The sequence below is a fragment of the Paracoccus aurantiacus genome (assembly GCF_007993065.1).
GTDB lineage: Bacteria > Pseudomonadota > Alphaproteobacteria > Rhodobacterales > Rhodobacteraceae > Paracoccus > Paracoccus aurantiacus.
In genome coordinates this window covers 1-54,225 of record NZ_VOPL01000010.1, presented here as the reverse complement: position 1 = coordinate 54,225, position 54,225 = coordinate 1, and the positions used below count along the sequence as shown (strand labels likewise).

57 protein-coding genes and 9 pseudogenes (1 of these 66 only partly in view) are annotated in these 54,225 nt (G+C 62.6%); 23 read left to right on the top strand and 43 right to left on the bottom strand.

Translation table 11 applies throughout. The features are described from left to right. From FQV27_RS17235 to FQV27_RS19355, 4 genes are all read right to left on the bottom strand, one after another. Positions 1-25 carry the 5' end (the start) of an FAD binding domain-containing protein gene (locus FQV27_RS17235; RefSeq protein ID WP_147100965.1) on the bottom strand. 989 nt of this gene lie to the left of the window's left edge, so 25 of the gene's 1,014 nt are visible here — the first part of the coding sequence; its start codon is at positions 23-25; its stop codon lies off the left edge, out of view. Beyond that, complete coding sequence (locus tag FQV27_RS17230; RefSeq protein WP_147100963.1) at positions 22-534, bottom strand: (2Fe-2S)-binding protein; 513 nt, start codon at positions 532-534, stop codon at positions 22-24. Before FQV27_RS17230 ends, FQV27_RS17235 begins: the two co-directional genes overlap by 4 nt. A gap of 183 nt (positions 535-717) precedes the next feature. Next, positions 718-993: a catalase family protein gene (locus FQV27_RS19070; protein WP_222611731.1), complete on the bottom strand. Its 276-nt coding sequence runs from the start codon at positions 991-993 to the stop codon at positions 718-720. Between the two features lie 19 nt (positions 994-1,012). Further along, positions 1,013-1,282, bottom strand: coding sequence for an SDR family oxidoreductase (locus tag FQV27_RS19355; protein WP_377768735.1), 270 nt, complete (start codon positions 1,280-1,282; stop codon positions 1,013-1,015). Between FQV27_RS19355 and repC (FQV27_RS19225) the strand changes: the two are divergent. Both repC (FQV27_RS19225) and FQV27_RS17210 read left to right on the top strand, forming a co-directional pair. Beyond that, a pseudogene (repC, locus tag FQV27_RS19225) lies at positions 1,266-2,364 on the top strand (plasmid replication protein RepC); the annotation flags it as partial. The gene FQV27_RS19355 and the pseudogene repC (FQV27_RS19225) sit on opposite strands and share 17 nt — an antisense overlap. A gap of 180 nt (positions 2,365-2,544) precedes the next feature. After that, positions 2,545-2,766, top strand: a pseudogene (locus tag FQV27_RS17210) (DNA-binding protein); the annotation flags it as partial. Positions 2,767-2,981: 215 nt separating this feature from the next. Here the strand turns inward: FQV27_RS17210 and FQV27_RS17205 are convergent. From FQV27_RS17205 to FQV27_RS17195, 3 genes are all read right to left on the bottom strand, one after another. Further along, positions 2,982-3,473: a YciE/YciF ferroxidase family protein gene (locus FQV27_RS17205; protein ID WP_147100956.1), complete on the bottom strand. Its 492-nt coding sequence runs from the start codon at positions 3,471-3,473 to the stop codon at positions 2,982-2,984. Positions 3,474-3,563: 90 nt separating this feature from the next. Beyond that, complete coding sequence (locus tag FQV27_RS17200) at positions 3,564-5,624, bottom strand: catalase (RefSeq protein WP_147100954.1); 2,061 nt, start codon at positions 5,622-5,624, stop codon at positions 3,564-3,566. A 100-nt stretch (positions 5,625-5,724) separates the two neighbouring features. Next, complete coding sequence (locus FQV27_RS17195) at positions 5,725-6,954, bottom strand: NAD(P)/FAD-dependent oxidoreductase (protein WP_147100952.1); 1,230 nt, start codon at positions 6,952-6,954, stop codon at positions 5,725-5,727. Between the two features lie 185 nt (positions 6,955-7,139). On the opposite strand from FQV27_RS17195, the gene FQV27_RS17190 reads away from it, so the two are divergent. The 3 genes and pseudogenes from FQV27_RS17190 to FQV27_RS17180 all read left to right on the top strand — a co-directional run. After that, positions 7,140-7,556, top strand: coding sequence for a CopG family transcriptional regulator (locus FQV27_RS17190; protein WP_186827356.1), 417 nt, complete (start codon positions 7,140-7,142; stop codon positions 7,554-7,556). A 31-nt stretch (positions 7,557-7,587) separates the two neighbouring features. Further along, on the top strand, positions 7,588-8,703 hold the full coding sequence (locus FQV27_RS17185; protein ID WP_147100950.1) for an extracellular catalytic domain type 1 short-chain-length polyhydroxyalkanoate depolymerase: 1,116 nt from the start codon (positions 7,588-7,590) through the stop codon (positions 8,701-8,703). A 42-nt stretch (positions 8,704-8,745) separates the two neighbouring features. After that, positions 8,746-8,931 (top strand): annotated as a pseudogene (locus FQV27_RS17180) (hypothetical protein); the annotation flags it as partial. Between the two features lie 72 nt (positions 8,932-9,003). Here FQV27_RS17180 and FQV27_RS17175 read toward each other — a convergent pair. The 4 genes from FQV27_RS17175 to FQV27_RS17160 are packed head-to-tail and all read right to left on the bottom strand — an operon-like array spanning position 9,004 to position 14,284. Continuing rightward, a complete protein-coding gene (locus FQV27_RS17175) occupies positions 9,004-10,134 on the bottom strand; it encodes a glycosyltransferase (protein WP_147100948.1) in 1,131 nt (376 codons plus the stop codon). Beyond that, positions 10,134-11,117, bottom strand: a complete 984-nt coding sequence (locus tag FQV27_RS17170; RefSeq protein WP_147100945.1) for a glycosyltransferase family 2 protein — start codon at positions 11,115-11,117, stop codon at positions 10,134-10,136. Before FQV27_RS17170 ends, FQV27_RS17175 begins: the two co-directional genes overlap by 1 nt. Then, positions 11,020-12,252, bottom strand: coding sequence for a glycosyltransferase (locus tag FQV27_RS17165; RefSeq protein WP_246133158.1), 1,233 nt, complete (start codon positions 12,250-12,252; stop codon positions 11,020-11,022). The genes FQV27_RS17170 and FQV27_RS17165 overlap by 98 nt, the downstream gene beginning before the upstream one ends. Before the next feature lie 4 nt (positions 12,253-12,256). Continuing rightward, a complete protein-coding gene (locus FQV27_RS17160) occupies positions 12,257-14,284 on the bottom strand; it encodes an HAD-IIB family hydrolase (protein WP_186827355.1) in 2,028 nt (675 codons plus the stop codon). A gap of 115 nt (positions 14,285-14,399) precedes the next feature. On the opposite strand from FQV27_RS17160, the gene FQV27_RS17155 reads away from it, so the two are divergent. Together FQV27_RS17155 and FQV27_RS19220 are read left to right on the top strand one after the other, a co-directional pair. Then, the gene (locus FQV27_RS17155; protein ID WP_246133157.1) at positions 14,400-15,200 is read left to right on the top strand and encodes a sulfotransferase family protein; all 801 of its coding nucleotides are present in this window, start codon (positions 14,400-14,402) and stop codon (positions 15,198-15,200) included. Positions 15,201-15,295: 95 nt separating this feature from the next. Next, positions 15,296-15,472: a recombinase family protein gene (locus FQV27_RS19220; RefSeq protein ID WP_245727390.1), complete on the top strand. Its 177-nt coding sequence runs from the start codon at positions 15,296-15,298 to the stop codon at positions 15,470-15,472. Here FQV27_RS19220 and FQV27_RS17145 read toward each other — a convergent pair. Beyond that, positions 15,469-15,729: a hypothetical protein gene (locus FQV27_RS17145; RefSeq protein ID WP_147100940.1), complete on the bottom strand. Its 261-nt coding sequence runs from the start codon at positions 15,727-15,729 to the stop codon at positions 15,469-15,471. The genes FQV27_RS19220 and FQV27_RS17145 overlap by 4 nt on opposite strands. Before the next feature lie 776 nt (positions 15,730-16,505). On the opposite strand from FQV27_RS17145, the pseudogene FQV27_RS17140 reads away from it, so the two are divergent. Next, a pseudogene (locus FQV27_RS17140) lies at positions 16,506-16,840 on the top strand (transposase); the annotation flags it as partial. A gap of 387 nt (positions 16,841-17,227) precedes the next feature. On the opposite strand, the gene FQV27_RS17135 reads toward FQV27_RS17140, so the two are convergent. The 3 genes from FQV27_RS17135 to FQV27_RS17130 all read right to left on the bottom strand — a co-directional run bounded on the left by FQV27_RS17135 (position 17,228) and on the right by FQV27_RS17130 (position 18,246). Next, complete coding sequence (locus FQV27_RS17135; protein WP_147100938.1) at positions 17,228-17,788, bottom strand: type 1 glutamine amidotransferase domain-containing protein; 561 nt, start codon at positions 17,786-17,788, stop codon at positions 17,228-17,230. A gap of 138 nt (positions 17,789-17,926) precedes the next feature. Continuing rightward, on the bottom strand, positions 17,927-18,094 hold the full coding sequence (locus FQV27_RS18935) for a hypothetical protein (RefSeq protein WP_186827354.1): 168 nt from the start codon (positions 18,092-18,094) through the stop codon (positions 17,927-17,929). Further along, complete coding sequence (locus FQV27_RS17130; RefSeq protein ID WP_147100936.1) at positions 18,088-18,246, bottom strand: helix-turn-helix domain-containing protein; 159 nt, start codon at positions 18,244-18,246, stop codon at positions 18,088-18,090. Before FQV27_RS17130 ends, FQV27_RS18935 begins: the two co-directional genes overlap by 7 nt. A gap of 161 nt (positions 18,247-18,407) precedes the next feature. On the opposite strand from FQV27_RS17130, the pseudogene FQV27_RS19215 reads away from it, so the two are divergent. The 3 genes and pseudogenes from FQV27_RS19215 to FQV27_RS19060 form a co-directional block, all read left to right on the top strand. Next, positions 18,408-18,768, top strand: a pseudogene (locus FQV27_RS19215) (recombinase family protein); the annotation flags it as partial. Positions 18,769-18,783: 15 nt separating this feature from the next. Continuing rightward, positions 18,784-18,987, top strand: coding sequence for a helix-turn-helix domain-containing protein (locus tag FQV27_RS19320; protein ID WP_342779895.1), 204 nt, complete (start codon positions 18,784-18,786; stop codon positions 18,985-18,987). A 119-nt stretch (positions 18,988-19,106) separates the two neighbouring features. Continuing rightward, on the top strand, positions 19,107-19,295 hold the full coding sequence (locus FQV27_RS19060) for a hypothetical protein (RefSeq protein ID WP_222611728.1): 189 nt from the start codon (positions 19,107-19,109) through the stop codon (positions 19,293-19,295). Positions 19,296-19,637: 342 nt separating this feature from the next. Here the strand turns inward: FQV27_RS19060 and FQV27_RS19315 are convergent, their stop codons facing one another. The 4 genes from FQV27_RS19315 to FQV27_RS17100 are packed head-to-tail and all read right to left on the bottom strand — an operon-like array spanning position 19,638 to position 22,933. Further along, positions 19,638-19,766, bottom strand: coding sequence for a DUF2474 family protein (locus tag FQV27_RS19315; RefSeq protein WP_147100934.1), 129 nt, complete (start codon positions 19,764-19,766; stop codon positions 19,638-19,640). Next, positions 19,766-20,797, bottom strand: a complete 1,032-nt coding sequence (gene cydB, locus FQV27_RS17110) for a cytochrome d ubiquinol oxidase subunit II (RefSeq protein WP_186827353.1) — start codon at positions 20,795-20,797, stop codon at positions 19,766-19,768. The genes FQV27_RS19315 and cydB overlap by 1 nt, the downstream gene beginning before the upstream one ends. A 3-nt stretch (positions 20,798-20,800) precedes the next feature. Beyond that, complete coding sequence (locus tag FQV27_RS17105) at positions 20,801-22,249, bottom strand: cytochrome ubiquinol oxidase subunit I (RefSeq protein WP_147100932.1); 1,449 nt, start codon at positions 22,247-22,249, stop codon at positions 20,801-20,803. Positions 22,250-22,291: 42 nt separating this feature from the next. Continuing rightward, complete coding sequence (locus tag FQV27_RS17100) at positions 22,292-22,933, bottom strand: peroxiredoxin (RefSeq protein ID WP_147100930.1); 642 nt, start codon at positions 22,931-22,933, stop codon at positions 22,292-22,294. An 85-nt stretch (positions 22,934-23,018) separates the two neighbouring features. Between FQV27_RS17100 and FQV27_RS17095 the strand changes: the two genes are divergently transcribed. Then, complete coding sequence (locus FQV27_RS17095; protein WP_147100928.1) at positions 23,019-23,480, top strand: RrF2 family transcriptional regulator; 462 nt, start codon at positions 23,019-23,021, stop codon at positions 23,478-23,480. Continuing rightward, positions 23,477-23,680: pseudogene (locus tag FQV27_RS19310) on the top strand (Crp/Fnr family transcriptional regulator); the annotation flags it as partial. The gene FQV27_RS17095 and the pseudogene FQV27_RS19310, both read left to right, overlap by 4 nt. A 44-nt stretch (positions 23,681-23,724) precedes the next feature. On the opposite strand, the pseudogene FQV27_RS19205 reads toward FQV27_RS19310, so the two are convergent. Beyond that, positions 23,725-24,483: pseudogene (locus tag FQV27_RS19205) on the bottom strand (Mu transposase domain-containing protein); the annotation flags it as partial. Between the two features lie 244 nt (positions 24,484-24,727). Here FQV27_RS19205 and FQV27_RS17080 point away from each other — a divergent pair. Next, the gene (locus tag FQV27_RS17080; protein ID WP_147100922.1) at positions 24,728-25,096 is read left to right on the top strand and encodes a hypothetical protein; all 369 of its coding nucleotides are present in this window, start codon (positions 24,728-24,730) and stop codon (positions 25,094-25,096) included. A 427-nt stretch (positions 25,097-25,523) separates the two neighbouring features. On the opposite strand, the gene FQV27_RS17075 is transcribed toward FQV27_RS17080, so the two are convergent. The 4 genes from FQV27_RS17075 to FQV27_RS17060 form a co-directional block, all read right to left on the bottom strand. Next, on the bottom strand, positions 25,524-25,937 hold the full coding sequence (locus tag FQV27_RS17075) for a Hint domain-containing protein (protein ID WP_246133155.1): 414 nt from the start codon (positions 25,935-25,937) through the stop codon (positions 25,524-25,526). Beyond that, entirely contained in the window at positions 25,934-26,950 is a 1,017-nt protein-coding gene (locus FQV27_RS17070) for a DUF1403 family protein (protein ID WP_147100916.1), read from the bottom strand. Before FQV27_RS17070 ends, FQV27_RS17075 begins: the two co-directional genes overlap by 4 nt. A 143-nt stretch (positions 26,951-27,093) precedes the next feature. Then, complete coding sequence (locus FQV27_RS17065; RefSeq protein ID WP_147100913.1) at positions 27,094-27,552, bottom strand: type II toxin-antitoxin system VapC family toxin; 459 nt, start codon at positions 27,550-27,552, stop codon at positions 27,094-27,096. Beyond that, the gene (locus FQV27_RS17060; RefSeq protein ID WP_036743548.1) at positions 27,549-27,785 is read right to left on the bottom strand and encodes a FitA-like ribbon-helix-helix domain-containing protein; all 237 of its coding nucleotides are present in this window, start codon (positions 27,783-27,785) and stop codon (positions 27,549-27,551) included. The genes FQV27_RS17065 and FQV27_RS17060 overlap by 4 nt, the downstream gene beginning before the upstream one ends. Here FQV27_RS17060 and FQV27_RS17055 point away from each other — a divergent pair. Continuing rightward, complete coding sequence (locus FQV27_RS17055) at positions 27,779-28,876, top strand: tyrosine-type recombinase/integrase (RefSeq protein WP_246133154.1); 1,098 nt, start codon at positions 27,779-27,781, stop codon at positions 28,874-28,876. The two genes, FQV27_RS17060 and FQV27_RS17055, sit on opposite strands and share 7 nt — an antisense overlap. Here the strand turns inward: FQV27_RS17055 and FQV27_RS17050 are convergent. Then, positions 28,873-29,145 carry a type II toxin-antitoxin system VapC family toxin gene (locus tag FQV27_RS17050; RefSeq protein WP_147100911.1) on the bottom strand — a complete coding sequence of 91 codons (273 nt, stop codon included), beginning with the start codon at positions 29,143-29,145 and terminating at the stop codon, positions 28,873-28,875. The two genes, FQV27_RS17055 and FQV27_RS17050, sit on opposite strands and share 4 nt — an antisense overlap. A gap of 318 nt (positions 29,146-29,463) precedes the next feature. Here FQV27_RS17050 and FQV27_RS17045 point away from each other — a divergent pair, with 318 nt between their 5' ends. The 5 genes from FQV27_RS17045 to FQV27_RS17020 all read left to right on the top strand — a co-directional run bounded on the left by FQV27_RS17045 (position 29,464) and on the right by FQV27_RS17020 (position 34,509). Further along, complete coding sequence (locus FQV27_RS17045; protein ID WP_186827352.1) at positions 29,464-30,822, top strand: nucleotide-binding protein; 1,359 nt, start codon at positions 29,464-29,466, stop codon at positions 30,820-30,822. Beyond that, positions 30,819-31,835 carry a ParB N-terminal domain-containing protein gene (locus FQV27_RS17040; protein ID WP_147100906.1) on the top strand — a complete coding sequence of 339 codons (1,017 nt, stop codon included), beginning with the start codon at positions 30,819-30,821 and terminating at the stop codon, positions 31,833-31,835. The genes FQV27_RS17045 and FQV27_RS17040 overlap by 4 nt, the downstream gene beginning before the upstream one ends. Before the next feature lie 219 nt (positions 31,836-32,054). Next, a complete protein-coding gene (repC, locus tag FQV27_RS17035) occupies positions 32,055-33,335 on the top strand; it encodes a plasmid replication protein RepC (RefSeq protein ID WP_147100904.1) in 1,281 nt (426 codons plus the stop codon). Positions 33,336-33,390: 55 nt separating this feature from the next. Continuing rightward, on the top strand, positions 33,391-33,648 hold the full coding sequence (locus FQV27_RS17030; RefSeq protein ID WP_147100901.1) for a type II toxin-antitoxin system ParD family antitoxin: 258 nt from the start codon (positions 33,391-33,393) through the stop codon (positions 33,646-33,648). 150 nt (positions 33,649-33,798) lie between these two features. Continuing rightward, positions 33,799-34,509 carry an IS6 family transposase gene (locus FQV27_RS17020; protein ID WP_147100997.1) on the top strand — a complete coding sequence of 237 codons (711 nt, stop codon included), beginning with the start codon at positions 33,799-33,801 and terminating at the stop codon, positions 34,507-34,509. A 49-nt stretch (positions 34,510-34,558) separates the two neighbouring features. On the opposite strand, the pseudogene FQV27_RS17015 reads toward FQV27_RS17020, so the two are convergent. The 5 genes and pseudogenes from FQV27_RS17015 to FQV27_RS16995 all read right to left on the bottom strand — a co-directional run. After that, positions 34,559-35,020 (bottom strand): annotated as a pseudogene (locus FQV27_RS17015) (transposase family protein); the annotation flags it as partial. Positions 35,021-35,077: 57 nt separating this feature from the next. Then, complete coding sequence (locus tag FQV27_RS17010) at positions 35,078-35,656, bottom strand: recombinase family protein (protein WP_147100899.1); 579 nt, start codon at positions 35,654-35,656, stop codon at positions 35,078-35,080. Positions 35,657-35,798: 142 nt separating this feature from the next. Continuing rightward, complete coding sequence (locus FQV27_RS17005) at positions 35,799-36,014, bottom strand: hypothetical protein (protein WP_222611727.1); 216 nt, start codon at positions 36,012-36,014, stop codon at positions 35,799-35,801. Between the two features lie 211 nt (positions 36,015-36,225). Further along, positions 36,226-36,645 carry a type II toxin-antitoxin system VapC family toxin gene (locus tag FQV27_RS17000; protein ID WP_147100895.1) on the bottom strand — a complete coding sequence of 140 codons (420 nt, stop codon included), beginning with the start codon at positions 36,643-36,645 and terminating at the stop codon, positions 36,226-36,228. Continuing rightward, positions 36,645-36,893 carry a type II toxin-antitoxin system VapB family antitoxin gene (locus FQV27_RS16995; protein ID WP_147100893.1) on the bottom strand — a complete coding sequence of 83 codons (249 nt, stop codon included), beginning with the start codon at positions 36,891-36,893 and terminating at the stop codon, positions 36,645-36,647. The genes FQV27_RS17000 and FQV27_RS16995 overlap by 1 nt, the downstream gene beginning before the upstream one ends. Before the next feature lie 126 nt (positions 36,894-37,019). Between FQV27_RS16995 and FQV27_RS16990 the strand changes: the two genes are divergently transcribed. Further along, positions 37,020-38,147, top strand: coding sequence for a DUF1173 family protein (locus FQV27_RS16990; RefSeq protein ID WP_147100891.1), 1,128 nt, complete (start codon positions 37,020-37,022; stop codon positions 38,145-38,147). Here the strand turns inward: FQV27_RS16990 and FQV27_RS16985 are convergent. From FQV27_RS16985 to FQV27_RS16930, 12 genes are all read right to left on the bottom strand, one after another. After that, the gene (locus FQV27_RS16985; RefSeq protein WP_147100889.1) at positions 38,141-38,821 is read right to left on the bottom strand and encodes an SOS response-associated peptidase; all 681 of its coding nucleotides are present in this window, start codon (positions 38,819-38,821) and stop codon (positions 38,141-38,143) included. The two genes, FQV27_RS16990 and FQV27_RS16985, sit on opposite strands and share 7 nt — an antisense overlap. A gap of 864 nt (positions 38,822-39,685) precedes the next feature. Continuing rightward, positions 39,686-40,807: a DNA adenine methylase gene (locus FQV27_RS16980; RefSeq protein WP_281290035.1), complete on the bottom strand. Its 1,122-nt coding sequence runs from the start codon at positions 40,805-40,807 to the stop codon at positions 39,686-39,688. 5 nt (positions 40,808-40,812) lie between these two features. Continuing rightward, a complete protein-coding gene (locus FQV27_RS16975) occupies positions 40,813-41,823 on the bottom strand; it encodes a hypothetical protein (protein ID WP_147100885.1) in 1,011 nt (336 codons plus the stop codon). Between the two features lie 344 nt (positions 41,824-42,167). Next, on the bottom strand, positions 42,168-43,538 hold the full coding sequence (locus FQV27_RS16970) for a DGQHR domain-containing protein (protein WP_186827349.1): 1,371 nt from the start codon (positions 43,536-43,538) through the stop codon (positions 42,168-42,170). A gap of 902 nt (positions 43,539-44,440) precedes the next feature. Beyond that, on the bottom strand, positions 44,441-45,352 hold the full coding sequence (locus tag FQV27_RS16965) for a phytoene/squalene synthase family protein (RefSeq protein WP_147100880.1): 912 nt from the start codon (positions 45,350-45,352) through the stop codon (positions 44,441-44,443). Continuing rightward, on the bottom strand, positions 45,349-46,842 hold the full coding sequence (locus FQV27_RS16960; protein WP_147100878.1) for a phytoene desaturase: 1,494 nt from the start codon (positions 46,840-46,842) through the stop codon (positions 45,349-45,351). The genes FQV27_RS16965 and FQV27_RS16960 overlap by 4 nt, the downstream gene beginning before the upstream one ends. Beyond that, positions 46,839-47,987: a lycopene beta-cyclase CrtY gene (crtY, locus tag FQV27_RS16955; RefSeq protein ID WP_147100876.1), complete on the bottom strand. Its 1,149-nt coding sequence runs from the start codon at positions 47,985-47,987 to the stop codon at positions 46,839-46,841. The genes FQV27_RS16960 and crtY overlap by 4 nt, the downstream gene beginning before the upstream one ends. Next, positions 47,984-49,090, bottom strand: coding sequence for a glycosyltransferase (locus tag FQV27_RS16950; RefSeq protein ID WP_186827348.1), 1,107 nt, complete (start codon positions 49,088-49,090; stop codon positions 47,984-47,986). Before FQV27_RS16950 ends, crtY begins: the two co-directional genes overlap by 4 nt. A 92-nt stretch (positions 49,091-49,182) precedes the next feature. After that, positions 49,183-49,704 (bottom strand): sterol desaturase family protein, encoded by a 522-nt coding sequence (locus tag FQV27_RS16945; RefSeq protein ID WP_147100871.1) that lies wholly within the window; start codon positions 49,702-49,704, stop codon positions 49,183-49,185. Beyond that, positions 49,701-50,414, bottom strand: a complete 714-nt coding sequence (locus FQV27_RS16940; RefSeq protein WP_147100869.1) for a fatty acid desaturase — start codon at positions 50,412-50,414, stop codon at positions 49,701-49,703. Before FQV27_RS16940 ends, FQV27_RS16945 begins: the two co-directional genes overlap by 4 nt. 37 nt (positions 50,415-50,451) lie before the next feature. Beyond that, a complete protein-coding gene (gene fni, locus FQV27_RS16935) occupies positions 50,452-51,528 on the bottom strand; it encodes a type 2 isopentenyl-diphosphate Delta-isomerase (RefSeq protein ID WP_147100867.1) in 1,077 nt (358 codons plus the stop codon). Further along, positions 51,521-52,216, bottom strand: coding sequence for a tryptophan-rich sensory protein (locus FQV27_RS16930; RefSeq protein ID WP_147100865.1), 696 nt, complete (start codon positions 52,214-52,216; stop codon positions 51,521-51,523). The genes fni and FQV27_RS16930 overlap by 8 nt, the downstream gene beginning before the upstream one ends. Positions 52,217-52,302: 86 nt before the next feature. Here FQV27_RS16930 and FQV27_RS16925 point away from each other — a divergent pair, with 86 nt between their 5' ends. Together FQV27_RS16925 and FQV27_RS16920 are read left to right on the top strand one after the other, a co-directional pair. Further along, a complete protein-coding gene (locus FQV27_RS16925) occupies positions 52,303-53,238 on the top strand; it encodes a polyprenyl synthetase family protein (RefSeq protein ID WP_147100863.1) in 936 nt (311 codons plus the stop codon). A 33-nt stretch (positions 53,239-53,271) separates the two neighbouring features. Beyond that, positions 53,272-53,685, top strand: coding sequence for a lipocalin family protein (locus tag FQV27_RS16920; protein WP_147100861.1), 414 nt, complete (start codon positions 53,272-53,274; stop codon positions 53,683-53,685). Here the strand turns inward: FQV27_RS16920 and FQV27_RS16915 are convergent. Next, positions 53,682-54,095, bottom strand: a pseudogene (locus FQV27_RS16915) (Tn3 family transposase); the annotation flags it as partial. The gene FQV27_RS16920 and the pseudogene FQV27_RS16915 overlap by 4 nt on opposite strands. Positions 54,096-54,225: the final 130 nt, after the last annotated feature.

Sequence of the window (54,225 nt, the reverse complement as noted above, 5' to 3'; positions counted from 1 at the left end):
GACGGGCATAGTCGAAGCGGTTCATGCCTGCTCTCCGATCACGTCGAGCACCGCATCGATTATGTTCGTATAGGCGCCGCACCGGCACAGGTTTCCGCTCATCAGCTCGCGGACCTCGTCACGGGTCCTAGCCTTGCCTTCATTGATGAGGCCCTGCGCCGAACAAATCTGGCCGGGTGTGCAATAGCCGCACTGGAAGGCGTCGTGGTCGCAGAAAGCGGATTGCAGCGGATGGAGGTTGCCTGGCTGACCGAGCCCTTCGATCGTCGTGATTTCCGCCCCGTCCAGCGTCACCGCCAGCTTGAGACACGAGTTGATGCGGCGCCCGTCGACCAGCACGGTGCACGCGCCGCACTGGCCATGATCGCAGCCTTTCTTGGTGCCGATCAGGTCTTCGCCCTCCCGCAGCAGGTCGAGCAGCGTCGTCCAAGGCTCGATCGCGCGGGTGCGTGTCTGACCGTTGATCGTCAGCGTGGTTGGCACCCTGCCGATCGGCATGGCAGCGTACGTGGCGGAATTGACGGCTGTCGACATGATCGGTGCCTCTTGCTTCGGCTTAGGCCGGGATGGCTGTGATGTCAGCGGTATTTTCTTCAGTAACACCGTTCTCGCGGTGGCGAAAGGGGACAGCCATGATAGACCTGAAGCCGTGCGCGCATCACCCACCCGAGCGACGGATGGGCGGCCAGGCTGTGGGCTGGGCGGCAGGTCATCACGTCATCGGAAATAGCTGGCGCGCGCCAAGCTGTAGGCTTCCTGCGCGGGGCTGCGAATCTTGGCCGCGGTGCGATGCTGTTTGCCCTGTGACGGCCACTCGACCAAGGCGTCCTCGATCGGCTGCGTCTCCGCGTTCGCCCAGAGCTGGACCTTCAGCTCGAATACCGCATCGTGATCGCGGAAGTAATTGGTCGGGGCGTGGCGAAAGCCGTCCTCGTCCTCGTGCGGGTCGAGTTGCCACTCTCTAAGCGCATCCTGTGTCGGAGATGCCGGCACGGCACCGACGCATAGTCGATCAGCAGGTCCTGCCCGCGATAGGCGGTGACGGAGGTCGTGCAGATGATGGATGCACCCTTCTCAAGATGCGCAATGCCGCCTGCACCATGTAGAAATGACCGCCGATGTTCGTCTGGCACGTGCGGAAACGCTGCTCTTCGGATATCTCTATGACCTCTTCCCGCGCATGCTGTTCGGCGGCGTTGCAGATCAACACGTCAAACCTGCCGAACCTGTCGAGGGTCCGGCTTACCGCTTCTTCGCAGAACCCCTTGCGCGAGCTCTCCAAGGCGCAAGCGGCCTTTGGCGTGTCAGAACGTGATTTGACCGTTTTGCAGGGGCTCCTCAGCTTCTTTCCAGACGATGGACTTGGCGGGAACGCCGAGATGGTAGTCTTCCCCTCGAACAAGACGATCTGTGAGCGCCTGAATGGGATGCCGTGCTCAACGATGCGTCGTCACCTCGCGCGTCTTGTCGAGGCTAGTTTGCTTCAGAGGCGTGATAGCCCCAATGGAAAGCGCTACGTCCGCAAGCACGGCGAAGAGAGCGTCGCCTTTGGCTTCGATCTCTCCCCGCTCTACTGCCAGTCCGAGGAGATAGCACGGGCCGCAGAGGCCGTACGTGAGGCTGAGGAGCGCGTCAGGCGTCTGAGAGAGGTTGTAAGCCTCATGCGGCGTGATCTCGCGGCCCTCGCGGCGTTCGGAGACGAGATGCAGCCAAGCCTAGGTATCTGGGACCAGCTTCATGACAAGGCTATCCTCACAGCGCGCGCGCTTCGCCGCAAACTTTCAATTGAGGTCCTCGCGGCCTATCGAGACGATCTTGAAGCTCTCCGAGACCAGCCACGAAACATCATTGATGGCTCTGAAACAGAAGAAATGAACACCAATGATGCCCGATCTGAGCGTCACCATCATAATTCAAATAAAGAATCTATAGATCATGAACCTGCTTTAGAAAAAAGCGGGGCGGCGCCCGGCGTGCCAGATGTGCACAGGGATGAGCCCGCGGCTGACGTCGATGGAACAGGGCACAAGACGCCCGCCAAAGATCCCGCTGCACCTGGTGATCGCGGCATGTCCCTCGCTCAAGACCGTCTACCAAGGGGAAATTCGTCATTGGCACCAGCTTTTCGATGCGGCATGCCATGTGCGACCAGCGATGGGGATTAGTGCGTCAGCATGGGAAGACGCGCAGCGGTTCATGGGTCCGGAGCAAGCGTCGATCGTCGTTTCTGCCATGCTGGAACGCGTTGAGTACATCAGATCGCCTGGTGGATACTTGAGAGCTCTGACTGCCAAAGTTGCGGTCGGTGAGTTTTCCTGTGGGCCGATGGTCATGGCATTGATTGGACGACGATCTGCAGCTTAGCAGCTGTTAACGTTAAGAGACTGCGTACTGTTCCGCCACCTCGGGACTGACGATTTAACAGCTGTTAAGGTCCTGTCTCGGGAGCGCCAGAACAGGAGAGGGACAGGTTTGTTGGTTTGAGGGGTGACGGGAAGTGAGATCGGAAGAGTGGCTTCCGGCGTCCGTCGCGGAGAAGATCTGATGGCGAAATCTGCCCAGAAAGTCACCCTGTCCCCGTCCCGGGACATTCCCTTCGACAAGCTCGTGCTGAGTCAGTCCAAGGTCCGGCGCATCAACGCCGGCATCTCGGTCGAGGAACTGGCCGATGACATCGTCCGCCGCGGGTTGCTGCAGGGCCTGAGCGTTCGGCCCGTTCTGGCGGATGATGGGTCCGAGACGGGTAAGTTCGAAATCCCCGCTGGCGTGTGAACCGGCATGCAAAATTGACCCCGTAGCGGGGTGATCGGCGTCCAAAAATGACCCCCTTATGCCGCTCTTCGGCATGCAGATCGATGGCCCGCAATCACCATTCTCATCGTGTTGGTCAGGGCGGCGGCGATATGGCGAGTTCGGTCACCCGACATGAAAAGAAGCCCGCCTGCAGGGGCGGGCTTCTGAAAGTGGCTTCCGGCAACCGGTTACTTCTTCGAAGCCTTGCCGGAGGCGTTGATGACCGTCACCGCGAGCGCGGTGAGCTTGTTGTTAGCGGCCTTCTCCTCGTCGAGGATGGAGGTCAAAAGCGAATGCGCTTCCTCATTCCCCAGAACCTTGGCCCATTCGCGCAGCGTGCCATAGCGGGCGATCTCGTAATGCTCAACCGCCTGCGCGGCACCGATCAGCGCGACATCCAGCGCGTGTCCGCTGGCTTCCTCGATCAGGCCGTCAGCCTCTTTCAGAAGGCCATCCATGGCATCACATTTCTCGCCCTTGGCTTCCTTGCCGATCGACTTGAAAACGGCTTCGAGCGTCTTGATGTGCCCCTTCGTCTCCTTGAGATGATCGTCCATCGCCTTTTTCAGGTCGGCGCTGCTGACCGCCTTGGAAACCTTGGGCAGCGCCTTGGACAGCGCGTTCTCGGCCCAATAGATATCCTCCAGCGTATGTTCGAATGCGTCGTTCAGCGTCTTCATCAGATATTCTCCCTGGTTGTGTAGACGTTGTTGAACCGGCGCCTGGAACGTTATCCAGGCGCCTTCCGGACTGTCACGGCACCTCCGCGATCAGGCCAGATCACGGACCTTCGGCTCGCGATCCCAGTAGCGCAGCTTGGCCGCCTCAGGCAGACCGGCCAGGTCGGTGACGCCCTCATCCGGCTCGACACCGGCGCGGTCCATCAGCGCCTTGGCCCCTTCGGTCGCGCCGATGGCCTTGAGATGCGCGAAGGCATCAGACACGAACGCCACAGCCGCACTATCCTTGGCCAGCTTGGCCGCCGCCTCGGTCGTCAGCACCAGTGCCACCGCGTCAAACAGCACCGAGGGCGAGCCGGCCAGTTGACCGTCTGCCTTCATCGTGCCGCCATCCAGCGGCAGGCCGCCGACCTTGGGCGCAACGGTGAAGACGGTGCCCTTGGCGGATTCGACCGCCTTTTTCAGCGCCTCGACGTCGGACTTGCTCGATCCCTCGTCGAAAAGTATCGCGACCTGACGGCCTTCCAGCGACCTGTTCCAGTTCTTCTGGATCGACAGCGCGTCGGACGGGTCAAGATCGACCGGTTCCTTGAACGGCTTGACTGGCTTCGGCAGATCCATACCCAAACCCTTGGCGACACGCTTGCCGAGATCGGGATGGACCACCTGAAGATGGCTCAGCATCCGTTCGCGGATATGGTCCAGAGAGACCTTGGACAGCTCGAACACGATGGCCGAGGCAACATGCGCCTGTTCGTTCTCGGTCAGCGAGTTCCAGTACATCCGCGGCTGGCTGTAGAAATCACCGAAGCTTTCCGCGCGGATCCTCAGCTTCTCGCCCTCGACCGGCTGTTCGGCGGTGCGGAACCCGGTGCTGACAGGGCGCGGACCGGGATCCTCGCCCGCCTCGTTCAGGCTGTTCGGTTCGTAATTCGCGCGGCCTTTCGGCACATGGGTCTGCATCAGCCCGTCGCGCTGCATGTTGGCGAAGGGGCATTTCGGCGCGTTGATCGGGATCTGGTGGAAATTCGTCGTCCCCAGCCGCGATTTCTGCGTGTCGAGATAGGAAAACAGCCGGCCCTGAAGAAGTGGATCATCGGTGAAGTCGATTCCCGGCACCACATTCGAGGGAAGGAAAGCCGCCTGTTCGGTCTCGGCAAAGAAATTGTCGGGATTGCGGTCCAGCACCATGCGGCCGATCACGCGCAGCGGCACGACCTCCTCGGGGATCAGCTTGGTGGCATCCAGCACGTCATAAGGCAGCGAGTCGGCCAGCTCCCGATCAAAGACCTGCACCGCGAACTCCCATTCCGGGTAGTCGCCACGGTCGATCGCTTCCCACAGGTCGCGACGGTGGAAGTCGTTATCTGCCCCCTGTGTCTTGGCCGATTCGTCCCAGATCACAGACTGCGTGCCCAGCTTGGGCCGCCAATGGAACTTGCAGAAGCTCTCCTCGCCCGCCTCGTTCACCAGCTTGAAGGTGTGGACGCCGAAGCCCTCGATCATCCGCAGACTGCGCGGGATGCCGCGATCCGACATCGCCCACATCAGCGTGTGAAAAGTCTCGGGCATCAGCGAGATGAAATCCCAGAACGTGTCATGGGCCGAGGCCGCCTGCGGATAGGCGCGGTCGGCCTCCATCTTCACCGAATGGATCAGGTCGGGAAACTTGATCGCGTCCTGTATGAAGAAGACCGGGATATTGTTGCCGACCAGATCCCAGTTGCCCTCGTCGGTATAGAACTTCACTGCAAAGCCGCGCACGTCGCGCGGCGTGTCGACCGAGCCGGCGCCGCCCGCCACCGTCGAGAACCGGGTGAAGACCGCCGTCTTCTTGCCCTTCTTCGCGAACAGGCTGGCCCGGCTGAGTTCGGGAATCGGATCGGTGCATTCGAAATAGCCATGCGCGGCCGAGCCGCGCGCGTGCACAATCCGCTCGGGAATCCGCTCGTGGTCGAAGTGGAAGATCTTCTCGCGCAGCACGAAATCTTCCAGCAGGGTTGGCCCGCGCGATCCGGCCTTCAGGCTGTTCTCGTTGTCCGAAATGGGAACACCGAAATTCGTGGTCATGGCAGGCGTATCGCCAGCAGCGATCTGCTGCATCTCGCCCGCATTGCCCGTTTCGGTTGTGAAATCTTTGTCGTCGGCCATCGATCCTGCCTTTCAGAGGTGGACTAAAGCTTGGGCGCCGCGCGCTAGGCACGTCGCGTGAGCAAAACCGCTGAGGTCACAAGCGGTTCCACCGATTAACTTATCTGAAAGCGAAAACCGCCTCGTCCGGGTCGGTGCGCCCTGCGATCTTCGCAGCGATGATCTGGGCGCCGATCACCGAGAAGGTGATGCCATTGCCACCAAAGCCCATGATCGTGTGGATGCGGCTGTATCCGGGCACCGTGTCAATGATTGGCAGCCCGTCCTTTGTCACGCTGAACGGGGCCGACCAGGTGTAGGCCGGCTTGCCGATGTCCACCCCCGTCACGTCGCGCAGTTTCTCGGCGATGACCTTTGCCTTCCGCGCCAGCTTCGCGGGGTCCGAGTTGGTGCTTGCCGCATCCTCGTCCTCTCCGCCCGCGATGATCCGGCCCGACGCATCGGTCCTGAAGTAGAGATAAGGCTCGGCAGCCTCCCAGACGATGGTGGCCCGCATCCAGTCCGGAAGGGTCTTAATCGGCCGCGACGCCAGCGCCCAAGTCGAGGTGACGCGGTGGGACGGGCTTCGCATCTGCGGCAGATGTTCATAGCCGGTGCAGAAGACCGCGTGATCCGCGGTCAGCACCTCGCCCTGCCGCGTCGCCAGCGCGATCCCCCCGGGCAGTTCGGCCAGATCGGTGATCTCGACCGGCGAGATCACCCGCGCCCCGCGGCCCATCGCACAGGCCAACAGCCCCGCCGTCAATTGCGCCGGATTGGCCGAGGCCGAATCCGGCGACAGGATCGCCGCCTGGCGATCGATGCCGAACCGCTCCATCAGATCAGCACGGCTGAGATATTCGGCGGCAATGCCGATCTTGGCCCGCGCCTCGGCCTCGGCCTGCAGGGCGCGCTTGCCCAATTGGTTGCCCGCCAGATACAGCGCCGGCTTGCGCTCCATCGAGCAGTCGATCCGTAGCTCCTTGACCAGCTCCACCAGATCATTCGTCGCCTTGACCGAGCGGAGCCAGGCCGCATTGGCTTTCTTTGGGCCGATCTGCTTTTGCAACTGTGTCAGCGGCACGTCGATCTCGTGCTGGATCATCGCCGTCGAGGCCGGCGTCGAGCCGCGCACCGGCGAGCGGCGGTCGAGAATCAGCACCGAACGCCCCGCCCTGCTCAGCGACTCGGCCATCAGGGCGCCGCTGATCCCTGCGCCGACGACGATGACATCCACATGACCGGCCTCCGCCTCGCGCTCGGCCGTCACGGTCGAATGCGGAGTCTTGACCCAGAACGGGGTGCCTGTCCTGAGGTCATCCTTGCGGGTCTCGGCGTCGCGATCTGGCATCTCTCTCTCCGAATGGGGCGATTGGCATCTGCCAATGCACCGCGAAACGAAACGTTCCGCGCAATCACCGGAAAGACGCCACAGCTACTAGGGCAGACGGGTTGATTTTTGCAAGTCCCGGTCCAAGCACTCTTGCAGGAACGCCGCGAGCATTCCATATACCATCCATACAGATGGAGATTATCATGGAGAGCATCACTCGCCTTCCGGAAAGACAGGCCGAACCTGTAAAGATCACCATTAATCTTGGCCATGTCGATCTCGGCCGCATGGACCTGCTCGTGCGCGAGGGCTTCTATGCCAACCGGACGGATTTCATCCGCACGGCGATCCGCAACCAGTTGACCAGCGAGGGCCGTTCGGTCGCGCAATCGATCGACCGGCACCAGCTTGAACTGGGAATGTTCGACATCACCCGAGCCGATCTGGAGGCCATCGCGACGGCCGGGGAAAAACTGCACCTCAAGGTCGTCGGACTGGCGCGGATCGCGGCGGATGTATCGCCGGCGCTGGCCCTGTCGACGATCGGCTCGCTGAATGTGCTCGGCTCGCTTCAGGCATCGAAACCCGTCAAGGCCGCCCTCAAGGACCGCATCACCTGAGGCTCTGCGCCTCGCCACAAGGAAGAAGCCGATGAACACTGATTTCGAGACGGCCATGCGCCGGGCGCTTGAGAAGACGCGCGCCAGCGATCCCGCGGCTGCGACCGCGCTGATCCAGGAAGCCCTTGTGGACAAAGGGCTGGCGGACAGCCGGCTGGCGCTTCCGGGCGGCCTCGAAAGGCTGAAACCGCCGGCCCCGTTCGAAAACCCGTTCGGCAGCCTGATGCGCGATGGATGCCGGCCCTGCGCCGGTGGCGGTTTGATGCAGGGCTTGGCCCTGCCGCGCCTGCCAACTGGCGGAAAGATCGAGGTGCCGGAGGGCGCCCGCTATGAAACCCGCATCCACTCCGGCTCCGCCGGATCGCGCGGCTATACGCTCTATATCCCGACCAGCCGCCCCGAAGGGTTTCGTGGTGTCGTGCTGATGCTGCATGGCTGCACGCAGACGCCCGACGATTTCGCGCGCGGCACGCGAATGAACGAGGCGGCCGAGAAGGCCGGCCTCATCGTCGCCTATCCCGAGCAGTCGCGCGCCCACAACATCCAGTCCTGCTGGAACTGGTTCCGCCCGGAGGATCAGGCGCGGGACCGGGGCGAGCCGGGGATTCTCGCCGGAATTGCGCGCGCCTTGCTGGCCGAGTTCGATCTGCCGAGCGATCGGGCCTTTGTCGCCGGCCTATCCGCTGGCGGCGCGATGGCCGCGATCTTGGCCGAAGCCTATCCGGATCTCTTTGCCGCGGCGGGCGTGCATTCCGGCCTTCCCGCTGGCGCGGCCAACGATATCGTCTCGGCCTTCGCGGCCATGCGCGGCGAGGGCCGAGACGGACCGCGGTCGCAGCGGAGGCCGATGATCGTCTTCCACGGCTTGGCGGATACGACCGTCGCCCCTGTAAATGGCGACCGGCTGGTCAGCGGAGCAGGCATCGAGACCCGGCACGAGGGCAATGGCCGCACCTGGTCGCGCCTAATCGCTAGCGATGGCTCGGAACTTTGGCGCGTCGAGCAGGCCGGCCATGCGTGGTTCGGCGGCGATCCCGCAGGCTCCTATACCGATCCGCTCGGGCCCGACGCCACGGGCGAGATGCTGCGATTCTTTACGCAAGTGGTCGAAATTGATGTTGCACGTAGTGAGATCAGTTCTCGCTAGCGCTGAAAACACGGCCAAGGTCGTGATGATACTCGATGGTTTGGTGTTTGCATGGCAGAGCGCCTTTGCGCGAATGCGCTCGTAGCGGCAGAACGGCGTGTCGATGCCTGGATCGTCGGTCGGCTGGACGATGACATGCGAAGGTGGCTCGATGGACTTCTGGCCGAAGATGCGGGCGGCTCGGTCACGCGGTTCGTCTGGCTGCGTCAGCTCGAGATCGGACGCAGCCGCGTGACCTACCTGCGATCTGGGGGGCGGAGTACCCCGAACCCTCGGGCCTCGCCCGCGATCGCGGCGGGGTCAGATCGTGACCATGGCGGACACGGCGGGCGGCAATTCGACCGGCTCGAAGGTAATGTCGGGCGCGGGGCTTTTGCGGGCCCGGGTCGCGCGGGTATAGAGGCTCTCGTAACCATCCAGCATTCTGTCCCGGCTGAACAGGCGGCGGACGCGGTTATGCGGGCGGTGGCGCGAGATCGCCATTGCAGTCAGCAGCGCCCGTGCCAGCCCCTTGGCATCCTCGGGGGCGGCGAATGCGCCGCAATCGCCGATCACCTCTTCGGTCGCGCCGATACGGGTGCTGGCGACCGGCAGGCCGCAGGACATCGCCTCGATCGCCACCAGCCCGAAAGGTTCCTGCCATTGCGGCGTGAACAGCATGGCCGAGGCCGCGCCGATCCTGTCTGCCAGATCGTGCCCCGACAGATGACCGCCATAGCGGATGCTCTCTCCCAGCAGCGGGCGCAGCCGGGTTTCGAAATAATCGCGATGTTCGATGGTCCCGAACAGCGTCAGCGGAACGCCCGCGATGCGCGCCGCCTCGGCGGCCAGATGCGGGGCCTTGTTGGGTGTGATCCGCCCCGCCCAGACCGCGCTGCCATCGCCCTCTGCACGAAAGGGCCAGTCGGCCATGTCGATGCCGTTGCCGACCACCGCAGCCTGCGGCGGCGCGCCCTCGGGCCACCACAGCGCCGCCTGCGAGGATGAGCAGACGGTGAACAGGTTCCACGGGGCGACCGAGGCATGGACCGCGCGTTGCAGCGCGCCGAAGGGCGGAACGTGCAGCGAGGTGACCGTGGCCTGCCGCGCCACCCGTGCATATCGCGGGGGATAGCGGTGCAGGCTGTTGTTGTGGACCAGATCGAAGCCGCCCTCGCGGATGGCCTCGATACAACCCGCGAAGGCCCGGTCGATGACCGCATTCAGCGCATCCGTGCCATGACAATCGTGCCACGGGTAATCCGCGTCGTAATGGCGCACGATGATCGGATGGACCGGCAAGCCCGGATCGCTGTCACCCGATGCGAACAGCGTCACGTCATGTCCGCGCGCCATCAGCCCGCGCGTCAGATGCCAGGCATGAGCCTCCATCCCGCCCATAAACGGGGGCGCGATGGGGTGGCGGATATGGGCGACGACGGCGATCCGCATCAGACCGCCTTCGCGACAAGAAATTCCGCCTGCGCCGCCTCGACCTGCAGGCGACGGGCCTCGCCCGACCGCTGCGCAGGGGCGATCGCCTGCAGCCGGTCGATCACCCGACGGGTGTTGGCATAGGGCATGTGGGGTTCCTGCCGGCACAGCGCGAAATCGCGTTCGTCAGGCTCTCGCAACACGATCAGCCCGTCCGGGCCGTTCTCGATCAGGCCCATCAGGCGGAAGGCGTAGAGCCAATGCTCCATCGTGCGATGCCCCCATTTCGAGGCGAAATATTCCGCATTCCGGATCACCGAGGGGATCTGGTGGATCGGCGGCATGCAATGAGGGTGATATTGGTGATAGACCCGCGCGCCCTTCAGCCACCAGATACCGATCCCGCGTTCGGCAAGGGTGCGACCGAAATCCGTATCCTCGCCGCCATAGCCCAGATAACCCTCGTCGAACCCGCCCGAGGCGTTCCAGTCGTCGCGATGGATGGCGAAGTTCAGCGACCAGAAGCAGCGGTAATCCTGACATTCGCGCAGCCCGGATTCGGGCGGGGCCTGCCGGTCCGAATGCCGCACGCCCAGCCTGTCGAAAAGGGCGAAATCCAGCCCCGCCGCCTCGGCCCCGTCGGGCAGATACTGCACCTCGCCCATCAGAAGGCCCCGCCCCGATTGCGCGGCGGCAGCGTAATCCGCGATCAACCGGGGCGCGGGGATGCAATCGACATCCACGAAGACCAGCACATCGCCCAAGGCCGCCCGTGCCGCCGCATTGCGAGCCGCCGAAAGCGGCAGCGCGCCATCTGTGGCATCGATCGGGATCTGGCGCAGCGGGAAGTCGGTTTCGGGCAGGTGCTCGTAGGGCTCGGCCTGCATCACCGCCACGATCAGTTCATCCGGCGGCGTCGCTTGCGCGTGAAACCCGCGAATGACGTTCGCCAGATGGTCGGCGCGCCCTGCGGCAATGGTCAGGGCCGAGATCGTGGACATGAGATGTTCCTTTCCTGCTGTCGGTCGATGGGGTCTGGCCCCAGATGCGGTCGCACAGGCGCGCCAGCCACCGGGCGGTCGCTGGCGCGGCGTCCTCTCCTGCCAATCGCCGCTGGATGGCGGTGTCGTGCGTTCGTTGGGCCTCGGCCAGCGCGGCCTGCCAGGCATGGGCCGAGGCAGGCAGATAGGGCAGATGCAGCGCCGCCCCAGCACGGCCAAGCGCCCGCGCCTTGTCCTGCTGTTCGTCGAAATAGCGCCACTCGGGCACGACGATCCAAGGGCGCGCGGCGGCCAGCACCTGATGGCAGGTGGTGTTACCTGCGGAAGAGACGATCAGATCGGCGGCGGCGATATGGTCCGCCGCGTTATCGACCCAACCCGCCAGATGCAGATTGGCGGGCAGCGTGGCGTGCCAGTCGCGCTGGATCTTGCCGATAACGATCCAGTCCATATCCGGGAAGGCGCGGGCAGCGACGCCAAAGGCGGCATCGGCCCAGCCATCGCCGCCCCCGCCCGACACCACCACGGCCAGCTTGCGACCCGGCCCGATACCAAGCGCGCGGCGTGCGGCATCGCGGGCGGGCAGCGCCGCATTCACCCCGATGCCCGGCGCGTGAAAGGTCAGCGCGCGCATCCAGTCGGGGCGGTCCGGGTTGTCCAGATCGGCATGGAACGGCGCCAGCAGACCGGCGGCACCGCGGTAGGCGGCCATATGGCCGGGATCGCTGCGGTCGCCATGTTGCAGGATCTTCACATGCGGCACAGAGCACAGCCGCGCCAGTTGCGCAACCTCGGCGCTGACATCGCTGATCATCAGCGCGGGATCGGCCTCGTGAAACCAGCGCGTCATGGTTGCCATCGCCTGACGGATCGTGGGCCAGCCGACCGGCGCGCAATGCATCGTGTCTGGCGTGGCGATCCAGTCGGTCTGGGGCAGCGGTCCCGCGGGCGGTTCGAACAGCGACGAGATGGTGACGATCTCGACCCCCGGTCCGAGGGGCGGGAAGATGTCGTCGCGGGCGCAGAAGATGGTGACGGGCCGGTCCTGCGGCAGAGCATTGACGATGGCCGCACAGCGTTCCGCATGGCCCCGTCCCTGATGGTGAACGAAATATCCGATGGGGCGCGGGCTCACCATCCTATTCCGCCGCGATGGGATGGTGGCGGGTCAGGCCGAAGCGTTGCATCCCGTCCAGAACGCCCAAGGCATGATCCTGCGCGCTGCGATAGGCCAGCCGCGCGGGCGCGACCTCGGGCAGCGCATTCGCAGGGACGATCGCGCGACGGAAGGCCGTCAGCATGTCCAGATCGTTGCCGCTGTCGCCCGCTACGACACAGTGATTGTGATCCAGCCCCAGCCTGCGCGCCTCGAACCGGATCGCCGCAGCCTTGCCCGCCCGCGCCGGCAGAATGTCGATCAGCCGGTCATGCGACAGGATCACCTGCGCGGGCAGCGCCGCCTCGGCCAAGGCCTCGCGGATGCGGTGGCGGTCGCTGGCCGTGCCGAAATAGCTGAGCTTCCACGGGCGCTGATCGTGACGCGGCTGTGCGGTCAATGCCAGACGGTCAAGCGTCCGCAGGATCGCCGAGCGGTTCCATCCGTCCGAGATGAAATCGGCATAGGCCTTGCAGGGCTGCAGCTGGCCGTGCTCGCCCCACCGCCAGATCTCGCTTCCGACAGAGGCGATGAACAGATCGGGCGCAGGCAGGTTCCACGCCGCAAGAACTTGCCGCGCCTCGGTGACGGACCGTCCGGTGGCGACGGCGAACAGGATATGCGGATCGCGGCTGGCGCTCCATTCCGCGAAACGCTGCGCACCGCGCGCGCAGCCGGTCAGGGTGCCGTCGATATCGCTGGCAAGGATCGTGTGGGAGCGCGACGGTTGCGGGCGGTGGCGGCGCAGATCGGCATAAACGGCAGCGACGCCCTCGGCCCACCGCGACCAACTATAGAGACGCCCTGCCCGTTCGGCGGCCTCGACCACGCGGGAATCGCGCTGCGGGTCGTCCAGAATGCTGCGGATCGCATCGGCGATGGCGTGCGTATCGCGCGGATCGACCAGCGCGCCATAGCCCAGACGATCGACGATATCGCCCGGGCCCCCGTTCTGCGTCGCCACCACCGGAACCCCGGCCTGCGCCGCCTCGATCACGGTCAGCCCGAAGGGCTCGTGCAGCGCCGGGTTGACGAAGACCCCACCCCTTGCCGCCAGTGCATAGAGCGAGGCGATATCGGCCTGATCGTGGTGACGCGGCAGCGCGACACGGCCCCACAGATCGAAGCGGTCGACAAGATCGAACAGCTCGGCCACTGTCTGTGCTGTCTCGGTCTCGTCAGGGCGCAGACCGTCTCGCAACCCGGCCACGATCACCAGATTTGCGCGGTGCTGCAGGTCGGGGTCGTTCGCATAGGCCCGCACCAGCGCCGCAAGGTTCTTCTTGCGGATCGGGCGCGCGATAGCCAGCAGGATGGGCTTTTCGGGATAGCGCAGAAAGGGAGCGATCAGTCGCCGCGCCGGGCGCAGGTCGTCTGTGCGCACCGCAAGGACGCCCGGACCGATGCGATGGGTCCGGCCCTCGGCGGTCGGATCATGGGCGGGGATCTGACGCTCGGCCTCGTCCCGGGATGAGGCGACGATGGCCGTGGCATTTTGGATCGCCCTTCCCTCGCGCGCGATACGCCGCTGCAAGGCCGCGCTTTGCGGGTCCGGGGCCTTGTCCAAGGCCAGAGAATGACTGGAGAAAACCCAAGGAATCCCGAATCGGACCCGCGCAGCGGCGGCGAGTTCCGCCGCGTCCGAGAAATGCGCGTGGATTACATCCGGAAGGGTGTCAGTTCCCGCCAAGAGGTCCAGAAAGGCGTCGTTCAGGGCGGGTATCTCGGCCTCCAGCGCCTCTTTCGACAGATAGGCCAGATTGGCTGTCCTCAGGCGGCGGATGACGCAGCGCGGGGCCACAATTTCGGCAGTCCGGGCGTGGATCGGGTCCAGCCCGTGACCGGAAAAGGCCCGCGTTACGATATCGACCTGATCGACATCCTCGCGCGCCGCCTGAGCCAGCGCCGCGCCCAGAACATAGGCGATATGGCCGCCCGTATCCTCGGTCACGCCATAGCGGACAGGCGGCGCCTTCAGGCAGCCACCCAATGCGACATGCATGATACGCATGGACTTTTCCAATCGATTTAAAGAGCGTGCGCGAAATGTCTTCCATTCACGTGATAACGCGCCCATGCCGCATCGCAGTTCCCCGCCGCCCCACTTGATAAAAGCTAACACCGCCGTGAACGCATCCGAAACTGCAATCCAACGCTATGTTTTCGTTGGCGGTCTTCACCGTTCCGGCACGTCGCTGACGGCGCGTATGATCGCGGGCCTGCACGATGTGGCGGCCATCAGTGATGCCCCGGTGCCCGAGAACGAAGGCGTCTATCTGCAGGGCGCGATCCCCCACACCGCGCTGCACGGTCGCCCGATGCATTTCGCGACCGATCCCCGACAGCATCTGACTGAGGGCTGCCGCTGGGACCGGCTGGAGACCCGCCAGCGGATCGAGGCCGACTGGGCCCCCTGGTTCGGCAAGGGCCGCTGGAGGGTCGAGAAATCGCCGGTCAACCTGACCCGGATGCGGCTCTACCAACAGCTTTTCCCGCTGAGCCAGTTCGTCGTGGTGATCCGCCATCCCCAGGCTGTGGCGGCGGCGGTGTCGAAATGGGTGGATGCGCCGCAGGCGGTTCTGATCGATCACTGGATCGCGGCGCACCGGCAGTTGCGCAAGGATCTGGACCGTCTTCATGCGGTGATGGTGCTGCGCTACGAGGATCTCGTCCGCGCCCCGCAAGCCCATCTCTCTGCGCTCGCGGCGTTTCTGGATGTCGAGGACCGCAGCGTCGATTACGATATCCGCGACGGCAATCGCGACTACGCCTATCCCGTGGACCCCAACCCGTCGCAGTTGCAGGCGATGGCTGAGTGGGGATACGGGCCGGGCGGCACCCTGACCGTGCCATCGCGCCTGCTACGACATCCACTGCGACGGGTCGCAGAGCGGGCCGAGGCGGCGTTCTCTCAGGCGACCGGATAGCCCGTCCGGCCCTGATGCCGACGCTCATCTTAGGTGGTCCACAACCCGTATTCGTCAAGCATATCCGCTGACGGGCGCGTCAAACGCAGCTAACCATGGAGCAGCTTGTCCGGTTGGTGCGGCTCGGGAAGGGTCTTCTTCAAATGCGCGATCACAACCTCTGCGCCGAACGGCTTGTTGATAAAGACGGCACCATCCCGATGGGAAAGATGTTCTTCAACATTCCTGCCACCTTCGGCGAGTTCGAGACTGACCTCATCCGCACCCGCTAATGTATGGCCATCGCCCGTGCCCAGGGCAAACTCCGGGGAAAGCTGTCGAAACTCGTGGAAAAAAAGAACTGAGTCGGATGGTTACCGTCCTGCGAAGGCGCTACGCCACGGTAGATCGCTTTCGCCACAATCGACAGAAGCAAACCCATGGGCAGGACCACGATCGGCGTCAATCGGGGCGGTGGATTTTTCGGATAATCTTCGTCGAACAGCGCGTTGAGCGCGCTGCGCTGAGACCCATCGGCCAGATAGGTCACAACTCTGACTACACCTTCTATCCTACCATTTGCACAATGAAGACAAGACTCGAAATTTTCCAAGGCATGAATGGATTGGTGGTCTCCAGCCTTTTCTCTGGTCGCTGGAACAATCTCGGCGTGTCCCGAGACAAAGAGAAACCTCCCGCACGCCCTGCGGTATAATATGCGCCGTCCGGCTTCGTCATCTCAGCGTGATTGATGACGCGCTTTTTGCTGAGTATCGCAAAGCTCGGCTTCACCAATGCTTAAAATTAGGGTCAGGGTTCATAACCAATAGATGACGAGAGCCGCGTCCTGGAAAGAGGGCCTGTTCCGGCCCTCTTTCCAAGGGGTGGGTCCTCGCAATGCTCGCTTCCTCCACCGGCGCCTCAGCATGGGCCTCTGGCCATGCGCAGCCCCCGCCCTTTGGCGTGCGCTGACGGTTTGGTTCCGTGCTGCTGCGCGTGGCTCCGGTCCCAGCTGCGCCGCCCTTGGAAATTCACCGACCCGGTTCGCCGCCTGGCAAGGCTTCAGGAGAGGGCGCGCTGCGCGCTTCTCGCCTGAAACCTCCGCCCATTATGGGATTCCTTAGGCTCTGTTGCACAATTCGGCTGATGGCCAAGGCTCCCCTTTCCCCGGACGGACTTATCCCGCGGCTTCCGTGACGGTTGTGCCGAGCGCGGTGTAGCCGTTCAGGAGGGCGATGCGGACCTGGAGTTCGGCAACCTGACTGGGCCTGCATCGGTTCTGTTCCGGTCTTCTGAGAGCGATGCTCTCACCAAAGGAGACAGGATATGGCAGCGACACACAGCGCGGAATTCAAACGGGATGCGGTTCGCATTGCACTCACCAGCGGCTTGACACGGCATCAGGTTGCATCTGATCTAGGGGTTGGGCTTTCGACGCTCGGCAAGTGGATCCGGGCGATTTCCGATGAGGCGAAGACGCCAGAACCTGACGGCGATCTTCTCCGCGAGAATGAACGGCTTCGGAAAGAGAACCGTATACTGCGCGAGGAGAGGGAGGTGCTAAAAAAGGCGGCTCAGTTCTTCGCGGCTCAAAAGCCGTGAAGTTTCAGTTCATTGCCAACTATCTGGGCAGCCTTTCGCGCAGCCATTTCTGTCGCATGACCAGCGCCGCATCCGTCGCGTCCGTTCCCGTCATTGCTGCAACAAGATTATCTGTCATGGTGTCATAATCATAGCACCCGCCCGCATGTTCGAAATAACCGAAGCTCCGGCGACACGGGGCGATCATGCGAAAACCCGCCTCAGTCAGCGCGGCTGTCTGCTATTTCTAGATGTTATGTCCCAGTGGCCGACCCTGCATCACCACGTCCGTGCCTTCGCCTTCGACGTGAATGTGGAGCTCCGTTCCGTCAGCTACGGTAGTGTGGGACATCGGACATCTTCCTGTTCCTGTCTGCAGGGTCACTCGGGCGTGAGTTCGGTCATCGCACCATGGAAAACCGCGGTAGAACGCCCGTGGTCGTGCGAACGGACTGTAGCTCCGGATATCAGGCGGAACTGCGCTCGTGGCGGCCCTCTTTCACTTCCTCGATGATCTTGGCGCAAAAGGCATCGAGATCGCCGGGATTGCGCGACGTGATGAGCGCCTGATCGGTGACGACCTCACTGTCTTCCCAGTTGCCGCCCGCGTTTTTCACATCGGTCTGGATCGACGTGTAGGAAGTTACATTACGACCCTCGATCACACCCGCCTCGACCAGCAGCCAGGGCGCATGGCAAATCGCGGCCAGCGTCTTGCCGCTGTTGAAAAAGTCGCGCACGAAGCCAACGGCCTTCTTATTGGTGCGCAGGATGTCGGGGTTAATCTGTCCGCCCGGTAGTACAAGCGCGTCGAAATCCTCGACCCGCGCATCGTCGAGGGCAAGATCGACGTCGATGCTTTCGCCCCAGTCGTCTTCGTCCCATCCCCTGATGGAGCCGCTTTCGGGGGAAATTACGGTGATCGTCGCGCCCGCCTCTTCCAGCTGCCGTTTCGGTTCGAACAGTTCTGACTGCTCGAACCCATTGGTGGACAGAATTGCAATTTTTGCGTCTTTGATATCGGTCATGTCGAATTTCTCCGTTCGGTTTCGATACGTGATTCTGACATCCACACCGCACGGGGCGTCGGTGTCGCAGTATCAAAATGATCGTTCCAAATATAGAACCGTGTCGATATTGCTCTGGTTCCGAACGGGCGGAAAAAATCAGTCGAGCAAGGCTTCGCTGGTCTTCAGCAGCGTACCGGCTTCTGCCTTGTCCATGCCTGATTTGCGCATAAGCGTTGCGCCATAGGCCAGCGACACCAGCGCACGCGCCTTGGCGCGGATCGCGGGATTCGCTCGTTCGCCACACTTCTGGTTGTAAATCAACATTTTAGCCCGTCTAGACCTTCCAGCCTGTAGCGCGACAGCCAGCGTTGCGCCGTCGGGATCGGCACATCGGCCGCGCGGGTGGCAGCGACCAGAGAAACTCCCTCTTCCAGATGAGACAGCAGAGCGGCGAACCGGCGCATCGCTTCACCCATTCTGTTTCTCCAACCTGTCCGTAAGGGGATCGTTGAAGGGACGGCCAGGTTGCCCCTGAACCGGCCAGTTGAAGGCCAGCAAATGCTGGCAGGCCAAAATCTCAGATGAATGGTCCGATAATTTTTGCAATGAGGGGGCGGCTACTGTTACAGATCAGGACATGACACAGATTTTGATCGGCTACGCCCGCTGTTCCACCGACAAACAAGACCTTGCTGCGCAGAAGGGCATCCTTGTCAGCTTCGGAGTTGCCTCCGATCGCATCTACACCGACCACGGCTATACCGGCACGAACCGCGCCCGCCCTGGTCTGGATCAGGCGCTTGCAGCTTTGCGGGAAGGTGACACGCTTGGTGCCGAAGCTGGACCGGCTGGCGCGTTCCGTTCCCGACGCCCGCGACATTGCCGACAAGCTGGCCGCGCGCGGGATCAAGCTTCAGCTTTGCAGCGCCATCTATGACCCGACCGTCCCGATGGGCAAGCTGTTTTTCAACATCCTGGCAACCTTTGCCGAGTTCCAGGCCGACCTGATCCGAATGCGGACCCGCGAGGGCATGGCTGTGGCCCGAACCAAGGGCAAGCTGCGCGGCAAAAAGCCGAAGCTGTCAGAGCGCCAGCAGCAGCTGCGGCGCATCTATGACACCGGGGAGTATTCCATCAGTGATTTAGCAGAAGTGTTCTCGATTCCGCGGCCGACCGTGTATCGCACTTTAGGCCGTCAGGCGCCGACGGCGGCGTGATGTCAGATGATCCAAAGCCTCCACGTCCGCCCTCGCTGAAAAGCGAGACCCGCCAAACTAACTGGCGCCGCACGAACCTGCCGAAGTATCAGGCCCACCTTGCCGTTCAACGGGCGCTTATGTCCGGCGCCCTTGAAAAGCAGGGCTGCGAGGTCTGCGGCGCAGCCAAGGTCGATGCCCACCACGACCGATACGACGAACCCTTGAACGTGCGTTGGCTATGCCGCAGCCATCACGTCAAGCTGCACCATTACGGCGAGGATATGTTTCCCATTGGCCGACAGCAGGCGGGATTAGAGGGCGAGTGAGAACAGGATGACGGTACGGTCTGTTGATTGGGAGGCACTGCGCGATCAGTGTGCAGAGGTGCTGTGGCGTGAGGTTTCAGCGCCCCAACTTCCAAACTTCTGCCGCCGTATCGGCCTTGCTCCTTGAAAAAACGCAGGCAGAGCCAGTGAACAGCAAGCGAGCCTATGTAAAATCGCTTCTAGTCATTAACCCACGGTCCTACAAACAAGGGAAAGGCGCATTACAGTGGCGACCGGGGATAGAAGCTTTCGTTCAAAGGTGCCGCCGAGACCTATCGGCGGTTGTTCCGTCGAGCCTATTCAGTAGGCGACCCATCTCCGTCGATATGATTATTTTCTATCCTAGGCTATCCAGAGCCGCAGGATGTATGCGACCGCGCCGACTGCGCCGACCCCGGCAAACCACAGCAGGATGAACCAACCGAGGCGGCGCAGCCATGTTCGTGGAGGAGTTCCCTCGACTGATCCCATCAGTGATACCCCGCTTCCGGATCGACCTTTCCGCGGAACACCCAGTAGGCATAAGCGGTGTAGGCCAAGATTATTGGCAGCAGAATGCCCGCACCCACCAGCATGAATATCTGGGCGTTGCGCGGAGCGGCGGCCTCGTAGATTGTAACTTCCGTGGGCACGATGTAGGGGAACATCGACATGCCGAGCCCCACGAAGCAAAGCGCGAACATCGCAAGTGCCAGGATGAAGGGCCAGTAGTCATGCCGGTGCACGTACAGAGCGCGAAACATCAGTCCGGCAAGCGTTAGCACAGCCAGTCCTACCAGGGTCGCGAGGCCGATCCCCCAGCTGGAGAACCAGCGGCTGTAATACCCTTCCTGCAGGAACGGCGTCCACAGGCTGACGACACCGATGAAGCCAACAGTCACCACACCAAGAAACCACGCGCGGCGGCGCATGCGATCCTGCAAGTCGCCCGTGGTCTTCATCACCAGCCATGTCGCGCCTAGCAGCATATAGCCCACCATGACCGCGACGCCGACCGTCACCGAGAAGGGGGTTAGCCAATCCCACCAACCGCCCGCATAGGCACGGGCCGTCATGTCGATCTCGATCCCCTGCAACAGCCCGCCAAGCGCGATGCCCTGGCTGAGGGCCGCAACGGCGGACCCGCCGATGAAGGCGATGTCCCACACACCGCGCCAGCGTTCGGTCCGCCAGCGGAATTCGAACGCGACGCCGCGAAAAATCAGCGCCAGAAGCATGGCAATAATCGGCGCATAGAGCGCGGGCAGGATCAGCGCATAGGCCAGCGGGAAGGCGGCGAACAACCCGCCGCCGCCCAGGACCAGCCAGGTCTCGTTGCCGTCCCAGACGGGTGCGACCGAGTTCATCATCACGTCCCGGTCGCCCCGTTTGCGTTCCGCGGCAAACAGCATGCCAAGACCCAGATCGAACCCGTCGAGGACTACGTAGATCAGCACGGCGAGGGCAATCAGGAAGGCCCAGATGAACGTCAGATCAAAGGAGATTCCGTCAACGATAGGCATGGATCATTCTCCCGGATTTACGGCATTGGGGCGACGCACGGCTTCTTCCGGGGCGGGGGTGATGCCCGCGGTGCGGATCGGACCCTTGACGACTTCACCCAGTTTTGGCTCGCCGAAGACAGGCGGATGACCCATCAGGCGCAGAATGTAGAATGTGCCCGCGCCGAAGACGGCAAAATAGATCACGATGAACGCCACGAGTGACGTACCTACAGCGGCGGCATCCAGCGGGGCCGCGCTTTCGGACGTGCGCAGCAGGCCATATACCGTATAGGGCTGGCGGCCCACCTCGGTCGTGACCCACCCGGCCAGCACCGCGATGAGGCCCGATGGCGACATCGCCAGCGCCGCGCGGTGCAGCCACGGGGCTTCGAACAGCCGCCCCCGCCACCGCGCCCAGAGCGACCAGAGACCGACCCCCATCATCGCAAAACCAAGGGCCACCATGATGCGGAAAGACCAGAAGACGATGCCCACCGGCGGTTGATCCTCGTCCGGGATCGTGTCGAGCCCGTCCAGCGGTGCATCCCAATGGTGTTTCAGGATCAACGAGCTGAGGTTCGGAATGCCTATGGCATAGTCCAGCGTTTGTGTCTCGTCGTTGGGAATACCGAAAAGGTAAAGCGGCGCGCCATTGGGATGAGACTCATAGTGCCCCTCCATCGCCATCACCTTGACCGATTGGTGCTCCAGCGTGTTGAGGCCGTGCAGATCGCCGAGGAAGATTTGCACGGGCGCGACAATGGCGGCCATCCACATCGCCATCGAGAACATGGTTTTCGTGGCTTCGGACGGTTGCTCACGTCTGCGCCGGCGGCGCAGCAGGTGGTATGCCGCCACACCGCCAACGATGAAAGCCGTGGTCAGATAGGCCGCCGTCACCGTGTGCATCAGGCGATAGGGGAAAGACGGGTTGAAGATGATCTCCCAGAAGTTCTCCGGCAGGAATTGGCCGGTGTCCGGGTCGATGGAGTAGCCCGCAGGCGTCTGCATCCAACTGTTGACGGACAAAATCCAGAAGGCCGAGAAGAAGGTGCCGAGGGCCACCATCGCTGTGGCGACCATGTGTAGCCCCGGTCCGACCCGTTCGCGCCCGAAGAGCATGATGCCTAGGAATCCGGCTTCGAGGAAAAACGCGCTGAGCACCTCATAGGCCATAGGCGCGCCGATCACCGGTCCCGCGCGATCCGAGAAGACCGACCAGTTGGTGCCGAACTGGTAGGACATGACGATGCCTGACACGACGCCCATTGCGAAGGCCAGCGCAAAGATTTTCACCCAGTAGCGGAACAGATCGAGATACTTGTGATCCTTCGTCCAGAGCCACAGGCTGTTCAGCACCGCCAGATAGCTCGCCAGCCCGATGGTGAAGGCCGGAAACAGGAAGTGGAAGCTCACCGTGAATGCGAACTGGATGCGGGCGAGGAGAACAGCGTCGAAGGATTCAAGCATGGGGGTGCCTTTTCAGTTCAGGCGGCGGGGCCGGTCATGTCGTTAATCTTTTGCGCTCTCGATCCGGGTGGTGCGGAGATAGGGTTTGATCGTGGTCCAGCCCTGCGGGAACAGGGTCTTTGCCTCATCGTCGGGAATGGACGGCGGGATGATGACATCCCCGCCCGGCCACCAGTCGGCGGGCGTCGCGATGCGGTTGCGATCGCCGGCCTGCAAGGCGTCAATGACGCGCAGAATCTCATCGAAATTGCGCCCAACGCTCATCGGATAGGTCATCGTCAAGCGGACCCTCTTTTCCGGGTCGATGATGAAGACGGAGCGAACCGCCTCCGTCTCGCTCTGGGCAGGATGGATCATCTCGTAGAGTTTCGCGATCTTCAGGTCGGGGTCCGCGACGATGGGGAAGGTCAGGGTCGTGGACTGTGTCTCATTGACGTCCTCGACCCATTTCAGGTGTTCGTCCACATCGTCGGTGCTGAGACCAAGGGGCTTCACGTTGCGCGCGGCAAACTGATCGGCCAGTTGCGCGGTGCGCCCCATCTCGGTCGTGCAGACCGGCGTGAAATCCGCCGGGTGGCTGAAGAAGAATACCCAGTCGCCGCCCGCCCAATCATGGAACCTGATCGGACCGGTTGTCGTATCCGCTTCAAAGTCGGGGGCGGTTTCGCCGATCCTGACGCCCATGAGTCGCTCCAATTTCATTGCTTTATGGGGTAGATAACATATACTTCAAATAAAGCAATATTAAGTGTATGTCTTTGGGAGAAAAATGCGGCTGACGGCTTACACGAACTACGCCCTTCGCACCTTGCAGCTCGCTGCATTGAAAGAGCCGGATTTGGTCAGGATCGAGGAAGTTGTGAAGATACACGGGCTGAAAAAACCGAACATCGTCAAGGCTGTGCACGAACTTGGCCGCGAAGGGTATCTCGTGACGAAACGGGGCCGGGGTGGCGGGTTCCAGCTTGCCCGCCCTGCGACAGAAATTCGCGTGGGTGATGTCGTGCGCCTGACCGAGGGTGATCTGGACATCGTCGAGTGCTTCAACCCCGACACCAACACCTGCCCTCTGATCGGCGTCTGCCGCTTGTCACGTGCGTTTCAGGAGGCAACACGCGCCTTCATGGCAGTCCTCGACGATCTGACGATTGCCGACATCGCGGCCAACAAGGGGGCATTGATGGGCCGTATCGACGATGCCTTGGCCTTGCCACAGGACGCGCCACGATGACCCCTTGGCTTGACCGTTTTCCCGGTCTTACGACCCTTGAGGCATCACTTCGGGACCGTCTGATTGCGGCGGCAAAGGTTGTCCAACTGCCGAGCGGCATGGTCATCTTCGGCCCTGGGCACCCGCCCGAGAATCTGCTCTTGCTGTTGGAGGGCCGGGTCCGCGTGCAGCAGATCACTGAGAATGGGCGAGAGATCGTGCTCTATCGGGTTCACGCAGGGGAAAGCTGCGTGTTGACCACGGCGTGGCGGGGAACCAGGGCGAGGACATCGACCATCTCGCGATCACCGCCGGGCTTGCGGAGCATCTGCTCCTGCAGTTGCCGGAAGGCAGGCGGGAACTCGGCAAAGGTCGCGCCATTGCGCAATGCACCGGGCTTGCGCTGAAGAACGGCAAGATAGTGCCGCCAGTCATAGATGGTCCGCGGCGGCACCTGGTGATTGCCCTGGAACACGCGGCGATGCTCGCACAGGATGTTGCCCTCGGCCGCCACGACCAGCCGGTCCGGATAGATCCGCAGGCTGACAGGCCGGTTTGCGAAAGACGCCGGCACGCTGTAGCGATTGCGCTCGAAGCTGATCAGGCAGGTGGGCGAGACGCGCTGCTGGGTTCGATGAATCCGTCAAAGGCGGGCGGCAGGGGCATCAGTGCGGCCCGCTCCTCGGCCCAGACATCGGCGATGGTGCCCGGCAGCGTGCCGTGCGGGGTCTCTTGCCACACCTTCAGGCAGCGCTGCTCCAGCCAGGCGTTCATCGTGGCAAGGTCGCAAAAGCCCGGCATCCCCTGCAAGACTTGGCGGCGGGAGTCCTGCACGTTCTTGTCGACCTGTCCGCTCGCCATCGGGCTTGAACCGATGGCGCCACGATGGCTCGCCCCAGCCTGCGGCCGGATAGCAAAACTCCTGCTCGAAGACATAGTGGTTGGCCATGGCGAGGAAGCGGATGTTGACCTGCCGCTCTCTGCCGCGGCCGACACGGTCCACCGCCGTGCGCATGTTCTCGTATCCGGCTCACTTCTTGGTGGAAATCGACAAATCATGTTCTTCAAACCGCGTCGAGGGGCGACTATTTCAGCAACCTGTTAGCGTCTGGCGGTTTTCCCCGGTCGAGGATGCCACAATCCTCGCGATGGATCTGAGTGGCGCAACAATCGCCGAACTCACGCGCACGCTCGGGCGACCATGGAACTCGCTGCGCGGCCGACAGATGACGCTGGCGCGTCAGCAGCCCGCCGAGAGGCAGCGGAGGATGACGATGTTTGAACGGCTGGTCGTCGCCATCGCCGATTGCCCGGAAGGTGATCTGCGGTTCATCCTGTCGGCGGTGCTGGAAGACATTTGCGCCGGAGAGCCTGCGCCTGATTCTAGCGGCGTAGACCAAGAGGCGGAAAACTGGGCGGCGCTGGCAAGCGATGACGAACTGCGAGCCTATTTCGTCGCCTGCGGTGTGACCGCCTCGCCAGAGGCGGGCTTGGCCCGCGCGGCAAGTTCAGGCTGGCCCAGAGAGCGATGGCGGGCAAGAGCCACGAAAATCTCGCCACGGTTAAGACCGGTTTCTGCGGCCGCTTCGGGCATGGCAGGTAACGGGCTCGTCGTCCTTGTCGATCCGCGTCTATGATCCGGTAGAATACAGGTGCGCGACGCGGTAAACCTCAACAGACGAGACGAGGCAAATTGACACATGGCCTGTCCAGACAGGTAAGTTTACCTAAGCTGTTATCGAAGCCATATTGTGGCGATATAGTTCTGTCCCCCCCCCGAGGAAAGAGTATGCCCCGCCTGTTTTGGCGGGGCATTTTTGTTTTCAACGGTCCAGTTGGGCGGTTGTGAGTAGCAGATGCCTGACATTGGACGTGGAAAGGTTTGCCGGGGCCAGGCAACGGCTACCCAAAAGTTCGGTTTCCCGGTTCCTGCAATCACCGCGCGGCCAGTTAGCCCCCGCGTCTGTTCGCAGACTCCGGGGCCAAATTCTCTGCCGAGATCACGCCCGGGCCGTGAGACGTCCTCCACCGCCTTGCGACTGGTCACACAGTCTAGCCCTCTCCTCAGACCTCTCCCACCAGCGGCTTACGGTTCTGCAGGTGACGCATCGCCAGCTTGCGGCCCTGCCCGCCCGAGACCAGTTCCCGCGCCGGGACATGAGCATGCTCAGGAGCTCGAAGTTCAGGGAATATCGTGAAGATCTCCTCCAACGCCGCCGGACCAACCGATTTCAGCGCCTCGTCGCCGGTGAAGAGCGATTCCGTTTCCGCGCCATTGGCCAGGACGGTCTGGTGGGTATCGAAGAGAAAATGGACATAGGTCACCTCGTCCAGATCCTGCGCCACGTCGATGCCCTCGATCTGGCACAGCTGCTTGGCGGCAACCAGCACCTCGTCCGCACCGAACATGGTCCGGGCGATGCGCGAGCGCACCAGGATCCGGTGCTGGGGCGAGACGACGGCCGGGCTCGTGGTCACAGCACCGCCGTCCACAGCCGGAACCGCGTTCCGCCCGTGATCTCGCGCAGCAGCCCTAGTCCCTGCAAGCGCGCCAGCAGCCGCTCGGCGGTATCGCGGCTGATCGCCGCTTCGGCTTCCAGCGCAGCGGCGGAAACCACTGGATGCACCACCAGCGCATCGATCACCAATTCCGCATTGCTGCCCTTGATCCGCGCCGTCGTCCGCCTGGCCCGATCTGCCCAGTCCATCAGCTGCCGGATCACGCGGAACCCCGCCTCGCAGCCGGCCGCAATGGCCCCGCACCACGCCCTCAGAAATTCTTCCGCATCACCACCTATCGTCCAAACTCGCCGCCCGGCCTGTCCCATCGGCACCATCACCAGCGGCCCCGCGCTGTCCGCCATGGCCCGTGCCGCCCAGCACATCGCTTCCAGCTGGTGCCCGTCCGGCGACAGATCGGTAAGCCGCCAGAGCCGGCATCCGAACGCTGACCGGGTGATCGCATGGCACCCCTCCAGTGCGGCAAGTCCCGCCGCAAACCCCTCGGTCTCGGAGTCAAAATCGGCTCCGGTCGGGCGCAGCAGGTCGCTGTCGCCCCGCCCCTGCCCCCCCCGGTGCAGCCCGAGGAAATCCCGCAACGCCTCCAGACGCCCCCTGCCCTGCAACCGCCCGATGGCCCACCGGGCCAGAGCCAGCGCTTCCAGGTCGACCGAGGACGGCGCATCGGCCAGGTCGCGGATCAGCACGTCTTGCGGGATCGGTGTCCCCGCGGCCCAGAGCATGGACACGACCTCACTGAATGCCAGCCGGGCAATCAGACCGCGGCGCGTTTTTTCGTCCAGACTTGCCAGCAGCCCGTCCAACCGGCCGATGGCCTGCGCGGCCCGCGCCAGGTCCACGGCGCAAGCCGCCTCGGCCGCGCGCCAGGCAGCGGGATCGAGCAAAGCGCGCCGATCCGCCCGCGGCAGGGGCGGATCGGCCGGATCAGCATCGTACAATGGATCAAACCAGTATTCGTCCAAATCGCTCATATCCGCAGAATAGATGATAAATGCGGATCACTGAAGTATGTCTCTGATGTCGTAATTACTGTCGATAAGATGCCATTATCGATAGTGTTGAAGAAGGACTAACATTCCGCTATCATGGGAGGGGAAACCGGTCAGGGAGAGCCTCAATGCGCCGCAGAATCGCCCAACTGGCGAACGAAGGCCGCGGCCTCGGGTACCGCCGCCGCGGCCCGGACAAAGCGGCGATCCGCGGTCACCACAGGCACCTTGTGCCGCATCGCCAGGGCGAGATAGCTGCAGTCATAGACCGGATGATCCAGGAGCAGCGACAGCTGCAGCGCCCGCTGTGCCAGCGAGGCATCCTCTGCTCCCTGGCGCAGCGGCGCCCGGGTGATCAGGTCGAGGGCATCGGCCGCCTCTTCCGGCAGCAGTCGCTGCCGCCGTACGGCCGACCACAGCGCATTCGCGACCTCGATGTAGATCAGAGCCGGGGCATAAAGTGGCCGTCCGTCGAGCAGCGTGACGGCAGCTTCACTGCCGTCTTCCTGCAGGACCCATTTCAGCGCGGTGCTGGCATCGACCACACAGGGTCCGGAGCTTGGCCCGGCGACGGCGACGCTCACGCGCGCGCGTCCCGTCCCGCGCGCACCAGCGCGGCGCTGTCGGTGCCGCGATCGAGGCGGGCCCGCAACCGGGCCGCCGCCGCTGCGAAGTCCTCGGACTGGCCGGGCGTGCCCAGCACCTCGCGCAAGAGCATCCGGTGTTCGGCCTCGACCGAGCGGCCATTGGCTGCCGCCCGCAGCCGCAGGGCCTGCGCCGTGGTCTCGTCGACATCCCGCACGATCAGCTGTGCCATGGCTCGTTCTCCATCAATCCGTTATCAATGATAGCAACCTGATGTCACAACTTCAACCCCTGCCCCTCCCGTCGTCGCTCACGCCCGCCGACCAGGACGCGCTGACGGATCTCTTCCGCCGGGGCACGGCCGAGAACACGCTCCGCGCCTATGAACAGGATCTGGCCTATATCGGGGCCTGGAAGGCTGCTGCGTTCGGTGCCGCACTCGCCTGGCCCGAGGAAGAAGCGGTGGCGCTGCGCTTCATCCTCGATCATGCGCGGGATTTGCGCGATGCGACCGGGCCGGCCCGTGAGGCAGCCGAGGCCCTGGTGACCGCGGGACTGAGGCGCGGATACGCCGCCCCTGCCCCGTCGACAATGGATCGCCGCATCGCAAGCTGGCGTGCCTTCCACCGGATGAAGAACCTTCGCTCTCCCTTTGACGCGCCGCTGATCAAGGAAGCCCGCATCAAGGCGCGGCGGGCCGCGGCCCGGCCGCGCCAGCGCAAATCCGAAAACCCGATCACTCGCGAGGTGCTGAGGGCGATGCTGGCGACCTGCCGCACCGGCGCGAGGCGCGACCTGCGAGATCACGCCGCCCTGGCGCTGGCCTGGGCCAGCGGCGGGCGCCGGCGCTCCGAGGTCACGGCGCTGAATCTCGACGATATCGACGCCCGGCCAATGGCGGAGCGCGGGCTGATCCGCATTCGCCTCTTGCACACCAAGACTACCACGCCCGATCAGGCTCCCTGGCTGCCGCTGAAAGAGTTTCCGGCACGCTCGGTGCTGGCCTGGATCGAGGCCGCCGGAATCACCGGTGGGCCGCTCTTCCGTCCGGTCAGCCAAGCCGACCGGGTGCTGAAACGTCGCCTGACGCCGGGCGGGTTCCGTGAGATCGTCGCCCATCGGCTGGAACTGGCCGGCTATCCACGGGACTTTGCCAGCCCGCACGGTTTGCGCGCGGGATTCCTGACGCAGGCGGCGCTGGATGGCGCGCCGCTCGCCGCCGCCATGCAGCTGTCGCTGCACCGCGATCCCGGCCAGGCACAGGCCTATTATGCCGATGTCGAAATCACCAATAACCCCGCCGCGAACCTGCTGGGGGACTAGAATTGCTTGGGTACGACGCTCATACGCGCCTGTGCGGTCGCCTTTCGGTCAAAGCTGAAGACCTCGCCAAAACCTGCCTCATGGCCCGCAAGCGCAATCATGTGATCCGAAAACCCCGCTCCGCCTTGCCGGTAGCGCTCGACCGCCCGTCCGACGCGCTCTGCCGCTTCGACGACGATCTCGCGCGCTGAGAAAAGCCCGTCGACCTCACCCGCGATCTCGGATCGCGACAGCCCATAGGCGCGCTCGAGCACCCAGACCAGTTCCACCAAAACCTCGCGGCACGGCATTGCCAAGTTGTTGTGTCGTGAAGCCCCTGGTACAGGATTTCGAATGAAAATGCCATCATCCCTGGGGTCCCAAAGACGCCGCTTGATCTCAATAATTGGGGCCGACATCGTTCTGGCCCAGCACCCGCACGTCGATCTTGAACGCGTTCAAGATTAGATCGTTTTGCACCTCACCGCCTTTAATCATACTCGTGAATTCAGGTAGGCGCGTGGTATCTTCCAATTGCGCCCACAATAGTGCTACTATGAGTGGCGAAACGAGTCGAACTCGGAATCAACCGAAGTCGGGGCAGCGATATGAGCGGAAGTCTAGAACAGTTTTTGACCGATCTGTCACGAGGTCTGGAGCGCACAATGGTCGCCGTCAACAAAGAGTTGACGCTGCGCCATCGTATCAAGCGCACATGGTCGATGCGACAGTGCGCTCGCTTCTTGAACGTCAGCATCCAATACTTGACCAAGTTCGCGAATGGTAACGACGACTTTCCAAAGGGTGAGTACGTTGGACGCGAGCGTGTCTTCAACCTTCATGAACTGATGCATATGCGCGCTTTGATGGCGGCGTCTGCAAAGCGTCCTTTTGACTATCTTTCGTGGCGCAAGCCCGGCGATCCGCTTCCAGTCATTTCATTCGCCAGCCAAAAGGGCGGCACGGCCAAGAGCCTTAGCGCTGCACATTTCGCACAGTACCTGAGCCTACATTACGGAATGCGTGTTGGCGTGATGGATGCGGACCCGCAGAGCACGATCACACTTTACTTTGTAGGCGGTGAGGGGTTGTCTCAAATGCCTACTGAAGAAACGCCATCGATGGTGGACTTCGCGGGCCTCTTCCAGTCTGAGGAGGCGCCGTACACGGATCACTCTGCCGAGACGCTGGATAGCTTCTTTTTGAAGACTTCTTGGCCAGGGCTTCGTTTGGTTCCAGCGCACGGAGAGACCTCTGAGGGCGAAATTCAGATCGCCCGCTTGGTTCGCGAAGCTCCTGCAGGCAAGAGTTTCTACCGCTACCTTCGGGACGCGATTGATCGCTGGAAAGAAGCGCACCCTCCGGCAACTGCTCCCAATGAACTTGTTACGGATGGAAAGGTCGATCCTGTCCGACTTGAGCATGCGCTGAACGAAACGCTGGATTGCATCATTATTGATTATCAACCGGCGCTGACGCTTTTCCAGCTCAACAATGTGATAGCCTCTTCATCCCTCGTCATTCCTCAGACCATGAAGGGGTTCGACATCGCAACTCTGTCGACCTTTGTCACCGGCCTGCTAGGTATGCTGCAGCACATCTTAGCACATGAGCGTATCGATATTGGCTCGGGTGCCAACATGCTTTTGCCAACCATTGTGCAGCGTTCCAATGGTCAGGATCTCAACCACATCGGCAACCTTCTCGAGCACTGCCCCACGGAGATCTTGCCCGTGTTCTATCTTCGGTCAGACGCGATTTCGAACGCTTCAGACGTTTATCAGTCGGTCTACGAATACGAGCCTGACACGCCTGGCAAACGAAAAGGTATCAACAGATTTATTGAGAACGCAGACGCGGTGAACGATGCAATCGTCAGCCGTCTGTGGCCAGGCCTCGAACGTGGTTATGCGAATGCATGGATGGACACGTTCTATGATGACGATGACGGGGAGACCGCAGCATGAAGCGAACTATCCCGAGGTCGCTGGTTTCGAAAGCGTTGAACCAATCAGCTGAGCCGAGTGGCAATGGCGACGAGGCAAAAGTCGACACTGCACCGTCTTCTACTACTGCACCTTTCAAGGGAGCAGGTAGTGCATGGAAGGCCGGCGCACTTGCCCAATCGCAGGCAGCGATAGAGCAGGGACGTACGCAGCTCGTCGATGACATTCTGAACGGCCGTCACGAACTTCAGATTTCACCGGAACAAGTGCAGGATCCGTTAGGTTCAGATCGTCGTGATGACTGGCTGGCACAAGAGGCCTTTCAAACGCTTCTTAAGAGCATCGAAATCAACGGCCAAGACACGCCCATCCTTGTTTGGCCAGAGGATCCGTATTGGAAGCCCGACCCGTTGAGCCCAACAGATGTCGCGGATGCTCGCTTTATCATGCTGACCGGCAGACGTCGTCATGCTGCAGCGAAAACCTTGGGGCTTAAGCTTCGAGCAATCGTGGCGCCCCCAGAGAAGCGAGGCGCGGAGAACGCGCAGTTCGAGATGCTGTTCCTCCGTTTCCGGGAAAACGAGGAAAGGGAGAACCTTGGCGCATTCGAGCGCCTACTGGCTATCGGAGAGATGTACGAGACGCTTCGTGTGTCTGGCGGGAAGACGACTGCGGTAGCGTTTGCAGCACGTATTGGAGTCCACGAGAGTATCGTGTCGCGCGCTCGCGCAGTTTTCGGGGCTCGAGATCAAATCTTGAACGCGTTCAAGAACGCTTACGACATGAGCTTCCAGGATCTGCAAAAAGCGCTGGCCAGCCTTGAGGGCAAGCCGAAGAAGCAAGTCAGAAAGTCCGCTCAGAAGATCACCGCCAAGCGCAAGGTAGGGGGTCGTAATCTCTCGCTCACGTCAGCGAACGGCAATCTCTCGATCAAAGCAGCAAGCGTACCGCTGAGCCAAGAGAAGCTTGAGGAGTTGAGCGATCTGATCGCGGACTTCTTGGCAAAGAATAAGGAGGTTCCACCGACGGGCTAGAGCCTGAATACCGGTGCATCTCCATACATTGAGACAACGAGCAAGAAGGAAGAATGTGATCTAAAGGCAAAAGAAAAGCCCCCAAGCTGAGGGCCTGAGAGCTGATCTTATTGGTTTGGTCGCCTTGAAGATAAGTCTCTCTCGAATCACTGTCAACAAGAACGCTTCTGAGCGAACGGCTTTCTTTTGCCTCCACATAACTGGAGGTGAGAAACAGGCATGAAACATACAGGTTGGCGCAAGCCGACACCGGGTCTTGGCATTGCAGAGCAGCTTGCCCAAGCCGGTGAACAGGTAGCTGTACCCAAAACGCGGGCCTTCGTGGCTGTGAAGCGGGTGGGGGCCTACATTGGCCTTAAGGCAGGAGATGTGATGCTCCTCGATACGCTCGGGGCCTTTACACAGGCCCTGGATTGGGAGGAGGGGCAGCGTCCGATCGTCTGGGCATCGAATGCCTATCTGATGGAGCAGACGGGTTTCTCGCTCTCTACGCTCAAGCGCCATGCACGGCGGCTGGCCGAGATCGGCGTGATTTCCTTCCAGGACAGCCCGAACGGCAAGCGGTGGGGCCGCAGGGACGCCGAGGGGCGCATCGTCGAGGCCTATGGCTTCGATCTGTCGCCGCTGTCGGCGCGCGTCGAGGAGTTCGAGGAGCTTCATGCCGAATTGCAAGCCGAGCGCGAGCTCTGTCAGCGCCTGAAGCGCCAGATCACGGTTGCACGCCGTATGATCCGCGCTCGGATCGAAGCGGCCGTCAGCAGCGCGCTGCGAGGACCCTGGACGCAATTCATAGGTCTCTTCGAGGAGCTTCTGGACCGGCTTCCTCGCCGCCATGAAGCTTCAGAACAGCTTGAGCGGCTGCTAACCTGGTTCAAGGAGCTTCAGGAGCGCGTCGAAGCGGCCTATCTCAAGGCAACCGAGGTCGTTCAGCCTGTGGAAAACACCCCTGAAACCAAGGAACAAGGTTCTAAGAAAATTCAAGAAATGAACCCCAGGGAGGTCATTTTTGACCCTCATATACTAATTACAAACCAACTTAATCCTGTAACTCGTAATTCCTCAGAAAAAGAGGAAGTCGCGGCCGTGGTGCCCAACGCTCAGCCCGAGGATCAGGTTGACAGGGAGCTGGAAGAGTGGGTTGCCGAGGTGCGCAAGAAGCGCGCCGCGCTGGATCTTCCGACTGTGATACAGGCCTGCCCGGAATTCGCATCCTGGGCGCGCAATTTGGGCGGGTTCCTGAAGGATTGGGGCGATCTGCACCGAGTCGCTGGTCAACTCAGGCCGATGATCGGCATTTCTGAACATGCCTGGAACGTGGCGCAGGACCGTTTGGGCAAACAGGTGGCGACAGCGGCGCTCGCGCTTGTCTTCGAGAAGCATTGCGCCGGCGAAGTTTCCTCGCCGGGCGGCTATCTGCGTGGCATGGTCGAAAAGGCCGGGGCAGGGGAGCTGCACCTCGAACGCAGCTTCTATGGCAGGCTCAGTGGCCAAGCCGCGTGAGTTGTTGCTCAACAGGGATCATTGGCATATATTGCCAACAAAGGAGAGCCGATAGATGGTTACGCGTAATGTTGTTCTGACCGAAACCCAGGACCAGCTGGTGCAGGCATTGGTGGCGTCTGGGCGTTACCAGAACGTCAGCGAAGCGATGCGCGCGGGGCTTTGTCTGCTGGAGCAGGAAGAAGCGCAGCTCGCCAGTATCCGGCAGCGCTTATTCGAGGGATTGACGCAAGCAAAGGCGGGTGAGCTCGCCGAAGGCAGCGGAGAAGACGTAATCCGGCGGGCCTTTCGACAAGCCCGCGCAACTTCATGAACCGATCTCTTCGGCTGACGCGCCGCGCTGAGGCGAGCCTCGTCGAAATCGCCAAGTGGACGATCGAGAAATTCGGGCTCAAGCAGGCTGAACTCTATGAGAGGCATTGCCAAGTTGTTGTGTCGTGAAGCCCCTGCTACAGGATTTCGAATGAAAATGCCATCATCCCTGGCGCGCCTGAAGGGCCTCCGCTTTCCCCGCGAGATCATCGCTTATGCCGTCTGGGCCTATCATCGCTTCGCTCTGAGCTCGGCCGACGTCGAGGACCTTCTGGCAGAGCGCGGCGTGATCGTCAGCCGCAAAACCGTCCGGCTGTGGGTCAACCGGTTTGGCGCGCATTTCGCCAATTGTATCCGGCGTGACAGGCCCGCGCCGTCGGACAAGTGGCATCTGGACGAGGTCGTCATTCCAATTTGTGGTAGGAAGCACTGGCTCTGGCGGGCGGTTGACGCCAATGGCGACACGCTCGACATCCTCGTGCAAACCCCCAGGAATGCCAAGGCGGCAAAGCGCTTTCTGGCAAGGCTTATCGCGCGTTTCGGGCGGTCTCGCGTTGTGATCACCGACAAGCTGCGCAGCTATTTTGCGCCGCTCCGGAACCTGGCTCCCGGCGCCGACTATCGGGCGCACAAGGGCCTGAACAACCGCATCGAGGGCTCACACCGTCCAACCCGAAAGCGCGAGAAGATAATGGGGCGCTTCGAATCTCGACGACAGGCGCAGAGGTTTCTAGCCGCCCATGACCAGATCAACGCTATCTTCAAACCCCGCCGCTATCGCCTCACCGCCAACTCCTATCGTCATGCAGGGGCAGATGCGTCCAGCCTCTGGGACGACTATGCCCGCGAGATGACCGCGTGACCGGCTTCACACAGACTGCAACACACCAGGTGAAAATGACTTGGCAATGCGCCACGAAGAGATAGAGCTTGCCCTCGGCCGTCTGCACTTCGGCGATATCCATGTGAAAGAAACCGATGGGATAGCGCTTGAACCGCTGACGCTTCGGCTTGTCGCCGCCGATCTCAGGCAGGCGCGAGATGCCGTGCCGCTGAAGGCACCGATGCAGCGCTGACCGTGTCAGGTGAGGGATCGAAGGCTGTAGGGCATAGAGACAGTCGTCCAGCGGCAAGAGCGTGTGACGCCGAAAGGCAACGACCATTGCTTCCTCAGCCTCGCTGAGCACGGAGGATCGGGGCTCCTTGGGCCCAGTCTTCAGATCCTCGACCGTCTCGCGCTTACGCCATTTCGCCACGGTCTTGGGATTGATCCCAAACTCCTGGCTCAGTGCCGCGATCGAAGCTTGCGACCGCTGTATTGCTGCTCGGATGGCGTGCGTGGTCGTGGCGCAGCCGTGACGAACTTGTCCCATAGTGCTTCTTTCCATTCCGACGAATGGATCGCACCATCAAACCGTGGGATCAAACATTCAGCCCGTGCTGCCGGCAACGTTGGTCTTTTCCTTCAGTGCCTCATAGAGGGCGGTTTTCCCGATCTTTACCCGCGCTGCCGCCTCACGAACCGTCAGACCAGAGGCGATAAGCTGTCGGGCGCGTGCGATCCGTTCTGGTGTGACAACCGGAGGCCGGCCGCCTTTTCGTCCCCTGGCCGCCGCGGCGACCAAGCCCGCATTCGTCCTTTCCCGGATAAGATCCCGTTCGAACTCGCCAAGGGCGCCGAAGATGTGGAAAACCAGGCGGCCAGTAGGCGTGGTCGTGTCGATGTTCTCGGTAAGGGACCTGAAGCCGACACCGCGCTTTTCCAGATCGGCAACGGTTTGCAGCAGATGCGTCATCGAGCGGCCAAGTCGATCGAGCTTCCAGACGATGAGCGTGTCGCCTTCGCGGAGGAAGCGGAGTGCTTCCGTCAGGCCAGGACGTTCTGTCTTGGAGCCGGATACGCCATGATCGTCAAAAATCCTGGTCGCACCAGCCCCTTGGAGGGCATCGAGCTGAAGGGCCAGATCCTGACCGACAGTCGAAACGCGGGCGTATCCTATGAGTGGCATGGCATTCCGATTACAAAGAAGCGCGAGAAACGCGCCAAGTCTCGCCAGTTGTCCGCAAACCCGTCCGAAAATCAAGTTGTCCGATTACGCGTTGCGGCGAAGGTTTACGGACAGGTTCAGAGGGTGTCCACAAAAAACACGATTAGCGGACACCTTCAGAGAAGTCGAAATAGACGCTGCCAATCGGGCGGCCAGATCCATCAGTCACTTCGTGATGGCCATCTTCGTACTCGCCCTGATCCAGTTTGTCGGCTATCCGGCGCAAGGCCGCCGCCGTCCACGAGGCTACTGTCCTCTCGGCCGGGCCAGACACGTTCAGCTCGACATCGCATTTGATATGTGGCGTCAGTTCACGCATCATTCATCCCTCTTACCGGCGAGATCTGCCAGCCTTTCGCGCTCAGCCTGCTCGGCCCATTTCTTCATCTCGGACGCCCTGTCGAAGCCATACCAGTTGGCCCAAAGGTCCGCTTGATCTGCAGCGGCCTGATCCCGGTCCGTTGGTTTATCTGCGATCATTCTGAAGGAGCGCTATCAGTCGGTTGAGATTTCATCGCCGCATGGTCCTTTCAGGCCAGATCAGTCTTTGCAAAATCATTGCCTTTGTAGAGAAGCGCGACCCGATAACCTTTTGCACAGGCGTAGGAGAAGCAGTCTCCGAAATTCAGATCGGCCTCGTGCCCAACGGCCTTCCCGTAGGATTGCGCCACCGCAAGCGCGCCTGCACCGAGAGTATCTGAGATCATCACGCTCTTAGCGCGGGCTTCCTGAAAAAACAGATCGACAGCAGCCTTTGCTGCCTTGAACTGGTCGCTGTCAGGTGCCTTGTGCTTTCCAGAACGCGATCTGGCCAAGCTTACAACCGCCTCATATCGCGCGAGCGGAGAAAACAGCGGAGGCTTGTCACTGGCAGCAAGCCGTTTTGCCAATTCGTCGGATCCAGGCTCGCGGTTCAGTATCGCCACCACCGCTGACGCATCTATGAACATCAGTATTCGCCCCACATGGCGTCAGCATCTGCCTTCGCATCGTAGTCAGGGTTCACTGGTCCGATCTTGTCAGCAATAGCTCTCGCAGATTCAAGACGTTCCAGCAAAGGAACTTGATCCTTGGCCGCGTTGATGGCAGCCTTCAAGGCAGATCGAACAGCCTCTGTTTTATTATCTGCGCCGGTCAGCCTCATAGCCTCCACAGCAAGCGCGTTAACCGCTTCATCCCTGATGAAAAGTCCCGGCATTGGTGTATATCTCTTGTGGTATATCCAGATATTCGATAATGTATATCCAGACGTTAGAATGTCAACCAGGACTTGCTTGATGATTGATTAGAACGGCGGCAACAGGCTGCCGGAGGAACCCACAAAGTGTCATCGTATCGCATTAACGACTTTGAATTTTCTGCAGACGCTCCGAACTTTCAGACCATTCTCGAACAGGCTCACAGCCAGAAGCTTCGGCCCTCGTGCCTGTGCTGCCCCGCACACCCGAAAATGTATGTCGCCCTGATTGGCGGCGAATATTACCTGAAGCGGATGCCAGGAACCGGCCATGCCCACGACCCTGGCTGCGCGTCGTTCGATCCGCCGCCCGAGCTGTCCGGACTCGGACACGTCGCCGGGGCCGCAATCGTCACCGACGACGCCGGCGACACTGAGGCATCCTCTGCCGTCGCCAACCCCAAGAAACTCTCTTTGCTCGGCACGCTTCACTATCTCTGGGATGCCGCCGGCCTCACAAAGTGGCGTCCGCAATGGCAGCGCCGGAACTGGTGGATTATCCATCGCGAGTTGACCGGGGTGGCACAGAATACCGGGACCAAGGCGCAGCCCTTCGCGTCGGTCCTTATGGTGCCGCCAGTCTACAATCACGAACGCCGAGATGAACTGGCCCTGGAGCGGCGCAGCTGGTTGCGCGGGCTGGCCCCGCAGCGCGGCAAGCCTGTCCCGCTTGGTATTGTCGTCGCAGAGTTCAAGTCGATCGAGCCGTCACAATATGGCCGAAAGCTGAAGATGAAGCATCTGCCGGATTTTGCCTTTTTTATGGACGATGACCTGGCGGCGCGCTTCGACAGGCTTTTTGCGGACAAGATCCATGCCATAGAAGCTGCAGGCGACGGGCATCTGATCCTGATTGCGACGTTCAGCATCCGCAATAACTATGCCGAGATCCGGGAGATTGCCGGCATGACGGTCAATGAACACTGGATCCCGTTCGACGGCGACCGCGAGCATCAGCTCGTCGAGGCACTGAAGGACCGCGCCTATGCCAAGTCGCTGAAATACAATCTCCAATCGTCGGCGCCGGTCGCGAATGCCCTCTTGCTCGACACCGGCGCGCCAATCGCGCTCTATGTCCCGCCAGACGGGCTGTCGGCCGACGACGAGGAAACCCTGCATGATATTGCCGAGGACGGCGTTTATCAGCCGTGGTTCTGGCCGGCCGATGAAATCGAGATGCCCGCCTTGCCGGCCCCGGCTGGCGGCGGTCACTGATCCTTGTCAGATGTAATGCCGACGCCCTGTCGCACGATCCGCATTTTTTCGGCTGGATAGGGTCGAAGCAGTTTTCCGGCCTCGGATTCGGATCCGTCGAGCCAGGCATCGTAATCGCCGGGATCGAGGATCACCGGCATCCGCGTCGGGTGGACTGGCTTGACAAGCTCGTTTGCCACCGTCGTCACAACCGTATGGGTCAGCCAGTCACCCTCTTCGCCGTCGACGCCTGGCTGGCCGTCGCTCCAGAGACCAGCGAAGGCGAAGGGCGGGCGGTCGTCATCGGCTTCGGCTGCGAGGCCGAACCAGAAATCCGTTGCTGGATTTCTGCCCTTGGCCTCGCGGAACGCCGAAACCGGCACCAGGCACCGCCGGCCAGCAAATGACGACTTCCACAGGCCCGAGCTGGCCACCTTGTCGTCTCGGGCATTGTTCCAGGCGTCCGGCTTCAGGGGCTTTCCCGTCTTCGCCGAGGTCTTCGGCGTCAGAAAGCCCCATTTCATCAGCACCAGCTCACGTTCACCGTCTCCGTCAATGCGCACGACCGGCGCATCATATTTCGGCCAGATGGCTGGGCGAGGCTGTTCATTGCCGAGTCGGTCGCGCTCTGTCGCGACCTTGAACAGTCCCCGCATTGCCTCCTGCGCCGTCGTATTCGCGTACAGATTGCACATTCACGCGTCCTCGTTTCGCCAGATCCACCGCGTCACCTTCCTGACCGGACGCCTTGTGGTCAAGCCTGCGGCCAGTTCTGTTGCTGACGGGACGGACCAGGACCAATTGATCCATTCCTTCGTCCGGCAGCGCGCGCAGGGAAACGGCGGGATATGGGCCTGGTGGTCGGGCCCGATCACCTCAATCAGGTCCTTCGCCCAAAACCGAGCAACGCGCCCGCAGCGCGTACACTTCACCGTCAGCAGCATCCCGCTCCTCGCCTGATCGCTAAGGCGCGGGTTTCTGAATGGATTTCCTGATGGTGATCGCGCGGGCATGGTTGGAACATATTGCGAACACCCGCAGAGTCGCAACGGCGCATTTCGGAACGACACCCCGCCCATGGCGCTGCTGACCAGGCTTTCTGTGTCAGTTCAACGGGCCACCACCGTTCTTGAATTGGGCTGCATATCCCCTGGTGCTGGTTCTCACTCAGATCGGCACCCGCTTGCATTAAGCTTCGGCACCCACGTGCACGCCCTTCGACACCGACAAAAGAGATCGCGACTGCAGTGGTAGCGAAGGCGGGAAGCGCGAAGACCTCAAATATCGCAGCGATTCTTGCCTTCGCGGTTGTGCTGCGATCAACATGTCGGGCGGGAAGCAGCCTTTCGCCGCGCTACGGTCGAATGACCGTGCTGCGCCGCGAGCGGATCTGATTGCATCCCTACAGCGGTTTCCCCGTGCTTCCGGCTCAAAGCCATAAAGCGCGTTATGCCAAATGGCGGAGATCAATTATCGGGTGCACCTTGGAGGCCAACAGGTAAAGATAGGGCTGACCTTGGCTTCCAAGAGACAGACGCACCGATTTTAAGGCCAAGCGATTACCGCGGAGACAATATCAGTATCAATTCTTCTGTAACCTGACGGGCATCGCGGTGTATCTTGTCGCCGCCGAGAGTCGAAAACCTAGATGACACCTTTCTTTCAAGTATCGAAAAATGTCTTTCGGATATTTCAGTCACATCTTGACCACTCATTCCGTTGCTTGCTTCACCAGCTGGAAACGTTACAATTCCTGATGCACCCTTTTCTGATATGACTTTTAGTAGCCCTTCAAAAACCAGCTTAGACTTGGTTCGCAAGCTGTAATCTGACCGGGGTCGATCACTTGGAGAGGGATATCGACCGATACCCGATATTTCTCCGACCTTCCCGACTGCAATAGTCTCTAGGACGTGATAGAAGCGGCTATAGTGCACTCCAGAGTAAGGTGGATCCAGAAACACCAGATCACCTTCACCAACTTGTTTGGCCAGTTCGTTTGCATCTGCGACAACTGCTCTTCCTGCTTTTCTGGCGCACTTCTCCGATACAGAAATGACCGCCCGTTTAACCAGGAATTGGATATCCCTCATCCAAGCTTCTCTTAGGAAACGCCCAGCTGTTTCATTTGGTTTGAACGGCTGTGCTGTGTGGCCTGGCGCGGCTGCGGATTGGCTCGCAGCGATAATAAGAGACGCTAGGCCTATCCTACGCTGATTGGCATTGTTGGGAAGAGTAATGCGCAGTGTATCCAGCCAAAGCGCTTGGAGCGGAGAGAAGTAGTAGCCTCCGTAAGCAAAGCAGACGGGTAAGTTGACGTCCGCGCAGAGTTCCTGTGCGTCAATCGCAGATGCCGAAATTTGGTCAATCTCCAGTTTCTCTTGAAGGACTGTAGCCTCTTGAAAAAAGCTATCTGGCTGCATCGCTCTAGCACTGTCGAACCAGGTGTCTACCCAACGATGATCAGCTATAGACTCGGTTCTTTCAATTACCCCGGCTGCTAATGCGACCGCGTAGGATTGGAGGTCGGAAGCAATTACTTCGCGGTCGTATTTCTGAGCGACATGCCACGCAACGGCTCCAGACCCTGTGAATAGGTCGAATACACGATTGCATTCCGCTACCGATTGGCTGAGAGCGTCCCCAAGCCCGTTGGTCAGCATGGACCTTTTTGAGCCCATATATTTCACGGGCAGATTCCCCACATTGCAGCGCGCTCAAGTTGCGTGACGGCAGGAGTCCCGTTGTCGTTTGCGGTAAAGAAAGCTTGCGGATCATATGAGCAGGCGGCCAACGATGCTTGGAAGTCTTCGACTGCGAACTTGGTACTATCCCACAGATCAGCCATTCTATCTGGCAACGCATCTGCGGCAACGATGCCACGATGAACAAGCAAGGGATCGATCCATGGTCTAATCTCTGTCCCGTGTTGAGAGAACCCAGCCTCGTTTAGAGTTAGAACATTCAGTGCCGTCGCAGCTCTAAGCAGAAGTACGGCACGCGAGATCATTGCGCGAGGGGTAGACCCGTCCGTAGACGCCAGTTGAAATATCTGAGGTTCGCTTGCTCCCGCCTCGTCTACAAGGAAAGGTTGAGGAACAGCCTGCTGAAGTGTGGGCTCAAGCTCGCTGTATCTGGTTACCACTGAGCTATTAGCCAACGGCACTCTGTCTTCTGGGTCCAATACAGAATTGTCTTGCTGGTGGACCATCTGAAACATGCGCCGCAACAAATGGTTGTCGAGCTGAGTAAACCCACTGGGCATCGAGGGCTCCAAGGCATTCCACGTCTCCGACAAGAAGTCCATTTCATCTTGGAATGAACAGGGTATCTCGTTGAGATCATGTGGTGTATAGCTTGAGATATTCCTTTGTTCATGGTGCTGGGTGGCAACATTTAAATCGAATGCCCAAGCGTCTATCATCGGGACGACGATTGATACAGGTTGTCGGTTCGGCCAGATCGAGTCCAGGGCGTCTTTAAGGTTCGACCCATGCAGTTTTATTGCAGACAGGAATCTAGCAGCATTGGTGTCAATTCTTAGCCAAGCGTCCAGTGCAGGCCATACAATACTATGTGTATTGTGACCGCCCTTATTCTCACGGTTGTCCTCCAGTTTGTGCACCGCACCATTTGCGTCGACGCAGATGTTTAGGCCGTTAAAAATTCCCACTCCGGAGACCGCAAGCATACTCATCGCTGCCCGTAGTTGAGCGTAGTATGCCATATGCTTCGCGGAATGGCCGTCCCTAGCAACAAGTGCGCTAACGCTACGAGACAGGTAGCTCCAGCCATCTAGGCAGTGATTGGGGCCACAAGCGGAAACCAAAGAGATCATCTGAGCGTCAGTTAGTTGCTGACGCGCCTGGTCGAGTCGTCTAATGCCCCTGTTGGTTGCAGGATCCATAATTTGGCAGTTGCGAGCCGGATGTCCCAAGGGCAGCCAATTTCTTATTGCCTTACTGCCGAAGGTCGTAATTTCGGACACAATAGATATAGGGTTCGCCAGCCCAATCTGACTGTTTACAAGTGGGTCCGCCATTACTCACCGCCGGTAGAAATGGTTCGGGCGATTTTTGCGACGCTCGCTGATTGAGATTTACTTAACTCTCGTATGATGTCGTTTGTCAGGAGGGTGTAACCGCCGCTCCCGCGATACGCACGACGTGTAAGCTCTAAATCTCGATTGTCTCGAACTCCCGGCCCATCCAAGGATCGCCAATCAAAACGTGTCAGCGCGAGCGCCAACTCTTTGAAGGGCTCGTAGAAGTCCTGATTTCGCAAAGTTTCCAGAGATCGTGAGACATCTTCTTCGTTCGTATCGGTCTCGTCAAACTCCTCTGCAACCCAATCTGCAAGTTGCCATTGGTCAACGGAACGATACAGGAAATCGTTCACGACGGCATGAGCCGCACGGACACCCATATCCTGATTCAACATGGAGCTTCGGTCGTCGAAAGGATCTCTTTCGGGCTTCGCACCTTTAAAGGCGTCCGCCCAATCTCCAGCTTCGCCGTCATCGATGGCTTCTTTGACCAACCGCCAAAACTCGAGTACAAGAGCTACCTGTTGCGATCTTGTCCACGGCAAGGGCTCTTCTTGCCCGGGGGTGGCTGCTTGAAACAAACCGTATCGGCCGGCCTTACCACGGCCGGTTCCGAAAAATGCAGCAGTCAACGATCGCACGAATGCTGCCTGACTCACCCAACCAGCGCCACTTTCGCCAAGCATATTGATCCTGTTTTTCCATACAGAATCCGGGTGTTTATATAACCACTCAGTGATTTCCTGCGCCCTAGCTTCCCGATAGACGGTCAGATCGCCTGTTTGCTCAAGCCAAGCTTGGTTCCTAAGCAATGGATAAAGATCGAAAGCGTGACTAGGGTTGATCCGTTTGGGGGAGACATTGATCGACCAGAAAAGATAGGCCTGCCAAGCAATGTCGAGCCCATGAAATGCGACGACTGGTAGCTCATAATCGCCATCCAACTGCTCTTCAAACGCCCACAGCCGGTGCTGGCCATCTATAACTTCGAAAGGTCTAACATCATCTTGAGTGAACTCGTTTAGGTGAGGCAGTTGGATCTGATATTGCCCTGAATTTTCAATAACGTTTGCCGTCAGACCTTGAGATGCTTGTTTGCCCCGACGCACGTCGCCGGGTTCGAGGATGTTCACTACGATAGCGGTTGGCAGCCAACCTGGTTTTCTAAGGACTACCTTTTCCGATGTGCGTTGGCTCTCCTTCAGGTCGCCGTACGGATAACCGTACTGGACATACTCTTGGATCCGTTCCGTCCGCTTCTCGTCTCTTTTTCTTTGAATGCCCTCGGATTCAACACTGCTTCGTTCACGCTTATAAACGTCGCTATAGCTACGCAGCGTCGAAGCATTCATGGAAAAAATGAACATTGAAGGTTTCGGCTTCCTGTCAGGCGGGTTTGTCGAATATTCAAACCCGTCCCAGATATCGAGCCACTGGGTAAACTTCAGAGCGTTTATCGCGGGTGACGCGTTCTTAGCTGAGCACATGTTTCTTACCAATATTCTTCAGGGCGTGTGCTCGTTGGGCCAACGAACAAGGCGTCGATGAAAGCGTAATGTTCTCGCCGATACTACGTCGACAACATGACCGTCTTCTAAGGAAAGGTTTGCAGTTCATTCACAACAGCCTAAACATATGCTCCATCGGCCACGCAGTGGTTGAGATTACGACTGAGAAAGTCAACACCCTCCCGGCGGATTTGTAGCGGTCACGAGCCATCCAATGTGCCCGCTAGCGCATCGCTAGGGCGCTGCAACTAGCGGTTCACACACGTTCCAAGACTCTCCTGCACATCCGCAGCGGGCCTTGACGAAACCGCAGCCAACGAACGTTCCCTCGTCCTCTTGTCGGCGCCTGGTGTCAAGCTTCGCCCGGCACGAATGTCGCAGGACGGGCTGGGACCGGACGTACGCCGCGCCAGGCTCGAATGTCGACAAAGGGCCGGGAGCGACGTCGAGCCAAGGTCGACCAAGGGAAAGACCTCGCCGCACCGCCGCATGACCGCTTCGAGCCCATTTTGCCAAACGCCGCCGCGCGCTGCACGAACGACCGCTGTCAGCTTAGAGTAGGATTTCACACTCTCCCGCAAACGACCCGTTCAACAAGGTTCTGCTGGACGGCGAGGGTCAGTTGGTCACGACGTGGGGTTCGCCAACTGAGCCGATGTCGGCCGAAATCGTGGAGACGATCACCCTAATGCTGACGCGATAAGCCGCAGGATTTGACCGTCCCGTGGCCTCGTGGCCAGGAAAGAATTACAGCCAACCGGTCACGGCGTTCTGGGCCGCGTCCACAGCTTGGCGGGCCGTGGTGGTGGCGGGCGCCAGCGCGACGCTGCTGCATCCGCTGCAGCCGCCGCAATCAGCGCCGCCTTTTCCACCCCCGAGGTGCTGACCCGCAGGCCGTCGAAGCCCGGTCCGGCGCGAAGGATCTTGCGCCCGATGGCGCGATAGACGCGCAGCGCCGCCGCGATGGACCAGGCCGCCTGCAGCGGCAGCCCCGCCAGCCCTCCGCGGGCCGAGGCGTAATAGGGCTCGGCCTCGGACACTAGCCGGGCGATCACGCCGTTGAGCGCAGGCGTGCCGGGCGCATCCACCCGCGCCCCGGCTGCGTCCAGCCAGTCCTGAGGCAGATAGACCCGCCCGATGGCGGCGTCGTCCTGCACGTCGCGGGCGATGTTGGTCATCTGGAATGCCAGCCCCAGGTCGCAGGCGCGGTCCAGCACGTCCTCGTCCCGCACACCCATTACACGGGCCATCATGACGCCGACGACGCCGGCGACGTGATAGGCATAGTCCAGCGTGTCGGTCAGTGTCGCATAGCGCCGACCCTCGGCGTCCATCGTGAAGCCGTCGATCAGCGCCAGTGGCCAGGCGTCCGGAAAATCGTGCCGCCGCGCCACCGTCCCCAGGGCGGCAAAGGGCGGCGCCATCGGCCCGTCGCCATGTAGCGCCCCCAGCGTCTCGGCCCGCAGCGCGGCGACCGCCGCGGCGGCGTCGTGCCCCTCGGCCGGGGCGGCACCCGACACCTGCCCGTCCACCACGTCGTCGGCATGGCGGCACCACGCATACAGCATCACCGTGTCGTCCCGCACCGCCCGCGGCAGCAGCCGCGCGGCCGCGGCGAAGCTGGTCGAGCCCTTGGCGATGGCCTGCTCGGATGCGGTGACCAGCTCGCTCATGCCGCGCCCGCGTCGGCCAGCATGACGCCGGCGGTCGCCTTGGCCGACCCGACCACGCCGGGGATGCCCGCGCCGGGATGGGTGCCGGCCCCGACGATATAGAGGTTGCGGATCGCCCGGTCGCGGTTGTGGGGGCGGAACCAGGCCGACTGGGCCAGGATCGGCTCGACCGAGAAGGCGCTGCCGTGGTGGGCGTTCAGCTGCCGGGCGAAATCGGCGGGCGTGAAGATGCGCTGCACCCGCAGGTGCCGGCGCAGGTCCGGGATCACCCGGCGTTCCAGCGCGGCGAGGATGCGGTCCGCATAGGCGGGGCCCTCGGTCGCCCAGTCGACCTCGGCCCGTCCCAGATGCGGGACCGGGGCCAGTGCGTAATGCGTGGACATGCCCGGGGGGGCCAGCGTCGGGTCGGTCACGCTGGGGCTGTGCAGGTACAGCGAGAAGTCCTCGGGCAGGGCCTGGCCGCGGAAGATCTCGGTCACCAGCTCGCGATAGCGGGGGCCGAACAGGACGGTGTGATGCGCCAGCCCCTCGGGCAGGCGGTCGAGGCCGAAATGGACGACGAACAGCGACATCGACCAGCGCTGACGTTCCAGGATCGCGGCCTTGACCTTGCCGCGCCGGGTGCCGGACAGCAGGTCGCGATAGGTGTGCATTACGTCGGCGTTGCTGGCGACCATGTCCGCCGCGATCCGCTCGCCCGAGCCGAGCCGCACGCCGGTGGCGCGGGCGCCCTCGGTCTCGATCTGCGCGACGGGCGCGTTCAGGCGCAGCGTGCCGCCCAGGCGCTGGAACAGCGCCAGCATCCCCGCGACCAGCCGGTTGGTGCCGCCCTGCGCGAACCACACTCCGCCGCGGCGTTCCAGCGCGTGGATCAGCGCATAGATAGCCGAGGTTGAGAACGGGTTTCCTCCGACCAGCAGCGTATGGAATGAAAACGCCTGCCGCAAATGGGGGTCTCGGATGAACCGCGCGACGACGCTGTGGACCGACCGATAGGCTTCCAGCTTCACCAGCGCGGGGGCCGCCGACAGCATCTGGCGGAAGTTCAGGAACGGCACGGTGCCGAGGCGCAGATAGCCTTCCTGATAGACCGCCTCGGCATAGTCGTGAAAGCGCCGATAGCCATCCACGTCGGCGGGGTTCAGCTTTGCGATCTCGGCTTCCAGATCCGCGCTGTCGCCGACATAGTCGAAGCGCGCCCCATCCTCCCACAGCAGGCGATAGAAGGGCGAAACCGGCAGCAGCGTCACGTCGCGCGCCATGTCCTGCCCCGACAGCGCCCACAGCTCGCGCAAGCTGTCCGGGTCGGTGATGACGGTCGGGCCGGCGTCAAAGACGTGGCCCTGGTCGTGCCAGACGTAGGCCCGGCCGCCGGGGCCGTCGCGGGCCTCGAGGATCGTCGTGGCGATGCCGGCGGACTGCAGGCGGATGGCGAGCGCCAGCCCGCCGAAGCCCGATCCGATGACAAGGGCGGTGCGGGGCTGGCTCATCGGGCGTCCTTCAGCAGGGGGGATTCGGGCAGGCAAGGCAGGGCGTCGCGGATCGGGATGGGCGGCTTGCCGGTCACGATCCGCAGCTTGTCGAGCGTGGTCAGGCGGCCGGCGTAGAAGCGTTCGATCAGCGGCTCGGGCAGGCGATAGAAGCGCGACAGGACGCGGCGGCGCTGGTCGGGTGCGCAGCCGCGGAACAGCATCCGGTTCAGCAGGCGCAGGAAGCGGTCGCCGTGCGCCTTGCGCAGGGCGAAGTCCCGCGCCGCGGCGCGGATTGCGGCGGTGGTCGGGTCTGCCGCCGCGATGACGTCCGCGACCTGCACGGCGACGGGCAGGGAATAGCCGGTGACGGGGTGGAACAGCCCGGCGCGCAGCCCGATCGGCACCGCCCCGTCCTGCGCGGCCCAGAAGCCTGCGGCGTCATGCGCCAGCGCGATCGGCAGCACTCCCCGCTCGCGCCGGACCTCGCGGCCCTGCCAGCCCTGCGCAGCAGCGTAGTCAGTGATGGCGGCGACCAGGTCCGGCTCGGCCAGACCGGCGCCGTCGCTGTAGCGGGTGTCCTCAATCAGCAGCCGGGTGGGCGAGAACGGCAGCAGATAGACGAAGCGGTAGCCGTCCAGTTGCGGCACCGTGGCGTCCATGATGCGCGGGCAGATGACGCCGTGGGGGGCGTCCAGCTCGTATTCCACGCCGACGAACTTCTGATAGCCGGCGACCAGATGCGGGCCCTCGCGCAGCCCGCGGGCGTCGAGGACGGCGTCCGCCGTCATCCGCGTGCCGCCCGACAGCGTGACGGCGTTTGCCTCGACAGCGGCGGCGGTGCGGCCCCACAGTACCGTGGCCCCCGACGCCGCGACCAGTTGTGCCAACCCATGTCCGTCCAGCGAGGCATAGCCGGCCTCCAGCACCCGCCCGTGGTCCGGGAAGCGAACCTCCTGCAAGGACCAGCTGGCCCGCAGGCCGGGGGTCAGGAGGTCGCGCCAGACGGGGGTCAGGTCGGGGTGGTGGAACGACCAGGTGTGCCGGTCGGACGGGCCGGGCGCCGCGTCCAGCAGCGTCACCGGCAGGCCCGGCCGCGCCGCCCGCAGCGCGAGGGCGGCCAGCGAGCCGGCCAGCCCGGCGCCGACGATCAGGACGCCGCTCATGGGGCGGCCCCGATCAGCGCCTCGACCCGGTCGGCGGCGCGGGCGGTGCCGCCGCCGGCGGCGAGTTCGGCGGATTTCACGGCCAGCGCAGCGCGGCAGTCCGCACCGTCCAGCACGTCCCGCAGGGCGGCATGCAGGCGGTCCGGCGTGGCGCGTCGGGGCGGGACGACGACAGCCAGCCCGTGATGGGCCAGCCGCGCGGCGGTGGCAGGCTGCTCGAAGGCAAGCGGCACCGCGACCATCGGCACCCGCGCCGCGACGCAGTCCAGCGTCGTGTTCATCCCCGCATGGGTGATGCATGCCGCCGCCCGCGCCAACACCGCCGCTTGCGGCCACAAGGCGCGGGCATGGACGTGGGGGGGCAGGGCGCGGACGTCGGCCTCGGTCAGCGTTCCGGCATGGGCCAGTGCCACCTGAACCCCCATCCCCTTGGTCGCCGCGACGATGGACGCCAGCAGTCGCCGCCGGTCGCCGGCGAGCGTCCCCAGCGAGGCAAAGACCAGCGGCCGGTCGTCCAGCTCCAGCGGCTCGGGGGCGAATGCGTCGCGCAGCGGCCCGACCTGCGCCGCGCCGCGGGGCAAGGGGTGAGGGTAATCCAGCCCCGGCACCAGCTGGCGCAGGTCCAGGTCGGGCGCGATCCATTCGTCGATCCGCTCGCGCAAGGGCAGACGGTGGTCGCGGCAGCCGCGCCGCAGCACCCGGCGCTGCAGCACCAGCAGCGCGTCCGTCACACGCCAGCCGCCCCGGTTGCGCCGGCGCGCGGCCTCGCCTTCCAGAAACGGCCAGTCCACGAAGGGCGGCGGAATGGCGTCGTCGCGGTCCATCGGCAGGGCCGCCGCCAGCGTGGCACGGCGAACCCCCGCGGCTTCGGCCGCCAGCGAGGCGCCCGGCTCAGCCTGATCGGCGATCACCAGGTCGGGCGCCAAGGCTGCCAGCGCCCCCGGCCCGGACCGGACCCACAGCGCGCTGTCCTGCGCCGTCGCCCACAGCGTCCGCGCCAGCCCCGCGCCGCGCAGGTCGGCGCCCGCTCCGGGCAGGGCGTGGAACGTCAAGCACTCGCGCGCCGCCAGCGGTCCCAGCCGCTGCCCGCCGACAAGCGTCACCCGGTGGCCCCGCCCGGCCAGCGCCCGCCCCAACGCGCCGTGGACGGCGGCGTGGCTGGGCAGCGCCGGCAGGCACAGGGCGATGCGGGCCATCAGTCCTCGCCCCGGTCGGGCCGCCAGGCGTCCGGGTGCTGCGACTGCCGCCGCGCCAGCACGCCCGAGGCGCGCAGCCGCGCCTTGAGATCGTCCACCGGCGGGGCATAGACTAAGCCGAAGCTGACGCAGTCGTCCCGCCCCTCGACTGCGTGATGCAGCCGGTGCGCCTGATACAGCCGACGGGCATAGCCGCGTTTCGGCACCATCCGGAACGGCCAGCGCTGATGGACCAAGCCATCGTGGACGACGAAGTAGATGACGCCATAGACGCTCATCCCCACGGCGATCCACCACAGCGGCGGCCACCAGCGGCTGCCCAGGGCGAACAGCGCGATCGAGAACGCTGAAAACACGATGGCGTAGAGGTCGTTCTTCTCGAATACCCCGTGATGGTCCGGATCGTGGTGCGAAGCGTGCCAGCCCCAGCCGAGCGGCCCGTGCATCACCCAGCGGTGGACGGCATAGGCGACGCCCTCCATCATCGCGACGGTGGCCAGGACGATCAGGACAGCGCTCATCGCGCGACCCGCGTCTTGGGCAGCGCCCACCACGGCACGGCGGGGTGCAGGTGATGTTCGTGGTGAAATCCACCGAAGTGGAAACAGGTCAGCAGCGAAAGCGGCACGCTGAGCGTGGTGGAGCGGGCGCGGTGGCGGTCGGTGAAAGGCGCCCCGGCCTCGCGGTGCGGCAGCCAGGTGCCGAAGACGAACAGCTGGATCGAAGCGAGGATCGACGGGATCGCCCAGAAGGCAACATAGGGCCAGCGCGGGCCAAGGATCAGCGCGTAGGCGATGGTGGCGCCCCCCAGCACGAAGAACTCGCGCCAGCCGAAATAGGTGCGCACGAAGTCGATGTACCACAGCGCCATCGGCCGGTGGCCGTGGCCGAAGTCGGGATCGTCCGCGGTCCCCGCGTGGCGGTGGTGGGCCATGTGCTTGACGATCAGCTTGCGCCAGGAAAACCCGGCATACAGCGTCAGCGCGACCCGGCCGATGGCAGCGTTGACCCGCGGGTAGCCCGGCACCAGAGCCCCGTGCATCGCATCGTGGGCGATGATGAACAGCCCGACCGACAGCCATGTCAGTCCGGCCAGCGCCAGCAGGGCCTGCCCTGGATGCTCAGGCGCGTCCAGCCGCCACACGGCGGCGAAATGCAACGCCAGCCAAGCGGCGGTCACCCCGACGGCGATCCCGAGGCTGGTCAGGGTGGGGCGGCAAAGGCGTGTCATCCCGGTCTCCACGGAAAATTGGTGTGACTGCGCCAATCTATGCGCCACCTGGTTTGATTTCCAGCGGGGGCAACAGCGGCGCCTGCCGCAGCGCGGCAAGGTCGGCCGACCCGGTGCAGAACATCGCAATGCGCAGCTGCGCGATCACTTGCTCCAGATGCGCGCACAGGGCCTCGACCCCGGCGCACGCCGCGGGCAGCGCCCCGGCCGCCTGCCCGGCAAGGTCTGCCCCAAGGCGGATTGCTCGGGCAACGTCCAGCCCGTCCCGCACCCCGCCCGATGCAACAAGCGTCACGCCTGGCTGCAGGGCGGCAGCCATGTCCGCCACGGCCTGCGCCGTTGGGATACCCCAGTCGGCGAACGGAGCCGCAAGGTCGCGCAAGGCCTGATCCCCCCGCTCGCCCTCGACCCGTGCCCAGCTGGTGCCGCCGAGGCCCGCGACGTCGATCAGTCGCGCGCCCGCCTCGATCAGCCGCAGGCCCGTCTGCGCCGACAGCCCCGCGCCCACCTCCTTGACGCCGACGGGCACCGGCAGCGCGGAACAGACTGCGGCGATCCGGTCCAGGAGGCCGGCAAAGTTGCGGTCGCCCGCAGGCTGGATCGCTTCCTGCAACGGGTTGAGGTGCAGAATCAGCGCGTCGGCCTGAAGCATGTCGACGGCGCGCCGGCAGTCATCGATCCCCATGTCACAGTTCAGCTGGACCGCGCCAAGGTTGGCAAGAATCGGCACGTCGGGCGCGCACCGGCGCAGCCCGCGCAGGCCGGCGTCACCCCGCCCTTCCAGCGCGATGCGTTGGCTGCCCACGGCCAGGGGCAGGCGCAGTGCTTGGCAAGCCTCGGCGATTGCTGCGTTGATTGCCTGGGCCTCGGGCGGCCCCCCGGTCATTGCCGACACCAGCAGCGGCGCGGCAAGCCGGCGGCCGAACAGCGACGTGGCGGTGTCGATCGCGGCAAAGTCCAGGTCGGGCAGGGCATTATGCACGAAGTGAACCGCCTCGAAGCCGGTCGTGCGGCTTTGCTGACGACCGCGGCCATCAGTGATGATGGTCAGGTGATCGGACTTTCGGGTCAGGATGTCGGGTTGTCCGCTCCCGGCAACAGGACGCTCAGCCATGGGTCAGACGCCGGAGCGGACCGGCCAGCACCAGGGCGATCCCGAAAAGCTCCAGCCCTGCGACAGAGCGAGGACCGGAAGCGGCGTTATCCACCGCGATCCCTAGCAGCGCCCAGGCGACAGCCGCGTGATAGGTCGGCGCGTCGGCACACCGGGCGCCCACCACCAACGCCATCACTAGGACGACCGGCAGGACGATCAGGGCCGCCGTTGTCGCGTCGGTGACGCCGTACCCGCCCAGCAGGACGCCCGCCGCCACCCCCGTGGCCGCGGTCAGCCACCCGGCGTACAGCCCCAACGGCCAGCGCAGCCAGACCCGGTCCGATGGTCCCGCTTGCACAAGCGCCATCACGGCCCCGATCAGCATCACCATGATCATCACCGTTGCCAGCGGAGGCGAGGCATTGGCGGCGGCGATCCAGAACGTCCCCACGGCCAGGCTGACGGCCAATGCAGGCCGCATCGCTGCCCAATCCGGGGCCGCGCGCCGACGCAGCAGACCGAAGACTGCGCCGGCAATCAGCCACGCATAGATCACCCCCCAGATCGAAAACGCCCAGCCGGCGGGCTCGATGGGCCAATCTTCCAGCACGACCGGAAACTGTCCTGCCGTGAAACCGCTGAATCCGTCCGAGGCCAGCGGCGACAGGACGAACGCAACGGTCAGCAGCAGGATCAGGATCGCCATGCGCGGTCTCCGGTCAGGGCCCGTGAGGTGGCCAGGCGTTATTTAGGGCCTTTCGGTCAGCCGCCTGGGGGAATATTGTGTCCCAGATGAATGACTTTATCAACATCCGGTCGCATGAATTGCAGCAGAACGGTCTGACCGACTGGACCAGCGAAGCGCGGTCGTGGCGCCATGCGATCGACGCCCGGCTGGCAGAGCTGTGCCCGGCGTTTTCGTGCCGCGTCCCGGCCCTGGGCCGGGCCATGACCGATGCGGTGACCGCTCCGGGCAAGCGGTTTCGCGGCGTGCTGATGGCGATGCTGTCCGCGCGGCTGGGCGTGACGTCCCCCGCTCTGATCGATGCCGCCTGCGCGGTCGAGTTGATCCATACCGCATCGCTGGTGATCGACGACCTGCCAGCCATGGACGGCGCCGTGCTGCGTCGCGCGCAGCCCACCACCCACGTCGCCCACGGCGAGGCGCGCGCGATCCTGGCCGGCATCGCGTTGATGTCCGAAGCCTTCCGCATCTTGTCGGCGCTGCCGGGTGTCTATGGGGCGACACGAGCCGAGGCGGTCGCCGTGTTGGCAGAGGCGGTCGGCCCGGCCGGGCTGTGCGGCGGTCAGGATCTTGACCTGCATGACGGCAAGTCGCTGGCCTCGGTCACGACCGAACAGGATCTGAAGACCGGCCAGCTGTTCGACGCGGCGTTTCGGATCGTCGCGCTGATCAATGGCTGCGACGAGGGGCAGATCGCGCAGCTGAGCGTACTGAGCCGCGGTCTGGGTCGGGCGTTCCAATCCTATGACGATCTTCTGGACGTGATCGGCGCAGGAACCGGCAAGACGGCGCGCCGCGACCGCGGCGCGTCGGGGCCGGACAAGGGGCTGCTGGCAGCCACTGGGGTTGAGGGCGCCGTGCACCACTATCGCGCAGTCCGCATGGCGTTGCAGACCGATTTTTTGTCGCTGTGGTTCGACGCGCAGGGTGTGCGCGACTACGTCGGCGCGATCCTGCCCGACGATCCGCCCGGGCCGGGCTGAGGTCGTCGATGCAAGGGGACCGCGCGGTGTGCTGTGCTTCGTCATGGGGACGCTCATCATGCACGGCACGATCGGGCTGGCGATGGCGCAGCGGGCGCGGCTGATCGCCGTGCTGCGCGTGCTGGTCGTGCCGCTGCGGACTATGGACTGCCGTTCTTCACGGCCTCCGGGACCGTCGATCTGGGGCAGGGACCGCAGGCGGTGACGGGGCAGGCGTGGCTGGACCGCGAATGGTCCAGCCAGCCGCTGGCCGCGGACCAGACCGGGTGGGACTGGTTCTCGCTGTTCCTGGACGACGGGCGGCGGGTGATGGCGTTCCGGCTGCGCGGGGACGCCGACTATCTGTCGGGCACGCTGGTCGGGGCGGACGGGCAGTCCACGCCCCTGACCGGCGCCGACATCGCCCTGATGGGGTCGTTTGCGGGAGGGGGCGGAATCCTACGCTAAGGCTTTGGCCAACGATATTCACCGGTGAGATTGATGTGCTCCCATCCCAGCGGCGAGACATGGGCCAGCAGATCGGGCGATAGCGGCTTTCCGTCTCGTTTCTGGTTGGCGACGACTTCGCCGAGCTTCATGGTGTTCCAGAAGATGATGATCGCGGCGAGCAGGTTCATGCCGGCGATCCGGTAGTGCTGGCCTTCGGCGGAACGGTCGCGAATTTCGCCCCGGCGATGGAAGCTGATGGCGCGTTTCAGCGCATGATGCGCTTCACCCTTGTTGAGACCGATCTGGGCGCGGCGTTGCAGATCGGCATCCAGAATCCAGTCGATCATGAATAACGTGCGCTCTACGCGGCCGACTTCCCGCAGGGCCGTCGCGAGTTCGTTCTGCCGCGGATAGGAGGCTGTCCGTCGTCAGAACATTTGGCGCAACTCGGGGCGTGGATTAGCGGAGAGCGGGCCTCGTCTTTGGGATGATGTTATGCAGCGAGCTTGCGGTGCTGCAAGCGCCGATATTCGAGGGTTTGTCGTTTGATCCTTTCAC

What these genes read in the sequence shown, in the direction of transcription:
- FQV27_RS17230 (WP_147100963.1), bottom strand. Translation starts at nt 534, where the DNA reads ATGTCGACAGCCGTCAATTCCGCCACGTACGCTGCCATGCCGATCGGC.
- FQV27_RS17205 (WP_147100956.1), bottom strand. Translation starts at nt 3,473, where the DNA reads ATGAAGACGCTGAACGACGCATTCGAACATACGCTGGAGGATATCTAT.
- FQV27_RS17200 (WP_147100954.1), bottom strand. Translation starts at nt 5,624, where the DNA reads ATGGCCGACGACAAAGATTTCACAACCGAAACGGGCAATGCGGGCGAG.
- FQV27_RS17195 (WP_147100952.1), bottom strand. Translation starts at nt 6,954, where the DNA reads ATGCCAGATCGCGACGCCGAGACCCGCAAGGATGACCTCAGGACAGGC.
- FQV27_RS17190 (WP_186827356.1), top strand. Translation starts at nt 7,140, where the DNA reads ATGGAGAGCATCACTCGCCTTCCGGAAAGACAGGCCGAACCTGTAAAG.
- FQV27_RS17185 (WP_147100950.1), top strand. Translation starts at nt 7,588, where the DNA reads ATGAACACTGATTTCGAGACGGCCATGCGCCGGGCGCTTGAGAAGACG.
- FQV27_RS17175 (WP_147100948.1), bottom strand. Translation starts at nt 10,134, where the DNA reads ATGCGGATCGCCGTCGTCGCCCATATCCGCCACCCCATCGCGCCCCCG.
- FQV27_RS17170 (WP_147100945.1), bottom strand. Translation starts at nt 11,117, where the DNA reads ATGTCCACGATCTCGGCCCTGACCATTGCCGCAGGGCGCGCCGACCAT.
- FQV27_RS17160 (WP_186827355.1), bottom strand. Translation starts at nt 14,284, where the DNA reads ATGCGTATCATGCATGTCGCATTGGGTGGCTGCCTGAAGGCGCCGCCT.
- FQV27_RS19220 (WP_245727390.1), top strand. Translation starts at nt 15,296, where the DNA reads ATGGAGCAGCTTGTCCGGTTGGTGCGGCTCGGGAAGGGTCTTCTTCAA.
- FQV27_RS17135 (WP_147100938.1), bottom strand. Translation starts at nt 17,788, where the DNA reads ATGACCGATATCAAAGACGCAAAAATTGCAATTCTGTCCACCAATGGG.
- FQV27_RS18935 (WP_186827354.1), bottom strand. Translation starts at nt 18,094, where the DNA reads ATGTTGATTTACAACCAGAAGTGTGGCGAACGAGCGAATCCCGCGATC.
- FQV27_RS17130 (WP_147100936.1), bottom strand. Translation starts at nt 18,246, where the DNA reads ATGGGTGAAGCGATGCGCCGGTTCGCCGCTCTGCTGTCTCATCTGGAA.
- FQV27_RS19320 (WP_342779895.1), top strand. Translation starts at nt 18,784, where the DNA reads ATGCGGACCCGCGAGGGCATGGCTGTGGCCCGAACCAAGGGCAAGCTG.
- FQV27_RS19060 (WP_222611728.1), top strand. Translation starts at nt 19,107, where the DNA reads ATGTCCGGCGCCCTTGAAAAGCAGGGCTGCGAGGTCTGCGGCGCAGCC.
- FQV27_RS19315 (WP_147100934.1), bottom strand. Translation starts at nt 19,766, where the DNA reads ATGGGATCAGTCGAGGGAACTCCTCCACGAACATGGCTGCGCCGCCTC.
- cydB (WP_186827353.1), bottom strand. Translation starts at nt 20,797, where the DNA reads ATGCCTATCGTTGACGGAATCTCCTTTGATCTGACGTTCATCTGGGCC.
- FQV27_RS17105 (WP_147100932.1), bottom strand. Translation starts at nt 22,249, where the DNA reads ATGCTTGAATCCTTCGACGCTGTTCTCCTCGCCCGCATCCAGTTCGCA.
- FQV27_RS17100 (WP_147100930.1), bottom strand. Translation starts at nt 22,933, where the DNA reads ATGGGCGTCAGGATCGGCGAAACCGCCCCCGACTTTGAAGCGGATACG.
- FQV27_RS17095 (WP_147100928.1), top strand. Translation starts at nt 23,019, where the DNA reads ATGCGGCTGACGGCTTACACGAACTACGCCCTTCGCACCTTGCAGCTC.
- FQV27_RS17080 (WP_147100922.1), top strand. Translation starts at nt 24,728, where the DNA reads ATGACGATGTTTGAACGGCTGGTCGTCGCCATCGCCGATTGCCCGGAA.
- FQV27_RS17070 (WP_147100916.1), bottom strand. Translation starts at nt 26,950, where the DNA reads ATGAGCGATTTGGACGAATACTGGTTTGATCCATTGTACGATGCTGAT.
- FQV27_RS17060 (WP_036743548.1), bottom strand. Translation starts at nt 27,785, where the DNA reads ATGGCACAGCTGATCGTGCGGGATGTCGACGAGACCACGGCGCAGGCC.
- FQV27_RS17045 (WP_186827352.1), top strand. Translation starts at nt 29,464, where the DNA reads ATGAGCGGAAGTCTAGAACAGTTTTTGACCGATCTGTCACGAGGTCTG.
- FQV27_RS17040 (WP_147100906.1), top strand. Translation starts at nt 30,819, where the DNA reads ATGAAGCGAACTATCCCGAGGTCGCTGGTTTCGAAAGCGTTGAACCAA.
- repC (WP_147100904.1), top strand. Translation starts at nt 32,055, where the DNA reads ATGAAACATACAGGTTGGCGCAAGCCGACACCGGGTCTTGGCATTGCA.
- FQV27_RS17030 (WP_147100901.1), top strand. Translation starts at nt 33,391, where the DNA reads ATGGTTACGCGTAATGTTGTTCTGACCGAAACCCAGGACCAGCTGGTG.
- FQV27_RS17020 (WP_147100997.1), top strand. Translation starts at nt 33,799, where the DNA reads ATGAAAATGCCATCATCCCTGGCGCGCCTGAAGGGCCTCCGCTTTCCC.
- FQV27_RS17010 (WP_147100899.1), bottom strand. Translation starts at nt 35,656, where the DNA reads ATGCCACTCATAGGATACGCCCGCGTTTCGACTGTCGGTCAGGATCTG.
- FQV27_RS17005 (WP_222611727.1), bottom strand. Translation starts at nt 36,014, where the DNA reads ATGCGTGAACTGACGCCACATATCAAATGCGATGTCGAGCTGAACGTG.
- FQV27_RS17000 (WP_147100895.1), bottom strand. Translation starts at nt 36,645, where the DNA reads ATGTTCATAGATGCGTCAGCGGTGGTGGCGATACTGAACCGCGAGCCT.
- FQV27_RS16995 (WP_147100893.1), bottom strand. Translation starts at nt 36,893, where the DNA reads ATGCCGGGACTTTTCATCAGGGATGAAGCGGTTAACGCGCTTGCTGTG.
- FQV27_RS16985 (WP_147100889.1), bottom strand. Translation starts at nt 38,821, where the DNA reads ATGTGCAATCTGTACGCGAATACGACGGCGCAGGAGGCAATGCGGGGA.
- FQV27_RS16980 (WP_281290035.1), bottom strand. Translation starts at nt 40,807, where the DNA reads ATGGGCTCAAAAAGGTCCATGCTGACCAACGGGCTTGGGGACGCTCTC.
- FQV27_RS16975 (WP_147100885.1), bottom strand. Translation starts at nt 41,823, where the DNA reads ATGAGTATGCTTGCGGTCTCCGGAGTGGGAATTTTTAACGGCCTAAAC.
- FQV27_RS16970 (WP_186827349.1), bottom strand. Translation starts at nt 43,538, where the DNA reads ATGTTCATTTTTTCCATGAATGCTTCGACGCTGCGTAGCTATAGCGAC.
- FQV27_RS16965 (WP_147100880.1), bottom strand. Translation starts at nt 45,352, where the DNA reads ATGAGCGAGCTGGTCACCGCATCCGAGCAGGCCATCGCCAAGGGCTCG.
- FQV27_RS16960 (WP_147100878.1), bottom strand. Translation starts at nt 46,842, where the DNA reads ATGAGCCAGCCCCGCACCGCCCTTGTCATCGGATCGGGCTTCGGCGGG.
- crtY (WP_147100876.1), bottom strand. Translation starts at nt 47,987, where the DNA reads ATGAGCGGCGTCCTGATCGTCGGCGCCGGGCTGGCCGGCTCGCTGGCC.
- FQV27_RS16945 (WP_147100871.1), bottom strand. Translation starts at nt 49,704, where the DNA reads ATGAGCGCTGTCCTGATCGTCCTGGCCACCGTCGCGATGATGGAGGGC.
- FQV27_RS16940 (WP_147100869.1), bottom strand. Translation starts at nt 50,414, where the DNA reads ATGACACGCCTTTGCCGCCCCACCCTGACCAGCCTCGGGATCGCCGTC.
- fni (WP_147100867.1), bottom strand. Translation starts at nt 51,528, where the DNA reads ATGGCTGAGCGTCCTGTTGCCGGGAGCGGACAACCCGACATCCTGACC.
- FQV27_RS16930 (WP_147100865.1), bottom strand. Translation starts at nt 52,216, where the DNA reads ATGGCGATCCTGATCCTGCTGCTGACCGTTGCGTTCGTCCTGTCGCCG.
- FQV27_RS16925 (WP_147100863.1), top strand. Translation starts at nt 52,303, where the DNA reads ATGAATGACTTTATCAACATCCGGTCGCATGAATTGCAGCAGAACGGT.